Below are 54,588 nucleotides of genomic sequence, written 5' to 3'. Positions count from 1 at the left end.
GCTGGGCTGGATGGTCATCACCGACCACGGCAGCGTCGCCCACGCCAAGATCGGCGTCGACAAGGTGAACCCCGACATCCGCGCCGCCCGCTCCGAGATCGACGACATCCTCGTCTTCCAGGGTCTGGAGTGGAACATCCCGGCCGCCGAGCACGGCACGGTCTTCGTGCACCCCGGCCAGAACGAGGTCGCCGTCCTCAAGGAGTTCGAGAACGCCTTCGACGGCGTGGTCACCAACACCACCGGGTCGACCTCGGCCAACGAAGCCGTCGCCATCGCGGGCCTGAACTTCCTGAACGACGCGGTCGCGAAGAAGCGCGTACAGGACGCGATGTTCTTCGCCAACCACCCGGCGCGCAAGGGGATCGACTCGCCGCACGAGATCCGGGGCTGGCGCGACGCGGCCCCGCACATCGCGCTGGGCTTCGAAGGCGCGCCGGGCCACCAGGCCGCCGGCATCCCGTCGCCGCTCGGCCCGGGCTCGGGCCGGGGCTACTACGACAACTCGCCGTCGTCGGCCTCGTTCCCCGGCTACCCGCTGGAGAGCTACCGGACCTGGGGCGGCTTCGACTGGATGACCTCGACGGTCGGCGGTCTGTGGGACAGCCTCCTCGCCGAGGGCAAGCCGTGGTGGATCACCGCGAACTCCGACTCGCACTCGGTCTACGGCGACACCTCGGTCAACGGCGGCGGCGACTTCAACGCCAACGGCCGCTACAACGACGCCGTCTACGGCGGCCCCGCGATCCTCACCAACGGCGACTTCTGGCCCGGCTACTACAGCCGCACGCACGTCGGCGCGGCCCGCCGCTCGTACGCCGCGGTCATGGCCGGTCTGCGCGCCGGGCGGGTGTGGGTCGACCACGGCGGCCTGATCGACGGCATCGACGTCCGCGTCGGCACCGCGACCCTCGGCGGCACGTACGCCGTGCGTACCGGCCGGGACGTCCAGGTGAAGATCAAGATCAAGCCGGCGAGCAGCTCGAACTGGGCGCAGTTCGTGCCCAGGCTGGCTCGCGTCGACCTCATCGCGGGCGAGGTCACCGGCCCGGCGGCCGACAAGGACGTCTTCACCACCCCGAAGACCAAGGTGGTCAAGTCGTTCGACGTCTCCTCGTCGACCGGCACGGTCACCCTGACCTACACCTTCCCCGACGTCGAGAAGCCGTTCTACCTGCGGCTGCGGGGCACCGACGGGAAGCGTACGGCGGTCGGCCTCAACGGGCCCACGGTGGACCCGGTCGGCCCGGCGATGGACGTCGTCGGCTCGGCCGACCCGTGGCAGGACCTCTGGTTCTACACGAACCCGATCTTCGTCCTCCCGCTGGGCCGATGATCTCGGGCCTCGACCTGGGGCACGCGAGCGTCGTGGAGGCCGAGCACTGGCTGCGGGAGACCGCGGCCGGGCTCGGCCTCGCCGACCTCGTCGCCTGCACCCACCTCGTCCACGGTGACCATCCGCGGGTCGCCGTCTCGTTGTCCGCCGGCGGTTCCTGGCCGGATCCCGTCGATCCCGAGGTCGCCACGCGGGTGGCCGCGCTGCATGAGTCCGGCCAGGGTGGCCGGGCGGTCGTCTATCCCGGGGTGGGCGCCCTGGTGGGGACGCTCTCGGTCGCGGAAGTCCTTGCGGTCAGCGCGATCCAGGAGGTACGCGTCCTGGGCGCGCCGTCGCCGCAGCCCGATCCGCAGACCCTGATCGACACCCGGGACTTCGTCCGCCCGCAGTACGCCGACGGCCGCCTGGTGCTGATGGCGATGCCGGCGCCGGACGGGCGGATCGCGCCGTTCGAGGTGCCGAATCCGACGCCATGTTGCGCGTTCCACTGAGTCGCGGATGGTGGCAGAGTCAGTGACGTGATCGAGCAGGTGCCGCGCGACGCGATCCTCGACCTGCGCTGGTCGGTGCTGGCTCCCGAGATTCAGCGGGAGTCCGCCGAGCGCCACAGCTTCGTCGCGCGGGGACCGGAGTTCGTGCGGGTGTCCGGCCCGTACTTCCTGTTCGTCCGCAACCTCTCGGCGCCTACGCTCAGCCGATGAGCGCGGCTCCGCAGAACTCGGCGGGCGGCAGAAGCCGCGTGTCAGGTTCACGCGCTTTCCGGCCAGCCGTCGCAGGCGATCCACCAGGCCTTCGGGAGCGTCGCAGGTCGCGAATGTCCGGTCGGCGTCGAGCCAGCCGACGTTGACCGTGTTCAGCTCGGGTTCCCGGTACGTGTACGGGCTCAAACCGGAAAGTAGGTCATCGGACGGCTCGGTCGCCGAGCCCGGCGAGGACGGTGTCGAGCATCCGGTCGAACTCCGCCGTCGAACCGAAGTCGGCGAACCGGGGGGCGAGCGCCGCCAATGTCGGATGGGTGGCGGCGTCGAAGTCCGGCACCGGGCTCGGCCCGCCGGCTCCCGCGCCGGTGCGGGCGAGCAGGTGACCGTTGAGGAAACCGAACAGCACCGCCGGGGCATCGGCGACGGATTGATCGGGCAGCCCTGATCGGCGCATCGCGGCGACCAGCTGGTCCAGCGTGGTCAACGCGACCGGCGAGAGTTGGGCGCGCGTCGCCAGCAGTGGGAAGACCCGCGGATGCCGGTACGCCATGTCCCGGTAGCGGTGCGCGATCTGCCGCGCGACGGCCGGCCAGTCCCCGGACAGGTCGTCGGCGTGGGCTGTCGCCTCGGCGAGCACGGCTTCGGATACCGCGTCCAGCAGCGCGGCCTTGCCCTTGATGTGGTGGTAGATCGACATCGGATCGACCCCGAGGTCGTCGGCCAGCCGCCGGACGCTGAACTGGTCGAGGCCGTCCCGGTCGACGAGGGCGACGGCGGCGGCCGCGATCTGTCCGCGGTCGAGCCCTGCCGAGGTGCCACGTGTGCGGTTGGCCACGTCTCACTCCTCCGATTGCCAAACCTACGCCGCAGAATATACCGTGGCCACGGAAAACCTACGGTGTAGATTTTGGGAGGATGTCATGCAGCTCAAGCGATGGGTCGTCGCGACGATGTACGCCGGACTGGGTCTGACGGTGCTCGCGTCCGTCGTCCCCTTCGCAGCCCGGAATCTGCTGGCCGAGCACATTCAGGCCGGCTATCCGGCGTACGACCGGGGGCAGGTCGACTCGGCGGTCGGTCTCGCCCTGACCCTGCTGACAGTCGTCGGCGTACTCGGCGTGCTGGCCTGGATCGGGACGACCTGGGCGGTCCAGCGGGACAAGCGCTGGGCGCGTCCCGTGGCCACCGTGATGTTCCTGGTCGGCGCGAGCCTCGGGCTGACCGGGTTGCTCACCCGGGACACCTCCGGCGACACCGGCCTGCCCGCGACGCTGGGCCTGCTCGGCCTCGTACCCAGCCTGGCCGGGCTGCTGGCCGTGGCTCTGCTGTGGATCGGTCGCCGCCCGGGCGTCCGGTAGCGCCGGTCAGGTGTGTTCGGCGAGGAGGCGGGTCAGCGAGAGCCGGAAATGATGGCGGCTGGTCGAACCTTCCACGACGACGACCCAACTGTCCGCGCCGTGCTCGAAGATCCGCCGACCGCGGTCGGTCCACGGATGCTGGGGCCGGTAGGTGGCGGCCAGGTATTGGATGCGGGTCACCGCCGTCTCCCGGTCGTCACCCAGCTCGAAGTAGGTGGTCAGCTTCCAGGTGGCGTACTGGCCGCTGCCGGTGCTCTCCTCCAGCAGGGCGTACCAGCTGCCGACCTCCATCAGGACACCGTGTCGAGGACGGCCACCGTGACCCGGAAGTGCCAGGTGCTCGTCGCGCCCTCGACGACCACGATCCAGGTGTCGTCGCCGAGGCGGAACACCTGACGGCCCTTCTCCTGCGCCGGGTGCACCGGTCGATGGGTCGCCGCCGTCTCGGCCGCCAACTCCAATGCGGTGGCGCGATCCGGACCGAGCACCCGAGTCTTCGTCAGCCGCCACTTGGCGGAGTCGCCGCCGCCGGAGTTCTCCTCGATCAACGCGTACCAGTTGCCCGGGGTCCCATGCATGCGACCGATGATCGCATCGCGCCGCAAACTCAGTCGAGCAGTGCGGCGGCGACCGCGCGGGCGAAGCCGTCCACGTTGTCGATCATGATGTTGTGCCCGCTGTCCGGGATCGGCACGACGCCGACGCCGGCCGCCGAGAGCCGGTCGGCGTCCGGACGGGTTCCGTCGCTCGCCGGATACAGCAGGGTTCGCGGCAGGGACACAGACTCCAGATGTTGCCGGGCGGTCGGATCGCCGCCGAGCAATGCGTTCATCGCCGTTCGGTAGAGGGCTCGCGGTTCGGCCAAGCGCATGGTGGCGGCCCAGTGCGGGCCGACGTGCTCCAACGTCTCCGCCCAGCCGTGGTCGAGGAACTCCGCCTCGGTCCGGTAGACCCCGATCCCCGAACTTCCCGGGCGCTTGACGGTCGGCAGTGGGTGCACCGGATCCAGCACCGGATCGACCAGCACCAGGCGGCGTACCAGCTGAGGATGGCGGGCCGTGAGCACGCAGGCGACCGCCCCGCCCACGCTGTGCGCCACCACATCGGCCTGGCCCACCGAGGCCTGCTCCAGGGCGCGGGCCACGAGGTCCGCGTGCATTTCCAAGGTGTACGCCTGATCGGCGGGCCGATCGCTGATCCCGAAGCCGAGCAGGTCGACGAGCAGTGAGCGGTGGCCGGCGAGGGCCGGGTGGGCGACCGCTTCGGCGTAGTAGGGCGCGGAACTGGCGCCGAGTCCGTGCAGGTAGACGCGAGCGGGCTGGGTGCCGGGAAGCTCGACCCAGCGCAACCGCGAGCCGTCGGGGAGAACCTGAGCGCTATGCATAGCCAAGAAGATATCTCGAAGCCGAGGTATCTTGGCAAGAGGGTACGATGCTGATCATGCTCGAACTGGCCATCCTGGGTTTCCTCTACGATGAGCCCCTCCACGGGTACGACCTACGCAAGCGGGTCGGCGCGTTGACCGGGCACGTCCGCCCGATCGCCGACGGCACCCTGTATCCACTGCTGAAGCGGATGGAGGCGGCCGGCCTCCTGAGCCGGGAACTTCAGCCGGGCAGCGTCGCGGCGCCCCGGCACATGCTCTCGCTGACCCCCGCCGGGCGAAAGGCGCTCCTCGAACGGCTGCGCGAGCCGGACGAGCTGTTCATCACCGACGAGAATCGGTGGTTCACCATGCTGGCCTTCCTCCGGCTGCTGGACGACCCGGCGGCGCAGGCGGCTGTGCTGCGGCGACGGCTGCAGTTTCTGACGCAGCCGGCGAGCTTCTTCTGGGACGGCGATCGGCCGCTGCGGGCCGCGGACTTCGAGGATCCGTTCCGGCGTGGGCTGTTCACCATCGCGACGGCCACGTCGCGGACCGAGCTCACCTGGTTGCGGGAGACCTTGACCGACCTGGAACGACCTACCGGCCGGCGGCGGTGAGGTCGCGGTCGGCCACCGGCTCGGCCACGTCCGGCGGGCGGGGCGGATACACCCAGGCGACCATCACGACCGAGATGATCATCAGGAGGAACCAGGAGCCGAGCTTGCTCGGCGAGACGAGGTGCCAGCCGGCCGTCTGACTCGGATAGGACCAGGCACGTGACCAGGTCGCGATGTTCTCGGCGAGCCAGATGAAGACTGCGACCAGCCCGAAGCCCAGCAGCAGCGGCATCCGCAGGCGCCGCCGGAAGATCCGGAAGTACATGACGCATCGCCCGAAGACGACCGCGACCACGGCGGTGATCACCCACCGCAGATCGATGATGTAGTGGTGGCTGAAGAAGTTCACGTAGATCGCCGTGGCCACCGCGACCGTCGCCCACTGCCGCGGATAACGCTCGAACCGCAGGTCGAACAGGCGATAGACGCGTACGAGGTAGGAGCCGACGGCGGCGTACATGAAGCCGGAGAAGAGCGGGACGTGGCCGAGCCGCAGCACTCCCGTCTCCTCGTACGCCCACGACCCGACCGCGGTCTTGAACAGTTCCATCCCGGTGCCGACGACGTGGAAGAGGATGACCACCCGCAACTCGCGTAGGGTCTCCAGACGCGCCGCCACCATGATGATCTGGATGGCGACGGCGGCCAGCGTGAGCGCGTCGTTGCGGACGAGGGGTGCCGAATCGGGCCACCAGAGCCGGGCGGCGAAGATCACGGCCAGCATGGCCGCGCCGAAGACGCACGCCCAGGCCTGTTTCGCCGTGAACGCGACGAACTCGACCAGCCAGCTTCGCCAGCCGGTCGAGGACGTGCGGTCGAGCCAGTCGTGGACCCGCCGATCGAGGGCGCTTTCGGTGCTGGTCAGCGGGCTTTCGGGCACCCGACGGAGTGTAGCCGGATAGGTCGGCGGGGGCTGGGCGTCTGAAGGGGTGGAGGGAGGTCGCATGGACGACGGGCGCGAACGGTTCGCCGAGTTCGCGCGGGTGCGTACGCCCGCGTTGATTCGGGCGGCGTACCTGCTCACGGGGGATCAGCATGCCGCTGAAGACCTCGTGCAGTCGGCACTGACCAAGGCGTACGCGCACTGGCGCCGGATCCGGCACGAGGATCCCGAGGGCTATGTGCGTACGGCGATGTATCGCGAGCAGGTCAGCTGGTGGCGACGCCGGTCCCGGCAGCGGCAGGTCGCCCCGACCTGGGCGTTGCCGGAGCGGCAGGCCGATCCGGCCGACCACGCCGGGCTGCGGCTGGCGATGCGGCAGGCGCTGCTGAAGCTGCCGCAGGCCCAGCGCGCGGTCATCGTCCTGCGGTACTACGAGGACCTCTCGGAGACGCAGGTCGCCGAGATCCTGGGCTGCTCGGTCGGGACCGTCCGCAGCCGGGCGAACCGTGCTGTCCATCGGCTGCGTGCGACGCTGCCGGCGTTCGAGCCGCTCCAGGAGGTGCGGGTATGAACCAGTTCGACGACTTCCTCCGGTCCACCCTGTCCGAGCTCGCCGAGGAGGCAGTCCCAGTGAACCTCACCCAACGGGCCGTGGTCGCGGCCCGGCGCAAGCGCGTCACCACCCTCACGATCGCGGGGGTCGCGGTCGCCACGATTCTCATCGGTACGCCGATAGCCGTGGCCGCCGCCGGTGGTGGGCCGACGCCCGCCGCGCCGTCGCCTTCGCCGTCGGCGCCCGCGCCGTCACCGTCGGGCCCCGCGCCGTCGCCGTCCTCGCCGGTGCCCTCGCCGTCCGCGTCGGGCCCAGCGAATGTGCCGTCGCCGTCCAGCCCGGCCGGGGCGCCGAAGCCTTCCCGGTCGCAGCCGTCGAACTTCCCGAGCCCGTCCCCGACGAGTGTGCGGCCGTCGCCGTCGAGCTGAACCCTCGGTGTGACGTTGCGCAGGTATCGCACGCCGGGATACCTGCGCGACGTCGCAGTCGTCAGGGGCAGATGTCCACGCCCAGCGTCCCCGTCGTCACCCGTTTGCGGAACGTCTGCGCATCCTGAGCGGTCAGGTCGAAGCCGAGCACCCGTCCGGTGACGGAGCCGCCGGTGACCTGCATCCCGTCCGGATCGCCGGCCAGCCCGCCGACGGTACGCACCGCCGCCGCCCGCCCGTCGCGATTCGCCGCCGCGGTGCCCTCGTCGGCGAACGTCATTCCGGCGTACGCCACGGTCGGTGACGTCACCGCGGTGAGCTGCGCCTGCGGGGCGGTGAACGTGCCGCTGAACAGGGTGCGTACCGCCTGGAGCTGGGCTGGAGTGGCACGGCCCTTGCTGATCAGACGGTCGAGCGCCTGGCACGCGGCCGACCCGACCGACACCGCGGCCGTCCGCACGTGGCGGGAGGCGACGGCGGCCAGGAGCGGGGTCAGCGCTTCGGCGCGGCTGAGCGGGCGAGGCGCGCCGGCGAGGACCGCGCGGACCGCCGCCGGGTCAGGGGCCGCGACGAGCAGCCCGCGCTTGGTGTCGACGCCCATCGCGCGAGCCGAAATCGTCCACATGCGAGTTGGGTCGATGGTTCCCGTGTAGACGGCCCCGTCGGCGCGATAGCCGGCCTCGGTCAGCCTGTCCGGCAGACCGGCGAGTGCGCCGTCGCCGTAGTGCAGGATGGTCATCGAACTCTTACCGGGCTGCCACACGTCCAGCTCCCAGTCCGCGTCGGCGGACCGGATGCCCAGATCGCGCTGCAGCGCGTCGTCGACGTCGAGCAGCTGTCCCGCGAAGACTCCTGATTTCTGGTCTCCCACGGCAGCCCAGTCGGTGAACATGGCCTGTGCGTCGGCCAGCTCCGGGACGACTTCCAGCGCGGCGGCCAGCGTCGAGCCGGGGTCGCCGCCCGCCGGTGGCGAGCCAGGGGAACACGCGCTGACCGCGAGCACGACGGCGACGAAGACGAGGCGAACTCCAGACACCCTGGGACCCTAATGGATGGGATACTTCCGCGGTGGAGCCGCTGAAAGCTGATCAAGACGACTGAGGACAGGTGGGCGCCATGGCGATCTATCCGGATCTGGCGGGCAAGACGGTCGTGGTCACCGGCGGCTCGCGCGGCATCGGCGCGGAGACCGCCCGGGCGTTCGCGGAACAGGGTGCCCGGGTCACGGTGATCGGCCGTGACCAGGCCGCGCTCGACGAGGTCGCGTCCACATTGCCCGGTGGGCTCGCGGTCCGCGCGGACGTCACGGACTTCGCCCAGATCGATCAGGCGATGGTACGCATTGAGCAGGAGCTGGGTCCGGTGGACGTGCTCGCGGCGTTCGCGGGTGGGCAGGGTGCTCCGGCGCCGAGCTGGCAGCTGGACCCGGCCCGGTGGCGTGAGGTGCTCGACTCCGACCTGACCTCGGCGTTCCTGACGATCCGGGCGTTCCTGCCCGGCATGGTCGATCGGGGCCGGGGTGCGATCGTCACGATGTCCTCGGCCGCGGGACGGCAGCCGAGCCGGGCCAACGTCGCGTACGCCGCGGCGAACGCCGGCGTGGTGATGCTGACCCGGCAGCTCGCCGACGAGGTCGGCCCGCACGGCGTACGGGTGAACTGCATCGCGCCGTCGTCGATCCGCACCGAACGGGTCGAGCGCCTGATGCCGCCGGAGATGGCCGACCGGATCGCCGAGGCGCATCCGTTGCGCCGCATGGGTACGCCCGGCGACGTGGCCGCCGCCGCGGTGTTCCTGGCCTCGGACGTGTCCGGCTGGATCACCGGAGTGACCGTCGACGTCGCGGGCGGCAAGATCACCAACTGATGTTTGCCTTCTCGGGGCTGGATCAGGGTTTCCGGTCGAATCTTGGACCGTGATTCGACCGGAAACCCTGGTCCGGTGCCCACTGTCAGGCCGCCAACTCCGTACGCGTCCAGCGTGGCGAGTCCGTGCCGACCGGGTGCGTCGGCCCGACCAGCTCGGTGCGTACCTGGACTTTCCGGTCGGCGCTGGTGCCGACCCACAGGTCGACCGCGCCGGGTTCGACCACTCGCCGGTAGGACCGGTCGGTGAAGGCCAGCCGGGTCGTCGGCACGACGAACCGGATCGTCTTCGACTGCCCCGGCCGCAGGTGTACGCGCTGGTAGCCGAGCAGCTGCGCGACCGGCCGGGTGACCGAGCCCATCAGGTCGCGGCCGTACAGCTGCACCACGTCGTCGCCGGGGATGGATCCGGTGTTCGTGACGCGGACGACGACCGGCAGGTAGCCGTCGGTGGGCACCTGTTCCGGCGCGCTCAGCTCGTCGTACGCGTACGTCGTGTACGACAGGCCGAATCCGAACGGAGCGGCCGGGGTCGACGACAGGTTGGTGACCTCGTCGCCCTCGCCCAACGCCACGTGCAGGTACGAGTAGGGCTGCGCGCCGGCCGAGCGGGGGACGCTGACCGGCAGCCGGCCGGACGGGTTGACGGTTCCGGCCAGGACACCCGCGACCGCGGCGGCGCCTTCCTCGCCCGGGAAGAACGCCTGGACGACCGCGGCGCACCGCTGCATCGCCCAGTCCACGGCGTACGGACGGCCGGTGAGCAGCACCAGGACCGTCGGCGTGCCGGTGGCGAGCACCGCCTCGACGAGGTCCCGCTGGACGCCGGGCAGTTCCAGATCGTCCCGGTCGCAGCCCTCGCCGACCGTGCCGCGCCCGAACAGTCCGGCGTGGTCGCCCATGACCAGGACCGCCACGTCGGCGCTGGTGGCCGCGGCGACCGCCGCCTCGAAGCCCGACCGATCGTCGTCGTCCACCGCACACGCCGGGGTGTACGTCACCTGGGCGAACTCGTCGCGCAGCGCGTCGAGCACGGTCGGCGCCTCGATGCCCGGATCGGTCCCGGGATGCTGCGGCAGCACGTGGTTGACGAACGAGTAGCAGCCGAACAACGCACCCATCCGATCGGCGTTCGGCCCCATGACGGCGAGCCGGCGGCCGGCCGGCAGCGGCAGCGTACCGTCGTTGTGCAGCAGCACCACCGATTCCTCGGCGAGCTTGCGGGCCAGCGCGCGATGCCGGGGAGAGTCGAGGTCCACACCGGTCGGCGGCTCCTCCTCGAACTTCGCGTCGAGCAGACCCAGCTCCAGCTTCTCGGCCAGCACCCGCAACACCGCCCGGTCGATGTACGCCTCGTCGATCCGCCCGGCGCGCACCGCTTCGGCCAGCGGCGCGGCGTACGCGTCCCCGGTGGGCAGCTCGACGTCGATGCCTGCGGTCAAGGCCTGGACGGCGGCGTCACCGAGGTCACCGGCGATGTGGTGCAGCAGCTGCAGGAACGCCACGCCGAAGTAGTCGGAGACGAGGGTTCCGTCGAAGCCCCACTGCTCGCGCAGCGTACCGGTGAGCAGGGTGGGGTCGGCGGCGACCGGGATGCCGTCGATCTCGGCGTACGAGTGCATGACCGAGCGGGCGTTGCCGTCCAGGATGGCCATCTCGAACGGCGGGAGCAGCACGTCGGCGACCTCGCGGGGACCGGCGTGGACGGGGGCGAAGTTGCGCCCGGCGCGGGAGTTGGAGTAGCCGACGAAGTGCTTGAGCGTGGCGTGCACGCCCTGCTCCTGCAGTCCCTGGACGTAGGAGGTGCCGATGGTGCCGACGAGGTAGGGGTCCTCGGCGATGCACTCGTCGACGCGTCCCCAGCGAGGGTCGCGGATCACGTCGAGCACGGGCGCCAAGCCCTGGTGGACGCCGAGCGCCCGCATCGACTCGCCGATGGCCCCGGCGACCTCGCGTACGAGGCCGGGGTTGAAGGAGGCGCCCCACGCCAGCGGAGTGGGGAAGGTGGCCGCCTTCCAGACCGACAACCCGGTCAGGCACTCCTCGTGGACGATCGCGGGGATGCCGAGGCGGGTGTTGGTGACCAGCCCGCGCTGGAATTCCCAGAGCCACCGCGCCCGTTCGTCGGCGTCGACCGGCTTGGTCCCGTACGCCCGGGTGAGGTGGCCGAGCCCGTGCCGGGTGAACGTGTCCAGGGTGGGCGGTTCACCGAAGTCGCCCTGTAGCGGTGCGACCGCGTCGCCGTCTTCCTTCTCCCAGAAGCCGACGATCTGGGCCAGCTTCTCCTCCAGGGTCATCTGGGCGAGCAGGGCCAGGAGGCGTTGCCGCGATTGCGGGCCGGTGCCGGCCAAGGCCGAGACCTCGGTCATGGTGTGCTCCTTCTTACCTTGTGGCGCAGGAACCGGGTGGTGCGGGAACGGTGCGGCACTAGCCCTTCACCGCGCCCTGGAGCCCGCCGACGATGTGCCGTTCGGCGAGGCTGAAGAAGAGCAGCGCCGGCATCATCGCCAGCGACGTGAACGCGAGAATCCCGGCGGTGTCCTGGCTGTGCTCGGCCGAGAAGTTCTGTACGCCCAACGGGAGGGTGTGCAGCCCTTCGTTCTGCAGGACGAGCAGGGGCAGCAGGAAGGCGTTCCAGCTGGCCACGAAGGCGAGGACGGCGACGGTGACGAGCGCGGGCTTGGACAGCGGCAGCAGGATCCGCCAGAAGAAGCCGAGCCGGTCGGCGCCGTCGATCGAGGCGGCGTCTTCGAGTTCGGCGGGGAACGCGGCCAGGAACGGGCGCAGGATCACGATCGTGATCGGCAGCTGGAAGGCCACTTGGGGGATGATCACGCCGAGATAGCTGTTGGCCAGGTCGAGGTCGCGCAGCAGCAGGTAGAGCGGCAGGATCCCGGCCGCCGCCGGGAACAGCAGCCCGATGGTGAAGTAGGTGTACAGGGCCTCCCGCCCGCGGAACCGGTACCGCGAGAGGACGAAGGCCGCGCACACCCCCAGGACGACCACGCCGAGGGTGGTTCCGGCGGCGATGAGGGTGCTGTTGAGCACCTCCGACCAGAACTTCGACTGCGTGATGACGTTGGAGTACGTGTGCCAGACCCAGGGGTCGGGCAGCCCGGCGGGATCGGCGGCCAGTTGGCCCGTGGTGCGGAAACCGCCGAGGATCACGTAGATCACCGGCGCGAACGACACCGCGGCGACCGCCAGGGCCAGCGCGTACGTGAGCGGGTTGGCCCACGAGAACGGCCGTCGCTGCCGGGGATGCGGCAGGGTGGTCGTGACCATGGCGGTCACCCCTTCCGGGTGGTCAGGGCGCCCTCGATGTCGCGCCGGAGCACGAACCGCTGGAACACCACGGCGGCGACGAACGAGATGACGAACAGGATCACCGCCACGGCGTTGCCGTAGCCCCATTCGCGCTGGTTGAAGCCGTGATCCACCATGTAGGTGGCCATGGTGTTGGAGGCGCCGAGGGAACGGACCGCCGGGGACGACGCGACCCAGATGACGTCGAAGACCTGCAGCGACCCGATGATCGACAGGAACATCCAGATGCGGATCGTCGAGCCCAGCATCGGCAGGGTCACGTGCCGCTGGGTCTGCCACCAGCTCGCTCCGTCGATCGCCGCCGCCTCGGTCAGCTCCGGCGGGACGTTCGCCAGCCCGGCCAGGAACAGGATGAGGGCGAATCCGGTGTACTTCCAGGTCAGGATGAACAGCATCGTCCAGATGACGACGGACGGATCGGCCAGCCATCCGGTGACGAGGTCGCCGAGGCCGACGCTCTTCAGGATCGAGTCCGCGGTGCCGTCGCGGAGCAGGATCAGCTGCCACATGATGCCGACGGTGACCTCGGACAGCACGTAGGGCACGAAGACGAGCAGCCGGAAGACCGACCGCCCGCGGAAGTTCCGGTTGAGCAGCAACGCGATGCCCAGCGCCAGCGGTCCCTGGATCACCAGCGACCCGACGAGGATGATCGCGTTGTTACGCAACGCGTCCAGGAAGATCGGATCCTTGAACGCCCCGTACTCGCCGAAGTAGTTGTCGAGCCCCTTGAACTCGGTCGGCCAGCCGTACCCGCTCCAGCGGTAGAGGCTGTAGTAGACGGCGAACGCCATCGGTGCCAGCACGAACACCGTGAAGACGATCACCGCCGGCCCGGTGAGACCGATGATCTCGTACCACTTGCGGCGGGTCCGGGCAGCGCGGCTGTTCCCATTGGGACGGGGCCTCGCCGGCCGCGCGTCAGCGCGACCGGCGAGAACCGTCGAACCGGTGGTGGTCACCGGGCTGTGGCCTTCTTCAACGCTTCGACGACACCCTGAGGCTCGCCCTTGCCGGCGAAGATGGCGACGATCGCGTCGTTCATCGCGGTGCCGGCCTTCGCGCCGAATCCCGTGTCGAGCCAGAGCTGTACGCCCTCAGCCGACTGCGTGGCCTGCGCGATGGTCTGCATCACCGGGTCGGCCAGGCCGCTCTCGGCGCCCTTCACGGTCGGGATGCCCGAGCCGGTCGCCGCGAAGCCCTTCTGGACGTCCAGGCTCACGATGTACTTCAGGAACTCGACGCACTCCGCCGGGGCCTTCTTCGAGCAGGAGAAGCCGTCGCCGCCGCCCATCATGGTCTTCTGGCTGCCGCCCGCGCCGGCGATCGACGGGAACGGGAACCAGCCGAGGAACTTGGGCTCCTTCTGGTCCGGCGTGAGGGTCTGCATGGTGCCGCCGTTCCAGTGGCCCATCAGCTCCATCGCCGCCTTGCCGTTGGCGAGCAGACCGGCCGAGCTGGTCGCGCCGACCTGGCCGGAGGTCGCGAGGAAGTCCTTCTGGAACGGCGTGGTCGCCAGGAAGGTCTTGAGGTCCTCGCCGGCCTTGACGAAGCACGGGTCGTCGAACTTGCCGTCGGAGGACGCGGCCGCCAACGCGGTCGCGGGGCACTCGCGTACGGCCAGGTTGTACCACCAGTGCGCGGCCGGCCACTTGTCACCGGCGCCGACGGCGATCGGCGTGATGTTGGCGGCCTTGAGCTTGGTCACGGCCGCGTTGAGCTCGTCCATGCTGGTGGGCGGAGCCGAGATGCCGGCCTTGGCGAAGAGGTCCTTGTTGTACCAGAAGCCCTCGATGCCGAAGGAGAACGGCAGGCCGTACTGCTTGCCGTCGACCGACCAGATCTTCGTCGCCGCGCCGATGTTGCCGACCTCGGTCTTGGTCTCGGCGGTGATGTCCTTCAGGTAGTCGGACTTCACCTGCTCGACCATCTCTCCGCCGCCCCACGCCTGGAAGACGTCCGGCGGGCTGCTGCTCAGCATCGCCGCCGGGATGCGGTTGCGCTGCAGTTCGTTGGTCTCGATCGCCGTGATCTTGATCGTCACCGTGGGGTGGAGCTTGTGGAAGTCGTCGGCCACCTTCTGCCAGTACGTCTGGAGGGGGCCGGCCTGGTTCGCGTTGTGCCACCAGTTCAGGACCACGGGGTTCTTGTACAGCTCACCGCCGCCGGAGGGGGACTCGTCGTCGGCGCTAGAACACCCGCTAGCAGCCAGGCCCACCGTCGCGACCAGCGCGAAGATGACGCCTGAGCGGCGCTTGGTTCTCATGGGATCTCCCTAAAGGTCGTCCTGAGGCGCTCATGTGGGCAAGAGTTTTACAGTCTCGTAACGGACTGTCAATCGATGTCGATAACGTTTTCTCAACGGGCGCGGCCAACTATGATCCCCTCGTGGAGATCCGCCAGCGCGTGAAGATGTCGGACGTCGCCCGAACGGCAGGCGTCTCGGTGGCTACCGTCTCGAAAGTCGTCAACGGACGCTGGGGCGTCTCGCAGTCGACCGTCGACCGGGTGCAGCAGGTCATCGAGACGCTGGGCTACGAGGCGAGCCTGGGTGCGCAAAGCCTGCGTAGCCACCGCACCCATGTCCTGGGCATCCTCGTGGCGGAGTTCGAGCCGTTCTCCACCGAGCTGCTCAAGGGCGCGTCGGCCGCCGCCGACCAGACCGACTACGAGCTGCTCGCGTACGCGGCGGGCACCCGCGGCTCGAAGGTCGGCTGGGAACGGCGATCGCTCGCCCGGCTGTCCGGGACCCTCATCGACGGGGCCATCCTGGTGACCCCCACGGTCCTCGAAGCCAAGCAGGGCGTCCACGTCGTCGCCATCGACCCGCACACCGGACCGTCCGGCATGCCGACGATCGACTCCGACAACTTCGCCGGTGCCCAGCTGGCCACCAACTACCTGCTCGAACTCGGCCATCGCCGGATCGGTTTCATCGGCGGCCGGCCTGATCTGGAGTCGGCTCGCCTCCGCGAGGTCGGCTTCCGGGAGGCGATGGCCGCCGCCGGGGTGACTGTGGACGAAACACTCGTCCGCGTCGGCGGCTACCGGACCGAGACCGCCGAAGGTCCGGCCCGGGAGCTGCTCAGCCAGGCGAACCGGCCGACCGCGGTGTTCGCCGCCAACGACCTGTCGGCGATCGCGACCGTGCACGCGGCCAACAGCCTCGGTCTGTCCGTCCCGGACGACCTGTCGGTCATCGGGTTCGACAACGTGCCCGAATCCGCGATGGCGTCACCGCCGCTGACCACCATCAAGCAGCCGCTCCAGCAGATGGGGGCGGAGGCGCTGCGCCTGCTGGTGGATCTGATCGCGGGCGTCGAGCGCGACATCCACGTCCGGCTGCCCACCGAACTCGTCGTGCGGGCGAGCTGCCGGCCGTTGCGCTGAGAAGCGGGGATCCGGGCGAACTCCCACCTCACGCCCCGGCTCGTGGTACGCAGGCAGAAAGAGCCGAGGAGGACCCGATGCCCGGATGGACCACCGAAGAGCTGAGCCGGATCGACCGCACCGACGAATTGGAGCTGGCCTCACAGCGCCGCGATGGAACGCTGGGTGACCCGGTGACGATGTGGGTCGTGCGGGACGGCGACGACCTCTACGTGCGCTCGATGCACGGGCGCGGCGGCACCTGGTTCCGGCGTACGCGGACTCGCGAAGCCGGTCACATCCACGCCGGCGGCGTCGACAAGGACGTGGCGTTCGTCGTCGACCCCGACGAGAAGCTCAACGACCGCATCGACAACGCGTACAAGTCGAAGTATGGCCGGTATGGCGCGAACATCGTGGGAAGCGTGGTGAATCCCGGCGCGCGGGAGGCGACCATCCGCCTGGTCCCTACGGCCTGAGCGCGTCCAGCCAGCGCTTCAGCCGCGCGCCTTCGCGTGTCATGACCTCCGGGTCCCGCAACGCGTTCGCCATCACGCTCATGCCTTGGTACGCCGAGACGAGAGTGAGCGCGTGGCCGGCCGCGTCGGGTACGCGCGCCCTGGCGAACTGGGTCTCGCACCAGTCCAGGAGCAGCCGCATGACCCGGCCGGCTTCGGCGTCGAGGTCGCCTTCGTCGCGCTTGTCGATCTCGGTCGCCAGTGATCCAGTGGGGCAGCCGTAGCGGGCGGCGACGTCGCGCTGGCCGACCCAGGCGTCGATGAGCCCGTGGAGGCGATCGATGGGATCGTCCTGCTTCTCCAAGGCGTCGGTCAGCTCCGCGAGCGACTGCGCCTGCTCGGCGAGCGCGGCGTGGACCAGGTCGTCCTTGGTCTTGAAGTAGTAGTAGACGTTGCCGACCGGCACGTCCGCGGCGCGTGCGATGTCGGCGATCGTCGTGCGTTCGACGCCGCGCTGGTGCAGCACCTGCGCGGCGGCGGCGGACAAGCGGCGGCGCTTAGCAGAAGATCGCGCCTGCGGCATTTCTGAGTTAGCCATCTCACTTATCGTATCCCGCTCCGGGCGAGCGTTGGTAGCGTCCTCGACAAGTGAGTCAGCCAACTAACTTAGGAGAACCGAAATGATCGTCATCACCGGGGCCACCGGCAACGTCGGCCGCACGCTCGTCTACCTGGTCGCCGCGACGGGCCGGGCCGTCACCGCAGTCTCACGCGGCATCCAGCCGGACTCCTTCGAAGGCGTCCGCACCGTCGCCGCCGACCTGGCCGAGCCAGCCAGCCTGCGACCCGCCCTCGAAGGCGCAGACACGCTCTTCCTGCTGGTCGCGGGGGAGGACCCGGACGGCATCGTCGCCGAGGCTCGGGCGGCGGGCGTACGCCGCATCGTGCTCCTCTCGTCGCAGGGCGCGGGCACCCGGCCGGCCTCCTACGCGCACGCGGTCGCCTTCGAGAACGCGGTCACCGGGTCCGGACTCGACTGGACCGTCCTGCGGTCGGGCGGGCTCGCCTCCAACGCGTACGCCTGGGTGCAGCCGATCAAGACGGCCCGTGTGGCGCCGGCCCCCTTCGGTGACGTGGGCCTGCCCTTCATCGACCCGGACGACGTCGCCGCCACCGCCGCGGCCGTGCTCACCTCAGACGGCCACAAAGGACAGTTCTACGTCCTGACCGGACCGGCGCTCACCACACCGCGTGAGCGGGCGGCCGCCATCGAGGCCGCGCTCGGTGAACCGGTCCGATTCGTCGAGCAGACCCGCGACGAGGCGTACGCCCAGATGACGCAGTTCATGCCCGCGCCCGTGGCCGAGGGCACGCTCGCCATCCTCGGTACGCCGACCGCCGAGGAGCAGCAGATCAGCCCGGACGTCGAGCGCCTCCTCGGCCGGCCCGGTACGCCGTTCGCCGACTGGGCGCGCCGCAACGCCCCGGCGTTCCGCTGATATCGGTTGCCCGACGGTCTTCCGGAGGCCTACCTTCCGTTCTCGTGGAGGAGGCCTTCGGAAGACTCGTCAACGTGATCGACGTCGAGGCGACGTGCTGGGCCGACCGGCCGCCGGCCGGTGAGTCGAGCGAGATCATCGAGATCGGCGTCTGCGTCGTGGACACCGCCGACTGGCGACGCGTCGAGCGCCGCCGCATCCTCGTCCGTCCGCGCCGCTCGCGGGTCAGCCCGTTCTGCACCGAGCTGACGGGGCTCACCCAATCCGATGTCGACGGCGGCCTGGACTTCCCGGCGGCGTGCGCCCTCATCAGCTCCGACCTGCGTGGGCGTTTCCGGACTTGGGCCAGCTGGGGCGAGTACGACCGCCGCCAGTTCGAACGGCAATGCGGCTCGGGAGCGGCGTACCCGTTCGGCAGCCGCCACATCAACGTCAAGCAGCACTTCGCGGACGCTTTCGGCCTCCGCCGGGGAATCGGGATGAGCCAAGCGCTCGCCCACACCGGCCTGCCGCTGGAAGGACGCCACCACCGTGGCGACGACGACGCCTGGAACATCGGCGCGCTCGTCATCGAGCTGGCCCGCCTCGGCCACCCCATCACCGCTCCCGTCACCGAGACCGAACCGGACGCACTGTGAGCGGGCCAGGGCTCGGGGTGGTGACCGCGATCGAGCCCACCGCCGCCGCTCTGCGGATCGCCGAGGCGACCGACGGCTGGGTGGACGTCGACGGAGACATCGCCCGGCCCTACGGCCGAGCGCCCATCATCGGGCTGGACGACTACTTCAACCAGCACGGCCGCTGCGTCTTCGTCGACGGCGGTTACTTCCTCGACCCGGCGGCGATGGCGGCCTGGCTGCGCCACCCGGACTTCTCTGTCGTCAAGTGACGTGCGAGCCACCGCCTTCGGTCCACCGCTCCGCCAAGTGGCCTTGCGCTACAGCACCAGCGGCAGTCCCGCCTCGTTGTCGCGCAGTTTGGCCTCCGCCACCGCATGCCGCCAGTGTCCGACTTCGAGCAGATACACGCCCCGCCCAGCCGGAATGTTGTCGATGATGAACTCTTGACGGCATGTACCGTCGACATTCACCGGGTCGCGCGTGATCTTGCCGGCTGCGAGTTCGGCGCCGTCGGTGCTGACGATCTTGACCGGCGTGCCGATCGGCAGCCGCTCAGCGCGGACTCCTTCGCATTCGGTGGTGAGAGTCCAGCCGCCGCCGGTGAACGTCACGGCCGGCGCGGCCGCTGCGCCGTCCGCGCGATCGGAGCCACGGGCGACCCAGCCGACCAGCCCGGCCACCGCCGCGACCGCGACGAACGCGTTCGTCATCGCGATGATCTTCCAGCGCCGGAGCGCGTCCGGTCCCTCCCCCGCCATCATGCGCGGCACGATATCCGGCGACGTCGACCTCCGCCGGGAGACCGAGCTCGTTGAACTGGTGGGTTAGGCCGCCCGGGTCTCGGTCGTGGTCGCTTCGGATCGCGTGGCGCGTGGCGTCGTGCGAATGGCCGTCAGCTGGTCACCAGTGACCAGGGCCGCCTCGGCGTCGTCCAGGAAGGCCAGGTCTGCGCTGACATGCCGGGCGGCGGCGGCGAGGAGCAGGCGGACGACCGGGTCGCGGTCCGGATCGCGGCGCAGCGTCTCGAGGTTCCGCAGTTCGCGTAGCAGATGCCCGCGCTGGGTGGTCAAGACCGAGGCCACCAGGTCCCGGTCGCCGGAGCGGGCCGCCGCCATCATCTTCAGGAAGAAGTCGTCGCGGTAGCCGCTGGTGCGCGGGGTCGGCGCGGCCATCCATTCGTGCAGCTCCGCCGTCCCGGCGTCGGTAATGGTGTAGACGACCCGGTCCGGTTTGACGTCCTGCGCGACCCGGCTGGAGGTGACCTGGCCGTCCCGGGACAGCCGGTCGAGGACCTGGTACAGGTGGCCGATGTTGAGCGCTCCCCATTGTGGACCGACGGCGGCCTCGAAGGCGCTCTTCAGCTCATAGCCGTGGCTCGGCCCGCCGCGGAGCAGGGCCAGGACGGCGTGCTGGATCGGCATGGGGCGAGCGTACCGCAAAATCGGGCCTTGCATTGTGACAATGTATGACGGCACACTGGGCCGCGTGATCAGATTCATCGGGGCGCAACTGCGGCACCGGCTCGGCCGCAGCCTGGCTCTGTTCGCGGGGGTCCTCGTCGCCACCACCGGCTTCACCGTGCTGACCGGGAGCGTGACCACGTCGAGACTGCAGGTCAGCCAGACGGTGGACGAGAACTTCCGGGCGGCGTACGACATCCTTGTGCGGCCGCACGGCGAACGCACGACGCAGGAGGCCGAGCGCGGGCTGGTTCGCCCGAACTACCTGTCCGGACAGTACGGCGGCATCACGATGGCGCAATGGGAGCAGATCCGCCACCTCGACGGCGTCGACGTGGCCGCGCCGATCGCCTCCCTCGGCTACGCCAGCGTCGCGCGCTGGGATCAGTTCGACCTCACTAAGTACGTCGACCGCAGCAAGACGAGTCAACTGCTGCGGCTCAACTTGGCCTGGAGCAGCGACCGCGGCCTCACCCGCGCTCCGGACGCCCCCCACTACGTCTACATCACCAAGAACCGGCTCATCACCATGGACGCCGACGCGACCGCTCTGGATCGCTATGCCGACGGCTCGCCGTACGACGAGCAGTGTCCCGGACCGCTGGAGGTGCTACCGAACGGCCGGCGCGTGCCCATCTGCGGCACCACCGACGAGCTCAACGGCGGCAACGGTCTCGACGAGGGCAAGCGCAGCCGGTTCTCCGTGGTCCAGCTGCTCCGCGACGGCAGCTTCGCGCCCCGGGACGTCACCTTCGTCGGCGCCGCCCCGAAACACGGCGAACCCCGGCTGATCATCAGCGTCGGCTGGTGGGCGGTCGGCGGTGTGGCGGCCATCGATCCAGTGGAGGAGTCTCGGCTCGTCGGTCTCGACAAGGCGATCACCACCGGCCGCTACCTGACCGATTCGGACAAGCTCGCCGCCGCGACGACCGATCAGATGGCGAGCCTGCCCGTCCTGACCGCATCGAGTTCCGGTGACGACGAGAAGTTCGAGGTCGGGGTGGAACGGCTGCCCGGTGATGCCATCCGGCCCGGAGTCAAGCCCGCGGCGCAGCGCACCATCCTCCGCAGCGTCACCGGACCGCCACTCGCCGTGCTGACCCAGGTCGATGCGCTGCAGGATCCCCGATACCGCTCCGTGCAGGCGACGCTGAGCAGCTTTCTGCAAAGCGGCCCGGTTCACTACACGACGGGTCCGGACGGGGTGGTCCGGCCGACGGTCGTCCCGGGCAACCCGCTGGCCTGGCTGCCCAACGTGCAGATATCCGACGGAGCCGGGCCGCCGGTGTTCGCCTCCGACGTCGGTTTCCGGGAGGTCGAAATGCGGCAGTTCAGCCGGGGCGACCTGACCCAGGCGAACGTCGTGGGTGCCTTCGACGCCGCCCGGCTCACCGGCTTCGCAGCGGCCTCGGCCGTGCCGTTGCAGACCTATGAGACAGGCGAACTCACCTCGGCCGACCGGCGCACGCGCGATCTGCTCGGCGGACAACCCCTGCGGGCCAACAGCAACCCGGCGGGCTACCTTTCCCGGCCGCCACTCATTCTCACGACACTGGCCGCCTCCTCCGGGATCTTCGCCAGTGCGGGCACCGCATCCGCACCGATCTCGGCGGTACGCGTCCGGGTCGCGGGAATCCAGAAGTTCGACGCGTTCAGCCGCGAACGCGTACGCAGTATCGCCGAGCGGATCGCCCTCAGCACCGGACTCGACGTCGACATCACCCTCGGCTCGTCCCCGGCGCCCCAGACGATCGACCTGCCCGCGGGCGCGTTCGGCCGCCCGGAGCTGCGGCTGACCGAGAACTGGTCGCAGAAGGGCGCAGCGTTGGCGATCGTCTCAGCAATCGACCGCAAGAGCACCGTCCTGTTCGGACTGATCCTGGTCGTGTGCCTTCTCTTCGTCGGCAACGCGGCCATGGCGGCGGTTCGGGACCGGCGACCCCAGCTCGCCGTGCTGGCCTGCCTGGGCTGGCCGCGGCGGCGCATCGCCGGAGCCGTCCTCGGCGAGGTCGCCGTGATAGGCCTGCTCGCCGGCCTCGTCGCCGCAGCCGTGGCGATACCGCTCGCCGCTGCGCTGACGATCGAGATCAGCTGGCGGCACGCGGCCGTGGCGATCCCCGTCGCGACGGCGCTCGCCTTGCTGGCCGGACTGCTGCCCGCGCTGAGCGCCTCCCGGACGCATCCGGGTGTGGCTCTCGCACCGTCCGGAATGGCCGGGCGGCGTCGCCGGTGGACCCGGTCCCGCACCGTCTTCGGGCTAGCCACCCGCAATGCCCGGCGCCTGCGGGGGCGTACGGCGCTCGGCGTGATCGCCATGGCGCTCGGCATCGGCGCGCTGACCGTCATCGCCACGCTGGAGTGGGCGTTCCACGGCGAGGTCACGGGAAGCCTCCTCGGCCAGGTCGTCTCGGTCCGCGTACGCGGAGTCGACACACTCGCGGTCATCGCGACGGCTGTACTCGCCACGGCAGCCGTCGGAGACGTCCTCTATCTCAACGTCCGCGAACGGTCGCACGAGCTGGCCGCGTTGCGGGCCATGGGCTGGGGTGCCGGAGCCCTCGTCCGGCTCATCGCCTACGAAGGACTGCTGATCGGCCTCGGTGGCGTCGTGCTCGGCGTCACGGGCGGGCTGCTGGCCGTCGCCCGGTTCGTCGGCGCAGTCGAACCGTCCGTGCTGTATGCCACCGGTCTCGCCGCCCTGGCCGGCGTACTGTGCGCCGTCGTGGCCGCCACCGTCCCGGCGCTGTGGACGCCCAGCGCCTCGCTGTCCGTGACCCTTGCCGAGGAGTGAGCATGTCGTCAGATTCAGGTGCTCGGGTCGTCATGACCGGGGTCGTCAAACGATTCCGCGGCGGCGGCAGCGATGTCACGGCGGTTGACGGGCTGACACTGGAGATCGCCCCGGGCGCCATGGTCGCGGTCGCCGGTGCGAGCGGCTCCGGGAAGTCCACTCTGCTCCATCTCGTGGGGGCGATCGAGGCGCCCGACGAGGGGGCGATCGAAGTGGACGGGCTCGACCTCACCCGCCTGCGCCGCGCCCGCCTGGCGGAATACCGGCGTGGACTCGGGTTCGTCTTCCAGCGCTACCACCTGCTGCCCGCGTTGACCGCGCTCGACAATGTGATCGCGCCGGTGCTGCCGTACCGGGTCAGCTTCGACAAGACGGCGCGCGCCCGGGATCTCCTGGCTGCGGTCGGGCTGTCCGGGCGGGAAGGCGCACTGCCGTCGCAGCTGTCCGGTGGCCAGCAGCAGCGGGTGGCGATCGCCCGCGCCCTGATGGGCGAGCCGCGCCTGCTGATCGCCGACGAGCCCACCGGCAACCTGGACTCCGCGACCGGGGCCGAGATCCTCGACCTGCTCGCCGAGATCCGCCGGGACCGTGGGACGACGGTGCTCATCGCCACCCACGAGCAGCACATCGCGGCGGCTTGCGACCGCCTGCTACGCCTCCGCGACGGCCGGATCGTCGAGGACATCGACCTGACCGGAGGTGAGGAACCAGCCTCGACGCTCGCCCGAGTCGACGGGCTGCGCCTGTAGCGGGCACGTCCTGCGGGCGGGCACGCCGTCACGGGGGCGAGCGAACCCGCCCGCAGAACGCCACATGCCCGACGCTTCTCGCACCCGGTCACTACCCTGTGCCGGTGATCGAGGTTCCCTCCCAGCAAACCGCCCGAGACGCCTGGGCGGCATTGCCGGAACCCGTCCGCTGCGACGCGCGCCGACAGGCCGAGCGAGGAGCGGCAGCGACGGGTCCGGCGGTGGCCGCCGTCATCCCTTGGCCGGACGTCTTGCGCCTGTCGCTCGTGGGCCCATCGCCGGGCGGCGAGCGGGCCACGCCCGCGCTGGTCTGGACGCTGCGCGACCGGGCTGAGATCAGGCTGGAGCTCGGTGTGCTCGGCGTGCCGCCGGAGCAGATCGTGCTCGCCGCGCGAGCGTACAAGCTGGCGCGCTGACCCACGCGGGAGCACGTCGGCCGGTCAGAGGGTCTCGTTGAGCCAGGTCGGCAGCGGTTCCCGCGATGCCAGCCAGGACTCAGGGATCCCGTCGGCGCCGGTGAACGAGGCGACGATGCCGCCCACGATCGCGGCCGTCGTGTCGATGTCGCCGCCGACGCGTACGCAGGTGCGGATCGCTTCGGGGTAGTCGTCGAGGTGCTTGGCCGCTGCCCACAGCGTGAACGGCACGGTGTCCTGCGCGGTGACGAGGTTGCCGTTGCCCAGCTCGTACGCGACCTCGTCCGGCGGCAGGTGCAGCATGCGCCGCGCTCGCGCGATGCCTTTGCGTACTGTGCTTTCGGGGGTCAGCGCCAGCACCGCGTCCAGGAACGGGCCCGGCTTTGGGCGTATCCCTGAGATTCGACCGGAGGCCGCGACGCTCGCGGCCACCGCGACCGCGACGGCCCCGGCCACCCCCTCGGCGTGCGCGTGGGTCACCTCCGCGGACAGCGCGGCCTGGGCGGCGGCTCGCGCCGGTTCGCCCACGTGGTACGCACCCAGTGGCGCGACGCGCATGGCGGCGCCGTTGCCGCAGGAGCCCTGTCCGTCGAAGGCGGCACCGGCGGCGTCCCGCCAAGGTACGCCGTTGCGCACGTTGTGCAGGATCGTGAAGGCGCCGACGCCGTAGCCGCGGTTGGGTTCGCAGCGTTCGGCGAAGACCTGCGCGAGCAGATCCTGGTCGATCAGCTGCTTTTCGAGCAGCAGCCAGTAGACGGAGCAGGCCATCTCGGTGTCGTCGGTCCATTCCCAGACCGCTGGTGGCACGATTCCGTTCAGCAGATCGTCGACCTTCCGGCCGACCATGAAGTATTGCGCCCCTAGCGCGTCGCCGACCGATAGTCCGGCCAGGCTGTCCGCGGCGTAACCGAGCCGCGTGTTTTCGTGGAGTACAACTCTCATCCCGCGGACAATCTTGGCCGGAGGTGATCCGCCTGGCAAGCCCGATTATCGCAGGATGAGCTGGAGTCCGGCGTCGAAGGCGTCCCGGGGGGTCACCGATTTCTCGGTCGCGTGCCGGAGGACGCGGGCGACGGTGGGGAACTGGGCCGCGAACTCCGCACGGGCAGTGTCGTCCATTATGGAGGCTCCGGTGGAGTCCTGTTCCTCGATCGCGCGGCCGAAGGTGAAGTGGAGCGCGGTGAACACTCGGGCGGCGGCGTCGGCGAGGTCGAGTCCGGCGGTGACCGCGGCCGACAGCGCGTGCTCGGCCAGCAGGCCGAGGGTCGGTGTGCCTTGGGGCCGGGCTCCGGTGACGACGCGTGCGCCGTCGGGGTAGTCGAGCATCGCCTGGCGCAGGCGGTGCAGCAGGTCGGTGAACCAGTCCTGCCACGGTTCGCGGCCGTCGTGGGGGCCGAGGCCGGCCAGGTGGGTGGCGAGGATCGCCTCGGCCATCGCCTCCAGCAGCTCTTGCTTTCCGGCGAAGCGCCAGTAGATCGCGGGCGCCTTGACGTTCAGGCGTGCGGTCAGTTTGCGGAAGGTCACCCCGTCGAGCCCCTCTTCCCGGAGCAGGTCGAGGGCGGCGTCGGTGATCTTGCCGGTATCGAGCGTCACAGTCGTTGACTCTATAACGCCGTTACAGCTACAGTCGAGCCAAGCTCATATAACGCCGTTACAGAAAGAAGGCAATCCGATGGAGCAGCTTCTCGTCGACGCCATGCGGGCCTACCTCGCCGCGGGCGTGGCCATGGACCTCGACCGGCTCGGCGCCTGCTACGACGACGAGTTCCAGAACCTGCGCGTCGACCAGGCCGGACAGGTCGTCACCATCACCAAGGCGCAGTTCATGCAGCGCTTCGCGGATATGAAGGCGCAGGGCAAGGCGCTCGAGCCGGCCGACGACGCCACCTTCCCGACTGCGACGATCTTCGGTGACTACGGGATCGTCGTGATGCGCCGCGTCAAGGAAGGCGGCCCGGTCATGTACGCGTTCGTGTGGCGTCTGCGGGACGGCCGGCCCACCACGATCCTGCGGGAGCTGAGCTTCGAGGACGATCTGACCTACCTGATCAAGCTCATGCAGTCGGCTCAGCTCCAGTCGGTCTGATAGCCGTCGAAGCGGAGGATCTCGAGGAGTTCCTCGTCGCTGGGCCGGTGGACGTCCGTGACGATGCCGCGTAGTCGCGGAATCCACTCGGGACGGTCGCCGGCCACGGTGGCGCTGTAGATCCGGTCGCCGTCACGGCGGCGCACGATGGTGGCGGGATCGCTGTTGTCGGTGTCGAGCACCTTGACGTGGGTGTAGCCGTCGCCGAGATCGGTGCAGACCACGACCGCCCGCGCGCCGCAACTCACGCTCCACACCGGCTCGCCTCGGTCGTCGAGCAGCTCGATCGCGTACCCGAGGGGCTGACCGTCGACCGAGTACGAGACGGTGAACCCGTCCCGGCCGACCTCGCCCAGGGCGCGGTCGAGCGGCAGATCGTCGGGCAGCAGCAATTGCGTACGCGGCCAGGGCGAACCCATCGTCAAGTCCGACAGGTCGCGCCGGTCCTTCTCCTGCGACCGCCACCGCCAGACGGTCACTCCGGCTCCGGCGCAGAGGAGCAGGACGACCACGGCGAAGGTTGCGAGAACTCGCGTACGCATCTGATGATCATGCCCGGCCGTCGCGGAAACGCGAGTGGGCTGCGCCGGTGAATGGCGCAGCCCACACTTGGTTGCGACGGTCAGCGCGCCGACCGCGTACGCCGTCGGGCGGCGAAGCCGACGAGGACGACCCCGGCCAGCAGCAGTCCCAGCGCCCACCACAGCACGCGGCCGACCGGGTCGCCGGTGTTGGCGAGGGTCGGGCCGGTCGGCGAGGCCGACGGCACGGGAGCGAGGGTGTTCGTGATCGTGACCGTGACGGCCTGATCGTCGTCGACCTCGAAGACCGGGAACTGCGCGCTCGGCTGGCCGTCGCCGACGGTGTACGCGGCCGACCAGCCGGCCGGCAGCGACGAGGTGTCTTCCTCCACGGCGCAGTGCGCGCCCACGGCGATGTCCTCGACCAGGACCGTGCCGCCGGCGGCCACGGTGACGACCTGGGGTGTGAGCTTGCCGTCGATCTGCCCGGTCGGGTCGCCGTGGGTGTCCTCGCAGGAGATTCCCCAGGTGAAGCTGTCGGGCACGGTGGTTCCGGCGGCCGCGTCGACGACCTTGGTCACCTGCAGGCTCGTCGTCTCCACGTCGACGTCGGAGAAGTTGTTCACCACGACGGCGATCAGCGGATCTTCGCCTTTCACCACACCGGTGGTGGCCGCGTCGGCCGGGATGTAGGTGACCTCGCTGCCGTCGGGGAGGCCGCCCGTGCCCTGCTCGGCGACGGTGCAGACGGTGCCGTCCGGGACCAGGTCGAGCTTCTCCTGCCCGGCGACGGCCGCGCCGCCACCGGAGTTGAAGGTGACGTCGAAGGGCGGGAACCCGGCGCAGGTGACCGTCACCGTGTAAGTGGTGGGCAGGTCATCGACCGGTACGCCGGGCGGCGGGATCACGATCTTGCTGAGCACGGCGTGCTCGTTCGTGCCCGGGAGTGCTTCGAGGTGGTAGCAGACGAACCAGTGACTGATGTCGGGGACGTTGCCGCCGTTGGTCAGCGGCGAGATGTAGTTCTGGTCCGGCGGCAGCGTCGGTGGCACGTACGGAGCACGGTAGACGTTGTAGCCGTCGCCACCCTTGACGACCACGGCGTCGACGACGACTCCGGCGGCCGTGCCGGCCGGGGTGATGGCGACGTTGACCTCTTTGCCGTCGGCCGTCGTGCCGATCACGTACTGGTCTTGGGCGTTGGCGTCGCCCTGCCCGCCCACTTGGATGTCGTCGTCCGGTACGCCGGTCACGTCGGCGCACGTCGTCACGTTGCCGTCGTGGTACTCGGCTCGGTTGTCGGATGGAGCCGCCGCCACCTCCGGCGGCTGGAAGGCCGGGGCCTGGGCCGACGCGTACGCCGGTATCGCGAGCACCATGGCCAGCGTGATCGCCCCGATTCCCGTGGCGCGTCCTCGGGGTGTCCTCATCCCCACGACCCTTTCGATTCGGCAACGCAACTCGCCGGACAATACCGGCATATGTGGTAAACACGGCGATTGGTGGCGGCGAGTCGCCGCCCGGATCGGTGAACGACCGTCCTGGGCGGTTTGACGGATTTATGCTGTCGGAACATCGCATGCACACGACACGTGGGGGACCGGGGCATGACGGCGACTGTGCTCCGGCACCTGATCGGACCGTGAGGCTGCGCCTGGGCCGCCCGCACTGGGCGGACGCGGCCGCCGGACTGGTGACCGGGCTGTTCAGCATCCCCGAGGGCATGGCCTACGCGTCCATCGCGGGGTTCAATCCGATCGCCGGGCTCTTCGCCGGAGTGGTGCCGGCGATCGTCGGCTCCCTGACGGCCCGCACCGTCCTCATGGTCACGACGCTGACCAGCGCGATCGCGCTGACCGCGAACGGCGTACTCGCCGACGCGCAGCTCGACTTCACGACGGGCAACATCGCCGCGCTCGCCGTGCTCACCGGTCTCGTGATGCTCCTGCTGGGGCTGCTGAGGCTCGGCGTCGTGCTCAACTTCGTCTCGCACGCGGTCATGACCGGGTTCTCCATCGGCATCGCCGTGCAGATCATCGTCGGGGTGCTCAAGGACGCCACCGGCTATCAGCCGCACGGCGGCAACAAGCTGGTCCAGCTCGGCGACTCGCTCGCGCACATCGGCTCCTGGCAGGTCGCCGCGGTCGCGGTCAGCGCCGGCACCGTCGTGGTCTGGGCGGTGGCTCATGCGGTACGCCGTCTGCGGACCGTCGCCCTCCTGGCCGCGATGGTGATCGTGAGCGTCGTCGTGGCGATCCTCGGTACGCACGTCGAGCTGGTCTCCGACATCGCCGACATCCCCGCAGCGCTGCCGAAACCGACCCTGCCCGACTGGGGCAGCATGCCGTCGCTGGCCGGGGGAGCGGTGGCCATCGCCCTGGTCGCGCTGGCGCAGGCGGCCAGCATCGGCCCGACGGCGCCGAACCCCGACCGGTCGCGGATGGACACCAACCGCGACTTCCTCAGCCAAGGCCTGGCCAACGTGGCCGGCGGGCTGTTCCAGTCACTGCCGGTCGGCGGATCGCTGTCGCGTACCGGGGTCTCGGTCGCGGCCGGGGCCCAGACCCGCTGGTCCGGAATCTTCTCCGGGGTATGGCTGGCCCTCATCGTGCTCGCCTTCGCACCGCTGGCGGAGCGAATCCCGATGCCGGTCATCGGTGGCCTGATCATGGTGGTCGGCGCCGAGATCATCTACGGTCGCCGCCGTGATGTGGCGCTGGTGTGGCGTACGTCCAAATTGTCGACCGCCGCGATGGCGGTGACCTTCCTCGCCACCACCGGCCTGCCGCTGCAGCGGGCCATCGTCCTCGGCGCGGTCCTCTCGTTGCTGCTCTACTGTGTCCAAGCCGCCCGCCAGGCCCGGCTGGTGTCCCTCGTCCGGCAGCCCGACGGGAAGTGGCAGACCGCTGCGGTGCCCCAGCGACTGCCCGGCGGCGAAGTCACCGTGCTGCACTACGGCGGTGTCAGCCTCTTCGCTGAGCTGCCCCGGATCGATCAGCAATGGCCGGACGTCGGCGAGGCCCGATCGCCGGTGGTGATCCTGTCGATGCGGGAGGTCGCCGACATCCCGTCGGCCACGATGATGACGGTGCTCGAACGCCGCGCCAAGGAGCTGCGTGAGGCGGGCGGGCGTCTCCTGCTCGCGGGCGTCCATCCGGCACTGGCGCGTACGCTGCGCGACACCCACCTGGCCGACGCGTTGGGCGCGGACAACGTCTTCCCGGCCGACCACAAGGTGTTCCATGCCCTGGACGAAGCGATGGACGCCGGCAACCGGTGGCTGGCCGGAACCCGATCGGGGTAGGCCGGCACCGTCACCGACGGGTACGCCGAAGGCGCGGTGTCGGAGAGGATCGCTTGACGGCGACAATCGCCTGACCGCGTACGCGTCAGAGCGACGTGATCTCCAGCGTCCCTAGGGTGTTGATCGCGCTGACCGAGCCCAGGCCGAGGGTGCACAACGTGATGTCGGTGGCTGGGCCGGTGAAGTTGGTGACCACCGTGTCTCCGGCGAACAGCCCGGATGTGACCACGCCGGTAGCTGTGACCGTGTAGACGGCCCCGGCCACGACCCGCGTGAAGGTGCTGCTGATGGTCGTGGTCTGTCCGGTGTTCCAGGTGATCGTGTACGTGATGGAGCCGGGTCCGAGTAGATCGGCACAGCTGCTGGTGGTCGTCACGGTGGCGGTGCGCGAGCCGGACATGATCAACGGTTGCGACGCCGAGACGCACGGGCCGTACAGCGCCGTGGTGGACACGGTGACGCTCTGTGGGGTCAGCGTCAGCGGCGGGTTGTACTGGTTGAGGTTGCTCGACGGCGGCGTGCAGGTCACGTCCAGGACGCCGGCGCTGGCTGGTGTGGCCAGGAAGACGATCGATGCGGCGCAGGCGAGCGCAGTCGCGACAGCGGTTCCTACGAAGCGTTTCATGAGTTATGGCCCTTTCGTCGATCCCTTGACACTAATCGTCGTCGATGTGAGCTAGTCAAGACGTCGACGGTGCCAGGCTGTTGGTCGCGGCAGAAAGTTGCGTTCCGAATCCGTGTTGCTACCGAGAGTAGCTGAAATGTGGGCAATGATCCTCAAAGGCGTATGAGGCGTATACGGGGTAACTGGGGGTTTCCGTGGCTCGAGTGTCCACTCGGCGCGGTCGGGCGACAGCGGCGTTCGCCGCGCTGGCCCTGACGATCGGTGGGGTGGTCGTCCCGGCGACGCCTGCCTTCGCGGCCGTCATCGGGATCGACAAGTCGACGACGGGGGTGCCCGCCGACGGTGTCGAGCCCGGCGGCACGTTCACCTACGTCATCCGGGTCGACTGCACGTCGCTGGCGGAGGACTGCCAGAACGTCACGGTCACCGACACCCTGCCCGACGAGTTTACCGCGAACGTCGTGCCGGGCACCTTCACGTGGTCCGGTGGCCCGGACACGGTCCCAGCCGGCGGCACAGTCTTCCCCGGAGTCCCGCAGTACACGTACACCTACGACGCGACGACCGGGGAACTGACCTTTACCGTCCCCTCGGTTCCCGCCGGCAACTCCTCCTCGGTCCAGATCGGCATGACGCTCCCGGCCGACACCGAGATTCCAGACGGGACGGTGGTCCCGAACACGGCGACGGTCACCGCCGACAACGCCCTGACCGCCGCCGACGACGCTGACGTCAAGGTGCACGTGCCGGTGACCGTCGGAGTGAAGGCGACGAAGAACTGGGCTGACGGGTCGGCGCTGGCCCAGTCGGGCGAGGAGAGCACGGTCACGCTCGGCGTCACGAACACGTCCACGGGCGCCGCCGACGTCACGAGCATGACGCTGACCGATCATACCAACGAGGACCCGGCGACGGATCCCTGGAACTACTTCGACCTGACCGGCTTCGGTGCGGTCACCTATCCCGACGGCGCCGACCAGATTCAGGTCCGCTACTGCACGCTCCCGTATGCGCAGGCCTGCGGCGCGTGGACGGACGGGGCGGTGCAGACCGGCTCGCCGATCCAGGCCGATCCGGGAGTGGACCTGTCCGCGGTGACCGGAGTGCAATTCGTGTTCTCCAGCTCCACCGGTGATCCATTGCCCAACGACGCCGCCGGCAGCGTCGCGTTCACCCTGGAACTACGCGACACCGAGCGGGTCGACGGCGGCGTCATCGAGCCGACGCAGACCCAGACCATCACTGATTCGGCGACCCCATCGGTCACCACCGCGGACGGGGCCACCACCGGCAACCCGGCGAGCGACACCTACCAGATCGTCCCCAACATCGCGACGGTCGACCTGTCCAAGAACTGGTTCGCCGACCAGGACGGCGACTACGCCGCCGACGACCCGCCGAGCGCCCCAGCTCAACGCAAGTGGCCGGTCTCGGCTGTGGTGACGGCGACGAACACCTCGCCGTTCCCGGTCGAGACGATGACCATACGCGAGCCGTCTGCCTCCGATCCGCAGAGCGGTCTGAGCGTGACCGACCTGACCCAGATCCGGCTGCGGTTCCCCGACGGCGCCGTGACCGCGCACGTGACCATCACCTGCGCCGACGGTTCGACGGCCATCAAGGACTTGACCAATCCACCCGCGACGATCGAGCTGAACCGCCCGGCCGACTTCACCTGCCCGGCTGCGGGCCCCGACGACCCGCGGATGAAGGTCACCTCGATCGAAGCGGTGTACGCCAGCCCGCCGGGCACCGCCGCGATCCAGGCGGACGCCACGGCCGGGCTGGACTTCCACGGCACCTTGGACGACAACGCCGTACCGGGCGATTCGCCGTTCACGAACTGCGCGGACGGCACCGCGATCAACACCGGGAACGGATCGACCTCCGCGACCGCCACCGCCTGCGGCGACCTGACCGTGACGACGGGCGGGCGGCCGTCCGGGCCGGGCACCAAGTCCGTGAGCCAGCAGGAGCTGCCGGACGACACGCCGATCGACTACACGATCAGCTTCCACAACGACGGCAACGCCCTGAACGACTTCGTCCTGGTCGACCCGCCGAACGTCGAGGACCTGACCGACGACACGCAGCCGTTCTCCGTGGCAAAGATCAACTCGATCACGGGGTCCTGCCCCACCAGCCCGGCAGACGTCGTGCTGCTCATCCCGAACGCGCCGAACCCGCCCACGCAGGTGCCGTACGCCACGGCCACCCCGGAGCAGCTCGACGCCGCGCGCGGCTTCTTCGTCCGCGCCGACAGCTTGCCCGCCGGGGCGAACTGCAACCTGACGATCGAGGTCGAACGCCGCGAGGGCATCACCGACAGCGTCACGATCACCCAGTGCTACCTGGTGCTGGCCGGCGGCGGCCCGGCGATCAACGGCAGCGTCGAGGACTCCAGCGCCTGCGCCCCGAATGTCGTGACCAGCCCGCCGCGCAGCGCGGCCAGCCTGCAGAAGTTCATCGAACCGGGCGACGTCCCCCGGCCGACACCGGGCCTCGATCAGCAGCTGGCCACCGTCAAACTGCGCATCGCCAACACCGGCAACACCCATCTGAAGTCGCTGACCATCACCGACTTCGACGACGATGGTGCCGGATCGGACTTCTTCCGCTCGTTCGACTTCGTCGCCTTGCAGGGGGTGTCGTTCCCGCCTGGGGCGGACCGGGTCCAATTCGACGTGTGCACCACCGGCTGCGCCGCCGGAACCTGGATCACCGGTACGCCCACCGCGACGAACCCGCCCCCATTGCCGGGTGGGGTAGCAGCCGGCGAGGTAGAGGGCATCCGAGTCACGTTCACCTCCTCGGATCCGGCGCATAACGGCTTCAACCTGTTGCCCGGTGAGAACTTCCCGACAAGCGGGCCGTGCGTACAGGCGTCGGTGTGCTTCACAGTCACGCCCCGGGCGACCGATCGTGAGACCGGCGATCCGGTGCTCGGCACCTACGTGGACACCGCAGACGGCAGCGGTGAGGCGCTGACCAGCCTTGGCGGCCGGTTCGACATCCCGCCGGTGACGGCCGATCTGACCGTGACCGAGGGCCGACCGGCGATCGACGTGCGCAAGGCGGTCGTCGGCTCGGCGAGCCTGGCCCCCGGCCAGACCGGATTCCTCGATCTGACCGTCAAGAGCACCGGCACCGCCGCGCTGCCCGACCTCGAAGTCTCCGACCCGATCCCCGCCTGGCTGGAGTTCGACGACGCCGGCGTCAACGGTCAGCCGTACGCCATCCAGCAGTTCGACGTGCCCGACGGCACCCAGCCGCCCGGTCCCGAGGAGTTCACCGCCGAGACCGACGACAGCGGCCGCGTCACGCGTCTGGTGTGGAAGTTCCCCGGCCTGTTCGCGCCGTCCAGCGTCCTGGTCGTCCGGATCGGCGTACGCATGGCGCCCGGCGCCTCAGCGGGGGAGTCCGTCACCAATACGATGGGGGCCGGTTCATCCAGCACCGACGAGTTCGACTGCAGCGACAGCCCGCCGGATGGGCAGGTCAGCGGCGACCCGTTCCTTCCCGGGTTGAACTGCACCTCCGGTGCCGACCTGACCACGACGGCGGGCGCGTCGTTCCGCGCCGTCAAGTGGGTCGCCGGCAATCCTGACCTCGGCCTCTACGACACCAGCACGAAGTCCTATGTGGCTCTCGACGACGCGCGGTGTCCGCATCTGGTGCGGGAAGGAACCATTTTCACCCGTTACCCGTGCGTCGCGCTGACCTACCCAGGCGAGAACCACACCTACCTCACCCGGCTGACGAACAACGGCACCTACCCAGCGCGGGACTCACGAACGGTGGACGTGCTGCCCAAGCCCGGCGACACCGGCGTCATCGACCCGTCCGACCGCGGAACGATGTGGGACGTACGCCCACGCCTGGTCGCCGCGCCGAGCGTCGTCCCCGTCGGCGATGCCGATCCGATCTCCGCCGACCTGACCTACACCACGGACGACCCGGTGTGCACCGACGACCTGCATCCGCCGGGCAGCTGCCCGGACGGCGACTGGACGCCGGACTTCGCCGCCGACGCGACCGGCTTCCAGATGTACGCCGAGTTCGGCGACCCTGGCCTCGCCCCGGGCAAGGCGTTCGACGTCGTCTGGCGAATGACCTCGCCGCCCGACCTCGCCGACCGGGTCAGCCCGTCGATCGCGTGGAACTCCTTCGGCCACACCGAACTGATCAACATCCCGGGCGGAACGGTTCTGGCGGCGCGGAAGGCCGAACGGCGCAAGGCGGCCCACGTTCGGGCCGGGGACGGCAACGACGAGCAACTCGGCGCGGTCGAGCCGCAGAAGGCCGGCGTAGGCCTGGTCTTCGGCAACGTGGAGATCACGAAGAAGACCGTCGTCGAACCGGGGGCGACCGGCTCACCCGGCCCGTTCCAGGTCACCTACACCTGCACCGTCACGCCGGCGACCGGCGACCCGGTCGTGGTCCGGGAGGGGACAGGGGAGTTCGGCACCGGCGACCCGTTCGAGCTGAAGGACGTCCCCGCGAACGCCACCTGCGTCATCTACGAAAGCGACAGCACGGGCGCGCTCTCCGACCACGGCCAGGACAACCCGATCAGCGTCGTCGTGCCCTGGGACGAGACCGCGAAGCCGATCACCGCCGCCGTGACCAACACGTTCCCCGCGCCGCCGACGCCCAGCCCGAGCGGCGGCGCCGGTGGTGGCGGGGACGACCTGGCCCAGACCGGTACGCCGTTGCTGCCGATCGCCGCCACAGGTCTGACGGCGATCCTGCTCGGACTCGTGCTGACGTTCGGCGCCACCATCCGGCGGCGTACCGGTCAGTAGTCTCTGAGCGTGACGGCGGTGGCCGCCTCGTGGATGGTGTCGGCGACCCGGCCGATGATGGCCCGATGGCCGGGTAGGTGCGGCAGCACCTTCATCATCCGGGTCTGCGCCCAGACGCCGAACGCCGATCCCACGACCATGCCTCGGAGGTTCCCGGCGGCCAGCGCCTGGTTCTTGGCGACGAAGTCGCGCAGCTGCGTTTCATAGGCTGCGAGACCGCCGGCCGGATCGGCGGACAGCTCACCGGCCAGGGCGTACGCCCCGACGAGGGCGAGGCTGGTGCCCTGGCCGGAGGCGGGCGACGGGCAGAAGGCCGCATCGCCGACGAGCGCGATGCGGCCCTTCGACCACGAGTCCAGCCGAACCTGCGCGAGGGTGTCCAGGTAGAAGTCGGGCGCGTCGGCGGCATACTCGAGCAGTCGGGGAACCTCCCAGCCCATGCCGGCGACCGAGTCGGCGAGAAATGTCCGGGGGTCGGCGTCGGATTCCGGGCCGGCGAACAGGAACAGCGCCTTGGCTGACGGCCCGCCGGTGCTGTAGACGTTGACCGTGCGGCCGGGGGCCAGGTGCACCGCCTCCTGCCGGTCCAGGCCGAGATGGTTCGGCACGGTGTAGATGGCGATGTGATGGCCGAGGCTGTGCGGGACGGTGTCCCCGAAACACAGTCGCCGAGTGCTGGAGTGCACGCCGTCCGCGCCGACCACGAAATCGAACGCTCGCTCCTCGCCGGACGCGAAAGCCACGCGGACCTGGGCTTCGTCCCGTTCTGCGGCCACGACGTGCGTGCCGAACACGTGCTCCAGCCGATGGCGGGTCTGCTCGTACAGCAGCTGCGTCAGGTCGCCGCGCATGATCTCCAGGTCGCCCGAGTGCCGCCCGCCGAACAGCTCCGCGTCGAGCACCGCCACGACGCGGCCACGTTCGTCATATTGCGTCGCGGTTCGCATCGCGGTGGCCCGGTCGCGAATCGCGTCCCGGAGTCCCATGCGCTCCACAACGTCCACGGCGGTCCCGCGAATGTCAACCTTGTAGCCGCCGTCCCGGAGTGACGGAGCCCGCTCGACGACCGTCGGCTCCCAACCGTGCCGGTGCAACCAGTACGCCGTCGCCAGGCCGGCGATTCCCGCTCCGCAGATCAACACCTTCATGCCCGTCACTCTGACCTCCGCTGCGGGGCCGACACCAGGATGTGGCGCTTCAGCAAGCTGCATCGGCGAGGGAACATGCTGCAATCGGGCAGCCGGTAGATTCACGTGGGTGAGCATGCGCGGACTGGGGGTCTCCGCCGACGACGAACAGGCGTATCGACAGCTGTTGCGGGATCCGGACGCCTGCCTGTCGCCCGACTCGGTGCGACGCCTCGCGTCGTTGGGCCTCGTTGCGGTAGCCGCGGACGGCGTGCTTACGGCCATCGATCCGCGGTCGGCGGTGGATCGGCTGATCGGCCGCAGGCTCGGCCAACTGGACGAGGAGATCGCTCAGATCCACGGCGCCCGGTCCTCGCTGCCGTCGTTGCTCGCGGAGCTGCCCGACTCCGGCCCGACCGAGCTGATCGAACGGATCGACGGCAGGCAGGCGGCCCAGCGGAAGGTGTGGCAGACGACCCGTGACGCGGGTGAGATCCTCGCGATGCACCGGGATCGGCCGAACCTCGCCGCGGGTATCCTCGAACGCACCCTGCTCGGGCTCGAACGTGGGACCGTTTACCGCACGATCGTTCATCGCGACATGCTGGCGACGCCGGAGATCGCCGAATATCTGCTGACGATCCACCGGGCCGGCGACCGGCACCGGGTGATGGACGCCGAACTCAATCCGCTGATCATCGTCGACCGGGCGGTCGCGTTCGTGCCGATCACGCCCGGCGACGCGGAAGCGGGCGCCATCATGGTGCGCCAGGCGGGCGTAGTCGCCATCCTGGTGGACCTCTTCGAACACACGTGGAGCCGATCCACGGAGCTGGAACCCGAACCAGACGGGCTGAGCGAGGCCGAGCGCGCGGTGCTGCACCAGCTGACGGCGTACGCCAAGGACGAGGCCGCGGCCCGAGCGTTGGGCATCTCGGTGCGTACGTTCCGGGCCCGGGTGGCGGCGGTCATGGGCCGGCTGGGTGCGGCGAACCGATTCCAGGCGGGCGTACGCGCGCAGCAGCGCGGCTGGATCTGAGGAACTCCGACCCATCCGAATCCGGCTGGGCCACGAATCCCGATGGACCACGTCCGGAGGGAGAAAGTCATGGTTTCCACTACTCGTGCGGCGGTGTCGGCGCGGAGTCCGATCCAGCTCGTAGCCTTCGCGGTGGGTGCGGTGTTCCTGCTGGTCGGGGTGCTGGGATTCGTTCCCGGGATCACCACCGACTACGGGTCGCTCAGCTTCGCCTCCCATCATTCGGATGCCGAACTGCTCGGCGTGTTCCAGGTGTCGATCTTGCACAATGCCGTACATCTGTTGTTCGGGGTGGCGGGTCTGCTGCTCGCCCGGACCGCGGGCGGCGCGCGCGCCTTCCTGATCGGCGGCGGCGCGATCTACCTGATCCTGTGGCTCTACGGGCTGGTGGTCGACGCCGACAGCGCGGCCAACTTCGTGCCGGTCAATTCGGCCGACACCTGGCTGCACCTGGCGTTGGGCGTCGGCATGACGGCGCTGGGCCTGGCTCTGTCCCGGTCCGACCGGGCCTGATCTGTCCAAGGTGCTCACGACCACGAACAACCAGGCGGTGCGGATGACGGACGGGCAGTTCCCGGCCCTGGTCCCGGCAGGGGCGGAGACGCCGGCCCTCGAGGACCTCGGCGACCTGCTCAGGCAGGTCGCCCGGGGTGACGAGTCGGCGTTCGCCCGCCTCTACGAGAAGGTCGCGGCCAGGGTCTACGGGCTGGCTCGACGAGTGCTGCGGGATCCGGCGCAGGCCGAGGAGGTCGCCCAGGAGGCGCTCGTCGAGGTCTGGCGGAACGCCGCCCGGTTCGACCCCGCCCGGGGCTCGGCGACGGCGTGGATCTTTACGATCACCCATCGCCGGGCCGTCGACCGAGTCCGTTCCGAGCAGGCCGCCGCCGACCGGGTTCACCAGATGGCGCCCGACCCCGAGCACACCGGCCACGACGAGGTGGCCGACCAGGCGGCCGCCCGGATCGAACGCCAGCAGGTGCGCCGCTGTCTGCGTACCCTGACCGACCTGCAACACGAGGCGATCACCCTCGCTTACTACAGCGGCTACACCTACCGCGAGGTGGCGGCGCTGCTGGACACGGCGTTGCCCACCGTCAAGACCCGCATGCGCGACGCGTTGATCCGCCTGCGCGACTGCCTCGGAGTGGAGGCGTCCCGATGACCACCGACGACCTGCATCTGCTGACCGGCGCCTACACGCTCGACGCCCTGGACGAGGCCGAGCGGGAGGCGTTCGAACGCCACCTGCGTACGTGCCCGACCTGTGTGGCCGAGGTCGCGGGGTTCCGCGAGGCGGCCGCCCGTCTCGCCGACGACAGCTGGTCGTCACCCCCGCCCAGGCTGCGCGCACAGGTGCTCGAACGCGTCCACGGCACGCGCCAGCTCACGCCTGTGGTGGGTGGCGCCTCCCGGTGGCGTCGCCGCGCCGCGTTCGCGTTGGCCGCCGGGCTGATCGCGGCGGTCGCGGGTGGCGTCACCTATCTCGTGCAGGACCAGCGAGTACGCCAGGAGCAGGCGGCCCGGGCCGAGGCGGAGCAGCGGCAGGCCCGGATCGAGGCCGTCCTGACCGCTGCCGACGCGGTGGTACACACATCGCCGGTGACCGGCGGCGGCCGGATCACGGTCGTCTCCGCAGCCTCGCAGGACGCCGCGGTCGTGGTGGTTGCCGGGGCGACCGCTCCGCCGCCCAGCCACGCGTACGAACTGTGGACGATCCAGGGCGCGACGCCGCAGCCTGCCGGGGTGATGGCAGCCGGGCAGGGAACGTCCACCCAGTACGTGACGGGCATCGCCGGGGCGAGCCTCATCGCGATGACGGTCGAGTCGGCCGGTGGATCGGCGACGCCGACCCTGCCCATCGTCGCGCAGGTCCGGCTCACCTGAGCCGCGTGGAACGCGAATCAGATTTTTCCGGATTGCACCCATCCGATCGATGGCACCGGCCGAATCCCCAGCGACGGGGATTCCGCCGGAGTCCCACGAAGAGGGGTGTTCATGATGAAGCCGAAGAAGACGTTCGCCGCGCTGTTCGCCGCCGGGGTCACGACGCTGGCGCTGGCCGCGTGCAGTAGTGGCGCCACGACGTCGAGCGCCGCCGGGGCGTCCGCCGGGCCGTCGGCGACCGCGTCGGCCGGCATGTCGGCCTCGGGCGAGTTCGGACCCGGCTGCGCCGCCGTCCCGACCGATCCGGCCAACCCCGGCAGCTTCGACGCCATGGCGAAGGTGCCGGTCGCCACCGCCGCGGCGGGCAATCCGATGCTGTCCACGTTGGTCACCGCCGTGCAGAAGGCGAACCTCGGCGACACGCTCAACAGCGCTCAGGCCATCACCGTCTTCGCGCCGACCAACGACGCGTTCGCCAAGATTCCGAAGGCCGATCTGGACAAGGTGCTCGCGGACAACGCCACGCTCACCAAGATCCTGACCTATCACGTGGTCTCCGGGAAGCTGGCGCCCGACCAGCTCGCCGGTACGCACAAGACGCTGCAGGGCGGCGATCTCACCGTCACCGGGTCGGGAACGGACTTCACCGTGAACGGGACGGCCAAGGTCGTGTGCGGCAACGTGCAGACCGCCAACGCGACCGTCTACATCATCGACAGCGTGCTGATGCCGAAGTGATCCCCATCCCTGGGCTCGCCGGCGGAGCCGGCGAGCCCACCACCAGGGAGGACCGTCCATGCGCGTCGTGAATCGCCCGAATGTCACCGCTGCCGTGGGGGGAGTGCTCGCCGCCGTCGCCGGAGTGGCCGTCGCAGAACTGGCCGCGACCGTCCTGCGGCCGGAGTCGTCCCCGGTGATCGGCATCGGCTCCGCCGTCATCGACGCCACCCCGACGCCGGTCAAGGAGTACGCGGTCCGCACGGTCGGCACCCACGACAAGCCGCTGCTGCTGGCCGGTATCGGCGCTGCGCTCATCCTCGTGGCGGCGAGCCTGGGCATACTGGGACGACGGCGGCTGCGGTTGGCCCAGGCCGGGTTCGGCGTGCTCGGCCTCGTCGGCGCGGCCGCCGTTCTGGCTCGCCCGGGAGCGCGGCTGTTCGACGCGGTGCCCTCATTGCTGGCGGGCCTGGTCGCCGCGCCGATCCTCGGGTACCTCCTGCACAGGCTCCCCCGAGTGCGGTCGTCGGCGGCCGAGGCCGCACCGGCGGACCGTCGCAGGTTCCTTCTCGCCGCCGGCGCGGCAGCCGGAGCCGCGGTCGCCGCGGGCGGCGTGGCCGGCGTCGCCCGGCATCTCGCGGCTGCGTCCGGTGCCCGATCCCGCGAAGCGATCCGGCTGCCCGCGCCGGTGCAGCCGGCCGGTCCGCGAGTCACCACCCCGGGCTTCTACACGCCGATCGACGAGTTCTACCGGGTCGACACCGCCCTGACGGTGCCGCGGCTCGACGCGGATCGATGGCGGCTGCGAATCCACGGGCTGGTCGACCGGCCCGTCACCCTGGACTTCGGCGACCTTCTCGGGCGCGGGCTCATCGAGCGGGACATCACCCTCACCTGTGTCTCCAACGAGGTGGGCGGGCCGTACGTCGGCACTGCCCGGTGGCTCGGCGTACTGCTGGCGCCATTGCTGCGGGAAGCCGGTGTGCACGCCGACGCCGATCAGGTCGTGTCCCGGTCGGTCGACGGCATGACCCTGGGTACGCCGACGGCGACGCTGCTCGACGGGCGGGACGCCATGCTCGCCGTCGGCATGGACGGCCGGCCGCTGCCGCTGGATCATGGGTTTCCCGTACGCATGCTCACTCCGGGACTCTACGGGTACGCCGGATCGTGTAAATGGATCACCGAACTGGAACTCGCCCGGTTCGGCGACTTCGACGCGTACTGGGTGCGCCGGGGCTGGGCGCGGGAGGCGCCGGTGAAGCCGGCGGCACGCATCGACCGGCCTGCCGCCTTCGCCAATGTTCCGCCCGGAGATGTGACCGTCGCCGGAGTCGCGTGGGCACAGGGCCGGGGCATCCACGCTGTCGAGCTTCAGGTCGACGACGGACCATGGGAACCTGTCGATCTGTGGCCGACCGCGACAAAGGACACCTGGGTCCAGTGGCGGCACCGGTGGCACGCGTCGCGTGGAGGGCACACGTTACGAGTACGCGCGACGGACAGCACCGGGCAGACGCAGCCCGAGTCGCGGGTCACCCCGTTTCCCGACGGCGCGACGGGCTGGCACACGCTGGCCGTGACGGTCGGCTGAATCCGTTGGGCCGTCAGGTGTTGAGCTGCCAAATCGCGAAGTTCAGCGCGGCGGCGAAGGTGACCCAGGCGAGGTAGGGGAGCAGAAGGTACCCGGCACTGCGGCGTACGCGCAGGAAGGCGACCGTCGTGACGACGACCAGCGCCCAGAGGATCACGATGTCGGCGAACGCCATCCCGTAGCGCCCCGCGCCGAAGAACAGCGGGGTCCAGACTGCGTTGAGGACCAGTTGTGCCGCGTACGCCCACAGCGGTCCGGTGAAGCCGATCCGTTGCCACGCCAGCCAGCCCGCGATCGCGATCAGCACGTAGAGCAGCGTCCAGACCGGGCCGAACAGCCAGGACGGCGGGGCCCACGACGGCTGGTCGAGCCCGGCGTACTCGTCGGCGGTCCCGGAGACGCCGAGCACTCCGACGGCGGCCGTGACGGTCACCGCGGCGAGGAACGCGGCCAGCGCCCACCAACGGCGTGGTCCGTGGCGTCGGTCGACGGCCGGGGAGGCCGGGGCAGCTGTCATGGGCACGTCAATGCCCAGACGTCGGGGTCCTGAAACGAAGTTCGCCCGAAATGCGGTATCCGGCGGCTCGTGCATGCCGACTCCATCGATTGGGTATCGGCATTGTGGACTGAACCGGCCGATCGCAAAGGAGGTGAAGGCATTGAGTGAGTTGACCGCGAGATTCGACCTGCCGCTGGGCGTACGCGCACCCGGCGCGGCTCGGACGTTGGTCCGGGACATGCTGGTGGCCTGGGACCTTCCGGACACCGGCTGGCTCGACGACGCCGAATTGCTCGTCAGCGAACTCGTCAGCAATGCCGTCCGCCATGGTGGTGGCTGTATCGAGCTGAGTGTGCAGTCACACGAGCAAGGTGTCACGATCAAGGCGGCCGACGGCTCGTCCGTGGTGCCGCGGCGACGGGACCCCGGGGACGACGGCGGCTTCGGGCTGCAGATCATCGAGGCCATCTCGGAAGGGTGGGGCGTGGAAGAGTTCCAGGGCGGCAAGCGGGTCTGGGTGCGGTTGGGCGCATGCCCGCCGGCCGTGGCGTTCTGAGGGCGAGGCGTTGATGCTGACCATCACCGATCGTTGGGAGGGCCCGGTCGCGTATCTCGAGCTGGCGGGCGAACTCGATCTGTTGACCGGCGTCGACCTGCTCGCGGCGGTCGAGAAGGCGAGCGAGGCGACCGAGATCCTCGTGGACTGCCACGAGTTGCGGTTCTGCGACTCCTCCGGCATCGGCACGCTCGTCCGGGCCCGGGACGCCGCCCGCGCGGCGGGCAGTGACCTGCGGTTGATCGGCGTCACCGGACTGGTGCACCGGGTCCTGCTCGTCACCGGTGTGCTGGCCGAGCTGACCGGCGGCGAGGCGCTCAGCGAGTAGTAGCCGCCGTGATCACGTCGTCGAGGATCTCACGGGAGTTGCGCAGCTCCCCGATCAGCCGGTCGATGCGGTCGCGCTCGGCGGTCAGGTCGTCGACGAGCTGGGCGTCGGCGATCTCGGACGGCCCGCCGTCGGCGTCGCACATGCACGGCAGGAGCTGGGCGATCTTCCGGCTGTGCAGGCCGGCGGCGAACAATTCCTGGATGCGGATCACCCGGTCGACCGCCCGCTCGGGATAGTCACGCTGGCCGCCGGGCGTACGGTCGGCGATCAGCAGCCCCTGCTGCTCGTAGTAGCGCAGCGAGCGTTCGCTTACCCCGGTCCGGCGGGCCAGCTCACCGATGCGCATCCGCCGAACCTCCGCGAGAACGACTTGAACTTGACACTGATGTCAAGTCTTACCGTCCTGGCATGGCAAACGCAAACCTCTTCGACTACAGCCCGATCACCGAACGGCCGCGGATCAGCTGGCCGGATGGGAAGAAGGTCGCCTTCTACGTCGGGCTCAACATCGAGCACTTCCTCCTCGACCGGCCGTCGACCAGCATCTGGCCCGGCACCGCCGATCTCGTGCCGGACGCGCTCAACTACGGCTGGCGTGACTACGGCGTACGCGTCGGGGTGTGGCGGACGGCCGAGAGCCTGGACCGGCACGGCATCCGGGCCAGTGTGCTGCTGAACTCCGACGTCGCCCGGCACTATCCGCAGATCATCCAGGCCGGGCGTGACCGGAACTGGGCGTGGCTCGCCCACGGGCGTACCAACTCCATCCTGCAGGCGAACATGGATCCGGACGAGGAGAAGGTGTTCCTGACCGACGTCGTGGACACCATCGAGGCGGCGACCGGGCAGCGCCCGCGGGGCTGGATGGGACCGGGGCTCACCGAGACCTTCGAGACACCCCGGCTGCTCGCCGAACTGGGCCTGGACTACGTGCTGGACTGGACCAACGACGACCAGCCGTATCGGCTGAACGTGCCGGGCCTGATCAGCGTCCCTTACTCGGTAGAGCTGAACGACCTGGGGTTGTTCGGCAAGGGCACCAGTGGTCCGGAGTTCGTCCGCATTGTGCAGGACCAGTACGAGCAGTTGCTGGCCGACTCGCAGGACAGCGGCCGGGTGATGGCCCTCGCGCTGCACCCGTTCGTGACCGGGCAGCCGTTCCGGGCCAAGTACGTCGACCAGGCGCTGGCGTTCCTCGCGGCCCAGCCGGACGTCTGGCTCACCACCAGCGACGAGATCGCCTCGCACTACGTGCGGTCGGTCAGTTCCGGGTCACGTGAAAGAGGCTGACGACGCCGGGTCCGTCGGCGATCGCCCAGGGGGCCTGCTCGTCGATCCGGCCGACCGGGCCGTGGATCATGCCCGCCACGCGGGGTGTGCCACCGGTCAGGTCGAGGACGCGGGCAGGCCGCCCGTCGCTCATGAGCGCCAGCGCGACGGGCTCGTCGCCGAATCCGGGTACGCCGATGACGGTCTCGACGCCGGGCAGGTCGACGTCGGCGGTGACGGCGCGGGCCGGCGTTGGGCGTACCCGCTGATCTCCTGGCAGCGCCCGCAGCGTCGTGCCGGTGACCTCGTGGACCACCTGGCGATCGCCGAGATCGGCCGTGACCAGTGCGCGGCCGTCCGGTTCGACGGCGAGCCGATTGGCGACGCCGGCGGGCAGGCTGGCCCGGCGGCGGAAGACGGCCGAACGGACACTGACCGCGCCGTCGAGGCTGCGCCGGGTGACGCGGGTGAGCCGGGCGGGGCCGAGCCGGTCACGGACCGAGAGGAAGACCGGGACCATCGCGCGGCCCTGCGCGTCGGCGGTGACCGTGACCTCGTGCTCGCGGGAGCGGAAGGTCACCAGTTCACCGGCGTCGAGCCCGGTGAGGGTGACCAGTTGTACGCCGAGCGCGGTCAACCCGGCCGTGTACGCCGACCAGTCCTGCCGTTCGGGCAGTGCGACGGCGTCGTCGGGCTGCCACTTGTTCCACTGCGGATGCTGGTCCACCCAGGACAGCGCGGGATCGGTGTGCTCCACGATGATCGGGCAGTCGTCGATGTAGATCACCTGGGCGAAGCCGGCCATGGTGGCCGCCTCGTCGGCGCTCAGCGACGTCGGCTGGCCGAAGTCGACGCAGCGCACACCCCGCCCGGTACGCACGATCAGCCGCACCCGGTCGGCGATCGGCTCGGCCAGCGCCGAATATCCGAAATGGACTCGGAGGGTGTCGGTGTTCCGCTGGTCGACGTGGATGTGCTCGGGGACGGCCGGTCCGCCGGAGACCACCTCGAACCCGCCGTACGCGCCGATGCCGGTGAACGTGGCGTCGCCGGAGGTGCCCAGGCTGTCGGGGCTGATCGTCTGGTCGGGGGAGCCGCCCTGGGAGCAGAAGACGACCACCTGCATCGGGTTGTCGCTGGACTTGACCAGGCGTACGCGATCCCAGCTGAGCCCGGCGTGCAACAGCACCGCGCCGCCGTAGACGCGGACCGGCCCGCCGATCGTCATCCCGTCAGGGCTGGCGTACGCCGACTCGTAGGCGAGCTGCCCGTCGGCGAATCCGACCTCCGGCAGCCGCGGGCCGTCGATGGCGAACGAGTGGCCGCCGAGCGCGGTGCCGCCGACGGCGGACGGGGTGAACGCATCCATGATGGACTGTTCGATCTCACTCTCCACGATCCCCGGGATCCCGGCCGCGTGAATGTGCAGCGACCAGTCCCGCACGATGACGCGTACCTTCTGCTCCGGTGCGCCGAGCAGCGTCAGGTCGCAGAAGAAGGTGCCGTCGACGTCGGCGGTGAACGGGTCCGGCAGGACCGGCTTGCCCGCGTAGTCGAGGTCGACGTGCGGGGTCGTCCCGGCCGGCCGCCAGTGCGGGGTGACCGACGCCGAGGTCACCAGCGCCGGCGGCAGCGCGGGGAGCCGGTTCTGGACCAGCTGCTCGATCGCCCCGCCGCTGACGAACAGTCCCCAGTCCTGTCCCGGGAACAGCCGCTCGACCGCCGGCCCGGCCGGGTCGAACCGGACGGCGATCGCGGTCCCGGCCAGCACCACCGACGACGTCGTGGGCGCGGGCAGACCCAGCGCCTCGACGACGGCGCCCAGCTCGATCCGGATCTGGCCGGACAGCGCCGCCACGATCGCCGCGTGCGCGGCTCCGGCGGCGGCCGCGACGGGGCCGGCGTCGACGTCGACGACGCGCAGCAAGGCCGCGCCGCCGTCGCTGCTCAGTTCGAGGATCAGCCCGACCCGGCTGACCGGGGTACGCACTGCCGCCGGCTCGTCGTTGGGCGCGTTGAGCAGGTCGTCGCGGGAGACGACGAACACGTCGACCGGCACCCGGATGCGCACGACGGTGCCGGTGGGGTCGAACCGGACCGGCTCGTCGGCCACGTCGAGGTGGTCCACGTAGAACTCGCCGAGCGGCGGAAGGCTGGCCGTGCGGAGGCGCTCGTGCACCGATCGGGCCACGAGCACTCCGAGGATCTCGGCGCGGATGTGGAGTTCGACGGTCATCAGGCCCCCAGCGACTGTTCACTCACCCGCCCAGCGGCAGCCTGACGGTGTCGACCAGTTCACTCAACGACGACGGGAGGTCTTCGGTCTCGGGCGGGCCTGCCCCCGGCGCCCGTCAGGCGCGGGGTCGCCGGGCGGCGATGAGGAGCGCGAGTACGCCGCCGACGGCGAGGACGATGACGGCGTACTTGAGTTTGGCGGCGTCGGTGAACAAGGCCTCGCCTGCGGCGCTGTCGGGCGTCGCCGCCAGGACCTTGCCGCCGAAGTGCCCGAGGCCCTCGGTCGCGAGCAGGTAGACGCCCGACAGCGCGCCCGCCACCGGGAACCAGAACAGCGCCGGATTCTCCGCCCGCAGCCACCGGACCGAGTGCATGGCGGCGAGCAGGCCGGCCACCGCCGGTTGGAGCAGCAGGAAGCGGCTCTGACCGGTCGCGCCGCCACCGAGCATCGTCACCAGGTGAGGCTTGAGGACCGACAGGATCAGCCCGGCGAACAGGACCCAGGTCATCGCCCACAGGCTGGCGTCGAGCACGGCACCCGGCAGCATCGCGAACGCGCCCCCGAGGACGCAGGCCGCCGCCACGGTGACACTCAGCCTCAGGACCGACGCGCTGTCGCCATAGGCGAGGCGTACGCCGAACGCGGTGACGACGCCGAAGCCGGCTCCGGCGGCCAGCCCGATGAGCAGTCGCCGGACGGCGCTCGCGTGGCGGGACCCGGCCGCCGCCGCGATGGTGGCCGCCGTGACGAGCGACGGAGCTGATGACGTCCGGCATCGCCTCGACGGCCGCGCTGATCGGGCCGGGCGCCCCGGGCACTCCGTGCGTCGACGCGTACGCGGTGAAGACCGTGATGCCCAGCCATAATAGGCCGAGATAGACCTCGGTCTTCGTCGCGCTGTGGTCAGCGGGAGTGTCCAGTTCGGAGAGAGCTTCGTCGGCCACGGCGCACTATAGCGTGCGCCCGGGGTCAGGCCTGCACCTCGCTCAACGGCACCTCGCTGTCGGCGAGCACGCCGAGGTCTACGGGCTTCCGCAGGCGGATCAGCCGCTGGATGTCGTCGGTGACGTCCCAGACGTTGACGTTCATGCCGGCCAGGACACGTCCGTCGCGGGTCCAGAACGCGACGAACTCGCGGCGGTCGCGGTCGCCGCGGAACACGAGCCGGTCGGCGTCGCCGGGCGCGGCGAATCCGGCGTACTCGGCGCCGAGGTCGTACTGGTCGGTGAAGAAGAACGGCAGCCGGTCGGGTGGCACGGACAGGCCGAGCATGGCGCGGGCGGCCTCCGGCCCGCCGTCCAGGGCGTTGGCCCAGTGCTCGGTGCGGATGTGGCGGCCGAAGACCGGATGGAACGCGCAGGCGACGTCACCGGCGGCGAAGATGTCCGGATCGGAGGTGCGGTGCTGGGAGTCGACGACGACGCCGTTGCCGACGTCGAGTCCGGCCCGGACGGCGAGGTCGTCGTTCGGCCGCGCGCCCACGCCCACGATGACGACGTCGGCGGGCAGGTCGGTGCCGTCCGCGAGACCGACGCCGCGGACGCTGCCGTCGCCGTCGAACCGGTTGACCTGCGCGCCGAACCGGAACGCCACGCCGTGGTCGCGGTGCAGGTCCGCGAAGACCTGCGCGAGCTCGGGGCCGAGCACGCCGAGCAACGGCAGGCTCGCCGTCTCCACGACCGTCACGTGCGCACCGCGCGTGCGGGCCGCCGCCGCGATCTCCAGGCCGATCCAGCCCGCTCCCACGATCACCACGTGTACGCCGTCCCGCAGCGCTTCGGAGACGCGGTCGCTGTCGGCGAGCGTACGCAGATAGAGCACGCCGTCGAGGTCGGCACCGGGCACGGGCAGCCGTCGCGGCGACGAGCCGGTCGTCAGGAGCAGCTTGTCGTAGGGCAGCACCTCGCCGGCGTCGGTCGTGATCCGATGCGCGGTGCGGTCGATGTCGGCCACCGTCGTCGCCGTGCGGACCTCGACGCTGCTTTCGGCGTACCAGCTGGGTTTGTGGACGTAGACCTCCTCCCGCGGCGTCGCGCCGAGCAGGAGGCCCTTGGACAGCGGCGGCCGTTCGTAGGGCAGCTCGGATTCGGAGCCGATCAGCGTGATGTCGCCGTCGAAGCCCTCGTCGCGCAGCGTCTGGGCGGCTTTGGCGCCCGCGAGCCCGGCACCGACGATGATGTGTCGCATGTGGACGTCCTTTCAGCGGGGCTGGGTGAGCGCGAGGAATTCGGCCCGGGAGCGGGCGTCCTCGCGCAGGGTGCCCAGCAGGGTCGAGGTGACGGTGGTGGCGCCGGTGGCCTGGACGCCGCGCAGCGTCATGCACAAATGCTCGGCCTGGATGACGACGCCGACGCCCTTGGGGGAGAGCTGGTCGGACAGCCAGTCGGCGATCTGCTTGGTGAGCCGTTCCTGCACCTGCGGCCCGTGCGCGAACAGCTCGACGACGCGGGCGAGTTTGGACAGTCCGAGGATGCGTTCGCCGGGCAGGTAGCCGACGTGCGCGACGCCGACGAACGGCAGCAGATGGTGCTCGCACACCGACCGGATCGGGATGTCGCGGGCGAGGACCAGCTCGTCGTAGCCCTCGTCGTTGGGGAACGTGGTCGGCCGGAACGGGCGGGGACTGAGCAGGTCGGCGTAGGCGCGGACCATGCGAGCCGGCGTTTCCCGCATGCTCTCCGAGCCGATGTCCAGCCCGAGCGCGGTCAGGAACGCGGTGGCCGCTTGCTCGGCGGCGATCAGGTCGCGCTCGGGTACTCGCGGGCGCACGGCGGTCACTTGCATGATCACTCCCATGTTTTCGCCAACTGCAGTTGGTCTTATTCGCATCCTCCATCCGGGGCGGCATTATTTCAATAGCCGACGTTGGTGATATTCTGGTGGCGTGGCGGAACAGGTGTGGCAGTCGGTGTCGGCGCTGGCCGATCCGGTCCGGCGCGCCCTGTTCGACCACGTGCGCCGCCAGCACCGCCCGGTGACCCGGGAGGAGGCGGCTGACGCCTGCGGCGTCTCGCGCAACCTCGCCGCGTTCCACCTCGACAAACTCGCCGAGACCGGGCTTTTGCGGACGGCGTACGAGGCGCCGGCGGACCGGCCCCGAGGGCGCGGTCGCACCCCGAAGGTCTACTCGGCCGGGGAAGACCTCGAAGTCGCGATCCCACCCCGGCGCTACGAGCTGATCGCCAGCGTCCTCGCCGCCGCCGTCGCCCGGAGACCGTCCCACGCCGGAGACGCCGCCCGGGAAGAGGCGTACGCCCGCGGCCGCGCGCACAGCACGCCGGTCAACGGACTGACCGAGGCCGCCCGGGTGCTGGACGACCTCGGCTTCGAACCCGAACTCGAACCCGGCGACCCCGACCGGCTGATCCTGCGCAACTGCCCGTTCCACGCGCTGGCCGCCGAGCAGACCGAACTCGTCTGCGGACTGAACCACGCATACGTCGAAGGCGTGGTCTCCGGCGATCCGGACCTCGCCGCGCGGTTGGCGCCCCGGCCCGACGCGTGCTGCGTCGAGATCTGCCGCCGCCAGAGCTAATCCTTTCCACTCGCGTGATCATTGCGCCAGCCATGTCGTTTCAGGCGGCAAAATGCCCGTTCAAGCAGCATGGCTGGCGCAATGATCACGTTCCCGAGGGGCGGGCGCCGAGGGTGGCTCCGGCCGAGGCGGCGACCACGCACAACACGGCGATCCACTGGGACCAGTCCAGTGACTCCTGGAGCACGATGAGGCCGATCGCGGCCGCCACCGCCGGTTCCAGACTCATCAAGATGCCGAAGACGTTCGGCGGGATGCGGCGCAGCGCCTCCAGATCCAGCGTGTACGGGATCACCGACGACAGCAGCGCCACCCCGAGTCCGGCGACCAGGACACCCGGATGCAGCAGCGCCGTACCGCTGTCGGCGACGCCGACCGGCACCGCGATGCAGGCGGCGATCGCCATGCCCAGCGCCAGTCCGTTGCCTTCGGTCGTATGCCGGCCCAGTGCCGCGCCGACCAGGATGTACAGGCCCCAGAGCGCGCCGGCGGCCACGGCGAACAGCAGACCGGCGAGGTTGAGCTCGCCGCCGCCCTCCATCAGCAGGAACACCCCGCTGCCCGCGAGCGCGACCCAGACGACGTCCAGCCACCGCCGCGACCCGGCCAGGGCCACCGCCAGCGGCCCGAGGAATTCGACGGTCACCGCGATCCCGAGCGGGATGCGCGCCAGTGCCAGATAGAAGCACAGGTTCATCAGCCCGAGGACGACGCCATAGCCGAGCACGACCGTCCAGGCGCGGCGGCTCAGGCGTACCGACGGCCGCCACACCAGTACCAACACCGCGGCCGCGAAGAACAGGCGTAACGCGACGGTGCCGAAGCTGCCCACCACTGGGAACAGATGTTTGGCGACGGCCGAGCCGAGCTGGACGCTGACGATGCCGAGCAGGACCAGCACCGTCGGGGGGACCGAGCCGAAGACGCGGGTGTTCAACGACTGGGCGTGCTCGGTCGGGGCGGTGCTCACTTCTGCCACGGTTTCATGATCGACGCCTCGGCCGCAGGGGGTCACCTGCTTTTTCGCGCTGACGGCTCTGGGTGCCGACCGGCGGCGGGCGCTGCGACGTCCGCTGCCGGTCGGCCGATCCGTCAGTCGCGCCGGCTGTTCGGTGTCTACTTGATCCATGACGCAGTCGCCGACCCCGGCCGAGGTCTTCCACCGCCTGGTGCACGCGGTGTGCGACGAGCGGTGGCAGGACGCGATCGACCTGTACGCCGACCGTACGGACGTGTCGCACCCGTTCGCGGCGGATCAGTCGCCGATGCTGAGCCGGGAGGAGTTGCGGCAGCACTTCACTCCGCCGCCGGGCTGGACGTCGCCGATCCGGCGGCGGCCGGGCAACATCCGGGTGCATGAGACGACCGACCCCGAGGTCGTCGTCGCCGAGTTCGAGTACCAGGGTGAGAACATCGCCAGCGGCGAGCGCTTCGCCGTTCCGTGCGTGTTCGTCATGCGCGTACGCGACGGGCGGATCGTCGAATCGCGGGACTACATCGACCACGCCCGGTCGGCGCGAGCGCGTGGGGAAACACCCCGATAGGGCGGGTCAGCTGCGCGTACGCAGATCGTCGCGGTGCTGCCGCATCGAGCCGACGATCGCGGTCAAGAACGTCTGAACCCGCTGCAGTTCCGCGTCGGAGAACTGCGCCATGACATCCTCCGTACGCCGCGCGAGCGGACGGAAGAAGTCCCGCGCGACCTCCGCGCCGGGGGCGGCGTACCGCAGGAAGATCTTGCGGCGGTCGGCGGTGTCGCGATCCCGCCGGACGTGACCCGCGGCCTCGAGCCGGTCGATGACTCCGGTGATCGAGCCGGACGAGAAGTTGAGTTCTTCGCGCAACGTGCCGGGCGTGATCGGCTCCCCGGCCAGCTCCGCCTCCATGATCAGCAGCAGTGCGTGCAGGTCGGCCTGGCCGAGCTGGTTCCGGGCGGCGAACGCGTCGCCGATGTGCTGGGAGTGCGCCCCATACAGGTGGAGATCGCTGATGATCTCGCCGACGAGCTTGGCTCGTGGATCGTCGGCGCGCTGGAACACGCTGTCCGTCACGCGGAGCACTATAACCTCGCGAGGTGGGTATCTCTGAAGACGAGATAGTCGTCTGCAATGATGTTCGGGTGACGAGACACCTTCGAGGGAGTGGACCATGCTGCGAGTGCTGACCGGGCGGTTGTCCGCCTGGCTTGTCCTGCTGGTGGCAGTGCTGGCGGCCGGAGCCCTCGTGGGTGTCGGCGGCGAGGCGACGACGACCAACGACGCGACCGGCGGGCTGCCCGACTCGACGGAGTCGGTGCGGGTGGCGCAATTGCAGAAGCAGTTCCCGAGCGGCCAGGTCAATCCGGCCCTCGTCGTCTACGCCCGCGATGGCGGGAAGCTGACCGAGGCCGACGACCGGAAGATCGCGGCCGACTCCGCCGCGTTCGCCAAGTTCGCCGTCGGGGGACAGGTCGCGCCCCCGGTGAAGGCGGAGCAGGAAGGCGCTGTCCTGGTGGCCGTGCCCCTGCCGGCCGGCCAGCAGATCGAGGAGCTGTCCGAGACGATCCGGCAGCTACGGACGATCGCGGGCGAGGGACGGCCCGACGGGCTCACCGCGCAGGTGACCGGCGGGGCCGGGTTCACCGCCGACATCGCCGCGTCCTTCGACGGCGCGAACACCACCCTGCTGCTGGTCACCGTCGTGGTCGTGGCGGTGCTGCTGCTGATCACGTATCGCAGCCCGTGGCTGTGGCTGATCCCGTTGGCAGTGGTGGGTTCGGCCGACATGGTGACCAACGCGTTGCTGGCTCTGCTGAACCGGACGGCCGGACTGCTGCTCGACCCGTCGACGACCGGCATCGTGGACGTCATCGTCTTCGGCGCGGGCACCGACTACGCGCTGCTGCTCATCGCCCGATACCGCGAGGAACTACGCCGTCACGGCGATCGCCGGGAGGCCATGCGGCGCAGCGTACGCTCGGCCGGCCCGGCGATCGCGGCCAGCGCGGTGACGGTGATCCTCGGACTGCTGACCCTGCTTGCCGCGCCGTTGACCTTCAACCAGGCGTTGGGCGTCGCCGGGGCGGTCGGTGTCGCGGTCGCGGCCCTGTTCGGTCTGCTGGTGCTCCCCGCCGCGCTCGTGGTCTGCGGCCGTGGGCTGTTCTGGCCCTTCGTTCCCCGCGAGGGCCAGTCCGAGGAGCAGACGGGACGCGGGCTCTGGGCGCGCGCCGGTGGGTTCGTCGCCCGGCGGCCCCGGATGGTCGTCGCGCTCTCGCTGGTCTTCCTGGCCCTGCTTTCGGCGGGACTGTCGGACGTCCGGATCGGGTTGAGCCGGACCGAACAGTTCCGCGTCCAGGCGGAGTCGATCGACGCGCTCACGACGCTGGGTAAGCATTTCCCCTCCGGCGCGGCCGATCCCGTCATCGTCGTCGCCAAGGACAGCCGCCAGGACTCGGTGTTCGCGGCGATCGACGGCACCGACGGGGTGGCGAGCGTACGCCCGGCGGAGAAGGCCGCCGGTTGGGTGTCGTTCGACGTCGTCCTCGACGCCGAACCCGACTCGACGGCCAGCTACGACACGGTCAAGGCGCTGCGTACGGCGGTGCACCAGGTCGCCGACGCGGACGCGGTGGTCGGCGGAACGGTGGCGACCAATCTGGACGAACGGGAGGCGTCGTTCACCGCGTTGCGCCGGGTCGTCCCACTGGTGCTGGCGGTGGTCTTCCTGATCCTGCTGGTGCTGCTGCGGTCGCTGGTGGCGCCCGTGGTTCTCGTGCTGACCGTCGTGGCGACCTACTTCGCGGCGCTGGGCGCGGCGAACCTGCTCTTCGTCCACGTGCTCGACTACGCCGCGCTCGACAACGAGGTGCCGCTGTTGTCGTTCCTGTTCCTCGTGGCGCTGGGCGTGGACTACAACATCTTCCTCGCGACCAGGGCACGCGAGGAGGCCGTGCGGCACGGCACCCGGGCGGGAATGCTCACCTCGCTGAGCGTCACCGGCGGCGTGATCACCAGCGCCGGCATTCTGCTGGCCGCGGTCTTCGCCGTGCTGGGCGTCCTGCCGCTGGTGACGCTCACCGAACTCGGGATCATCGTCGGCATCGGCGTCCTGCTGGACACGCTGCTGGTCCGGACGCTGCTCGTCCCGGCGATCGCGATGCTGTCAGGCGAACGGTTCTGGTGGCCTGGCCGCCCGTATCGGGGCACGTCGCCGGTCATCGTCCAGCAGAAGGATCGAGCCGGCGAGCCGTCGGTGAGGTGAGGCAAGAATTCACGCTATCTTGTATTCAGCTTGTGCTGTACTGTCGTCCATGTGAGGACGCTGGACGACGCCATTCCCGTGGCCACCCGCGGACAGGTGCTGGCCCGCTTCGGGCACGCCCTGTCCGACCCCACTCGAGCGCGGCTGCTGCTGGCGCTGCGGGACGGGCCGGCGTACCCGTCGGACCTGGCCGACCTGCTGGGGGTGTCCCGGCAGAGCCTGTCCAACCATCTGGCCTGCCTGCGCGGCTGCGGGCTGGTCATCGCGGTCGCCGAGGGCCGCCGGTCGCGCTATGAGCTGTCGGACCAGCGGCTCTCGCACGCACTCGGGGACCTGCTCGGTCTGGTGCTCGCCGTCGACCCGACCGTCTGCCCGCAAGCCGACCGCGACGACTGCTGCTGATGACGTCGCTGTCGGCAACCGGT

59 protein-coding genes and 1 pseudogene (1 of these 60 running past the window's edge) are annotated in these 54,588 nt (G+C 70.2%); 33 read left to right on the top strand and 27 right to left on the bottom strand.

Going from position 1 to position 54,588, the window contains the following annotated elements:
- The 3 genes in view from AB0H43_RS04700 to AB0H43_RS04690 are tightly spaced (at most 27 nt apart) and all read left to right on the top strand, a layout consistent with a single transcriptional unit that may run on beyond the window.
- Positions 1-1,336, top strand: the 3' portion of a protein-coding gene (locus AB0H43_RS04700) for a PHP domain-containing protein (protein WP_359996496.1). The gene continues 359 nt to the left of window position 1, outside the view; the window shows 1,336 of its 1,695 coding nt (coding positions 360-1,695); the start codon falls outside the window, past its left edge; it ends in the stop codon at positions 1,334-1,336.
- Positions 1,333-1,827, top strand: coding sequence for a hypothetical protein (locus tag AB0H43_RS04695; protein WP_359996493.1), 495 nt, complete (start codon positions 1,333-1,335; stop codon positions 1,825-1,827). Before AB0H43_RS04700 ends, AB0H43_RS04695 begins: the two co-directional genes overlap by 4 nt.
- 27 nt (positions 1,828-1,854) lie before the next feature.
- Complete coding sequence (locus AB0H43_RS04690; RefSeq protein WP_359996490.1) at positions 1,855-2,037, top strand: hypothetical protein; 183 nt, start codon at positions 1,855-1,857, stop codon at positions 2,035-2,037.
- A gap of 199 nt (positions 2,038-2,236) precedes the next feature.
- Here AB0H43_RS04690 and AB0H43_RS04685 read toward each other — a convergent pair whose 3' ends face one another.
- Positions 2,237-2,872: a TetR/AcrR family transcriptional regulator C-terminal domain-containing protein gene (locus AB0H43_RS04685; protein WP_359996487.1), complete on the bottom strand. Its 636-nt coding sequence runs from the start codon at positions 2,870-2,872 to the stop codon at positions 2,237-2,239.
- 85 nt (positions 2,873-2,957) lie between these two features.
- Here AB0H43_RS04685 and AB0H43_RS04680 point away from each other — a divergent pair, with 85 nt between their 5' ends.
- Entirely contained in the window at positions 2,958-3,395 is a 438-nt protein-coding gene (locus AB0H43_RS04680; RefSeq protein WP_359996484.1) for a hypothetical protein, read from the top strand.
- A 6-nt stretch (positions 3,396-3,401) separates the two neighbouring features.
- On the opposite strand, the gene AB0H43_RS04675 is transcribed toward AB0H43_RS04680, so the two are convergent.
- The 3 genes from AB0H43_RS04675 to AB0H43_RS04665 are packed head-to-tail and all read right to left on the bottom strand — an operon-like array spanning position 3,402 to position 4,779.
- Positions 3,402-3,686 (bottom strand): hypothetical protein, encoded by a 285-nt coding sequence (locus AB0H43_RS04675; RefSeq protein ID WP_359996481.1) that lies wholly within the window; start codon positions 3,684-3,686, stop codon positions 3,402-3,404.
- On the bottom strand, positions 3,686-3,973 hold the full coding sequence (locus AB0H43_RS04670) for a hypothetical protein (RefSeq protein ID WP_359996478.1): 288 nt from the start codon (positions 3,971-3,973) through the stop codon (positions 3,686-3,688). Before AB0H43_RS04670 ends, AB0H43_RS04675 begins: the two co-directional genes overlap by 1 nt.
- A gap of 29 nt (positions 3,974-4,002) precedes the next feature.
- Entirely contained in the window at positions 4,003-4,779 is a 777-nt protein-coding gene (locus AB0H43_RS04665; RefSeq protein WP_359996475.1) for an alpha/beta fold hydrolase, read from the bottom strand.
- 56 nt (positions 4,780-4,835) lie between these two features.
- Between AB0H43_RS04665 and AB0H43_RS04660 the strand changes: the two genes are divergently transcribed.
- Entirely contained in the window at positions 4,836-5,378 is a 543-nt protein-coding gene (locus AB0H43_RS04660) for a PadR family transcriptional regulator (RefSeq protein ID WP_359996472.1), read from the top strand.
- A gap of 40 nt (positions 5,379-5,418) precedes the next feature.
- On the opposite strand, the pseudogene AB0H43_RS04655 reads toward AB0H43_RS04660, so the two are convergent.
- Positions 5,419-6,258 (bottom strand): annotated as a pseudogene (locus AB0H43_RS04655) (DUF817 domain-containing protein); the annotation flags it as partial.
- A gap of 64 nt (positions 6,259-6,322) precedes the next feature.
- Here AB0H43_RS04655 and AB0H43_RS04650 point away from each other — a divergent pair.
- Entirely contained in the window at positions 6,323-6,832 is a 510-nt protein-coding gene (locus AB0H43_RS04650) for a SigE family RNA polymerase sigma factor (RefSeq protein ID WP_359996469.1), read from the top strand.
- A complete protein-coding gene (locus tag AB0H43_RS04645) occupies positions 6,829-7,242 on the top strand; it encodes a hypothetical protein (protein WP_359996466.1) in 414 nt (137 codons plus the stop codon). Before AB0H43_RS04650 ends, AB0H43_RS04645 begins: the two co-directional genes overlap by 4 nt.
- Positions 7,243-7,303: 61 nt before the next feature.
- Here the strand turns inward: AB0H43_RS04645 and AB0H43_RS04640 are convergent, their stop codons facing one another.
- Entirely contained in the window at positions 7,304-8,278 is a 975-nt protein-coding gene (locus tag AB0H43_RS04640; protein ID WP_359996463.1) for a hypothetical protein, read from the bottom strand.
- A gap of 80 nt (positions 8,279-8,358) precedes the next feature.
- Between AB0H43_RS04640 and AB0H43_RS04635 the strand changes: the two genes are divergently transcribed.
- The gene (locus AB0H43_RS04635) at positions 8,359-9,108 is read left to right on the top strand and encodes an SDR family NAD(P)-dependent oxidoreductase (protein ID WP_359996460.1); all 750 of its coding nucleotides are present in this window, start codon (positions 8,359-8,361) and stop codon (positions 9,106-9,108) included.
- A gap of 85 nt (positions 9,109-9,193) precedes the next feature.
- Here AB0H43_RS04635 and AB0H43_RS04630 read toward each other — a convergent pair whose 3' ends face one another.
- Genes AB0H43_RS04630 through AB0H43_RS04615 form a run of 4 tightly spaced genes read right to left on the bottom strand, consistent with a single transcriptional unit; the run spans position 9,194 to position 14,700 of the window.
- Positions 9,194-11,476 (bottom strand): glycoside hydrolase family 3 N-terminal domain-containing protein, encoded by a 2,283-nt coding sequence (locus tag AB0H43_RS04630; protein WP_359996457.1) that lies wholly within the window; start codon positions 11,474-11,476, stop codon positions 9,194-9,196.
- Positions 11,477-11,534: 58 nt separating this feature from the next.
- A complete protein-coding gene (locus tag AB0H43_RS04625) occupies positions 11,535-12,392 on the bottom strand; it encodes a carbohydrate ABC transporter permease (protein WP_359996455.1) in 858 nt (285 codons plus the stop codon).
- Between the two features lie 5 nt (positions 12,393-12,397).
- Positions 12,398-13,396 (bottom strand): sugar ABC transporter permease, encoded by a 999-nt coding sequence (locus AB0H43_RS04620; RefSeq protein WP_359996452.1) that lies wholly within the window; start codon positions 13,394-13,396, stop codon positions 12,398-12,400.
- Positions 13,393-14,700 (bottom strand): extracellular solute-binding protein, encoded by a 1,308-nt coding sequence (locus tag AB0H43_RS04615; RefSeq protein WP_359996449.1) that lies wholly within the window; start codon positions 14,698-14,700, stop codon positions 13,393-13,395. The genes AB0H43_RS04620 and AB0H43_RS04615 overlap by 4 nt, the downstream gene beginning before the upstream one ends.
- 122 nt (positions 14,701-14,822) lie before the next feature.
- Here AB0H43_RS04615 and AB0H43_RS04610 point away from each other — a divergent pair, with 122 nt between their 5' ends.
- Positions 14,823-15,824 (top strand): LacI family DNA-binding transcriptional regulator, encoded by a 1,002-nt coding sequence (locus AB0H43_RS04610; protein WP_359996446.1) that lies wholly within the window; start codon positions 14,823-14,825, stop codon positions 15,822-15,824.
- A 77-nt stretch (positions 15,825-15,901) separates the two neighbouring features.
- Positions 15,902-16,282: a DUF2255 family protein gene (locus AB0H43_RS04605; protein ID WP_359996443.1), complete on the top strand. Its 381-nt coding sequence runs from the start codon at positions 15,902-15,904 to the stop codon at positions 16,280-16,282.
- On the opposite strand, the gene AB0H43_RS04600 is transcribed toward AB0H43_RS04605, so the two are convergent.
- Positions 16,272-16,859, bottom strand: a complete 588-nt coding sequence (locus AB0H43_RS04600; protein WP_359996440.1) for a TetR/AcrR family transcriptional regulator — start codon at positions 16,857-16,859, stop codon at positions 16,272-16,274. The genes AB0H43_RS04605 and AB0H43_RS04600 overlap by 11 nt on opposite strands.
- A gap of 82 nt (positions 16,860-16,941) precedes the next feature.
- Here AB0H43_RS04600 and AB0H43_RS04595 point away from each other — a divergent pair, with 82 nt between their 5' ends.
- The 3 genes from AB0H43_RS04595 to AB0H43_RS04585 are packed head-to-tail and all read left to right on the top strand — an operon-like array spanning position 16,942 to position 18,649.
- Positions 16,942-17,760: an NAD(P)H-binding protein gene (locus AB0H43_RS04595; protein WP_359996437.1), complete on the top strand. Its 819-nt coding sequence runs from the start codon at positions 16,942-16,944 to the stop codon at positions 17,758-17,760.
- Between the two features lie 44 nt (positions 17,761-17,804).
- Complete coding sequence (locus AB0H43_RS04590; RefSeq protein ID WP_359996430.1) at positions 17,805-18,398, top strand: 3'-5' exonuclease; 594 nt, start codon at positions 17,805-17,807, stop codon at positions 18,396-18,398.
- Positions 18,395-18,649 carry a hypothetical protein gene (locus AB0H43_RS04585; RefSeq protein WP_359996427.1) on the top strand — a complete coding sequence of 85 codons (255 nt, stop codon included), beginning with the start codon at positions 18,395-18,397 and terminating at the stop codon, positions 18,647-18,649. Before AB0H43_RS04590 ends, AB0H43_RS04585 begins: the two co-directional genes overlap by 4 nt.
- A 48-nt stretch (positions 18,650-18,697) precedes the next feature.
- Here the strand turns inward: AB0H43_RS04585 and AB0H43_RS04580 are convergent, their stop codons facing one another.
- Together AB0H43_RS04580 and AB0H43_RS04575 are read right to left on the bottom strand one after the other, a co-directional pair.
- A complete protein-coding gene (locus AB0H43_RS04580) occupies positions 18,698-19,141 on the bottom strand; it encodes a hypothetical protein (protein WP_359996425.1) in 444 nt (147 codons plus the stop codon).
- A gap of 63 nt (positions 19,142-19,204) precedes the next feature.
- A complete protein-coding gene (locus AB0H43_RS04575) occupies positions 19,205-19,801 on the bottom strand; it encodes a PadR family transcriptional regulator (RefSeq protein ID WP_359996422.1) in 597 nt (198 codons plus the stop codon).
- Between the two features lie 64 nt (positions 19,802-19,865).
- Between AB0H43_RS04575 and AB0H43_RS04570 the strand changes: the two genes are divergently transcribed.
- The 3 genes from AB0H43_RS04570 to AB0H43_RS04560 all read left to right on the top strand — a co-directional run bounded on the left by AB0H43_RS04570 (position 19,866) and on the right by AB0H43_RS04560 (position 23,796).
- Positions 19,866-22,631, top strand: a complete 2,766-nt coding sequence (locus tag AB0H43_RS04570; RefSeq protein ID WP_359996419.1) for an FtsX-like permease family protein — start codon at positions 19,866-19,868, stop codon at positions 22,629-22,631.
- Between the two features lie 32 nt (positions 22,632-22,663).
- Positions 22,664-23,380, top strand: a complete 717-nt coding sequence (locus tag AB0H43_RS04565) for an ABC transporter ATP-binding protein (RefSeq protein WP_359997410.1) — start codon at positions 22,664-22,666, stop codon at positions 23,378-23,380.
- A gap of 104 nt (positions 23,381-23,484) precedes the next feature.
- Positions 23,485-23,796: a hypothetical protein gene (locus AB0H43_RS04560; protein WP_359996416.1), complete on the top strand. Its 312-nt coding sequence runs from the start codon at positions 23,485-23,487 to the stop codon at positions 23,794-23,796.
- Positions 23,797-23,820: 24 nt separating this feature from the next.
- On the opposite strand, the gene AB0H43_RS04555 is transcribed toward AB0H43_RS04560, so the two are convergent.
- Both AB0H43_RS04555 and AB0H43_RS04550 read right to left on the bottom strand, forming a co-directional pair.
- Positions 23,821-24,738, bottom strand: coding sequence for an ADP-ribosylglycohydrolase family protein (locus AB0H43_RS04555; protein ID WP_359996413.1), 918 nt, complete (start codon positions 24,736-24,738; stop codon positions 23,821-23,823).
- 45 nt (positions 24,739-24,783) lie between these two features.
- Positions 24,784-25,389, bottom strand: a complete 606-nt coding sequence (locus AB0H43_RS04550) for a TetR/AcrR family transcriptional regulator C-terminal domain-containing protein (RefSeq protein ID WP_359996410.1) — start codon at positions 25,387-25,389, stop codon at positions 24,784-24,786.
- A 79-nt stretch (positions 25,390-25,468) separates the two neighbouring features.
- Between AB0H43_RS04550 and AB0H43_RS04545 the strand changes: the two genes are divergently transcribed.
- Positions 25,469-25,882 (top strand): hypothetical protein, encoded by a 414-nt coding sequence (locus tag AB0H43_RS04545; protein WP_359996407.1) that lies wholly within the window; start codon positions 25,469-25,471, stop codon positions 25,880-25,882.
- Here AB0H43_RS04545 and AB0H43_RS04540 read toward each other — a convergent pair.
- Positions 25,864-26,424 carry a hypothetical protein gene (locus AB0H43_RS04540; RefSeq protein ID WP_359996404.1) on the bottom strand — a complete coding sequence of 187 codons (561 nt, stop codon included), beginning with the start codon at positions 26,422-26,424 and terminating at the stop codon, positions 25,864-25,866. The genes AB0H43_RS04545 and AB0H43_RS04540 overlap by 19 nt on opposite strands.
- Positions 26,425-26,504: 80 nt before the next feature.
- Entirely contained in the window at positions 26,505-27,833 is a 1,329-nt protein-coding gene (locus AB0H43_RS04535; protein WP_359996402.1) for a DUF5979 domain-containing protein, read from the bottom strand.
- A 212-nt stretch (positions 27,834-28,045) separates the two neighbouring features.
- Between AB0H43_RS04535 and AB0H43_RS04530 the strand changes: the two genes are divergently transcribed.
- Positions 28,046-29,707 (top strand): SulP family inorganic anion transporter, encoded by a 1,662-nt coding sequence (locus tag AB0H43_RS04530; RefSeq protein WP_359996400.1) that lies wholly within the window; start codon positions 28,046-28,048, stop codon positions 29,705-29,707.
- 85 nt (positions 29,708-29,792) lie between these two features.
- On the opposite strand, the gene AB0H43_RS04525 is transcribed toward AB0H43_RS04530, so the two are convergent.
- The gene (locus AB0H43_RS04525; protein ID WP_359996397.1) at positions 29,793-30,332 is read right to left on the bottom strand and encodes a hypothetical protein; all 540 of its coding nucleotides are present in this window, start codon (positions 30,330-30,332) and stop codon (positions 29,793-29,795) included.
- Positions 30,333-30,535: 203 nt separating this feature from the next.
- On the opposite strand from AB0H43_RS04525, the gene AB0H43_RS04520 reads away from it, so the two are divergent.
- Positions 30,536-35,137 carry a DUF5979 domain-containing protein gene (locus tag AB0H43_RS04520; protein WP_359996394.1) on the top strand — a complete coding sequence of 1,534 codons (4,602 nt, stop codon included), beginning with the start codon at positions 30,536-30,538 and terminating at the stop codon, positions 35,135-35,137.
- Here the strand turns inward: AB0H43_RS04520 and AB0H43_RS04515 are convergent.
- On the bottom strand, positions 35,131-36,285 hold the full coding sequence (locus AB0H43_RS04515; protein WP_359996391.1) for an FAD-dependent oxidoreductase: 1,155 nt from the start codon (positions 36,283-36,285) through the stop codon (positions 35,131-35,133). The genes AB0H43_RS04520 and AB0H43_RS04515 overlap by 7 nt on opposite strands.
- Before the next feature lie 109 nt (positions 36,286-36,394).
- Between AB0H43_RS04515 and AB0H43_RS04510 the strand changes: the two genes are divergently transcribed.
- From AB0H43_RS04510 to AB0H43_RS04485, 6 genes are all read left to right on the top strand, one after another.
- Positions 36,395-37,303, top strand: coding sequence for a helix-turn-helix transcriptional regulator (locus AB0H43_RS04510; protein WP_359996389.1), 909 nt, complete (start codon positions 36,395-36,397; stop codon positions 37,301-37,303).
- Between the two features lie 69 nt (positions 37,304-37,372).
- Positions 37,373-37,816, top strand: a complete 444-nt coding sequence (locus AB0H43_RS04505) for a DUF4383 domain-containing protein (protein WP_359996386.1) — start codon at positions 37,373-37,375, stop codon at positions 37,814-37,816.
- A 10-nt stretch (positions 37,817-37,826) separates the two neighbouring features.
- The gene (gene sigK / locus AB0H43_RS04500; RefSeq protein ID WP_359996383.1) at positions 37,827-38,465 is read left to right on the top strand and encodes an ECF RNA polymerase sigma factor SigK; all 639 of its coding nucleotides are present in this window, start codon (positions 37,827-37,829) and stop codon (positions 38,463-38,465) included.
- Complete coding sequence (locus AB0H43_RS04495; RefSeq protein WP_359996381.1) at positions 38,462-39,187, top strand: anti-sigma factor; 726 nt, start codon at positions 38,462-38,464, stop codon at positions 39,185-39,187. The genes sigK and AB0H43_RS04495 overlap by 4 nt, the downstream gene beginning before the upstream one ends.
- Positions 39,188-39,301: 114 nt before the next feature.
- Positions 39,302-39,925: a fasciclin domain-containing protein gene (locus AB0H43_RS04490; protein ID WP_359997407.1), complete on the top strand. Its 624-nt coding sequence runs from the start codon at positions 39,302-39,304 to the stop codon at positions 39,923-39,925.
- A gap of 58 nt (positions 39,926-39,983) precedes the next feature.
- Complete coding sequence (locus AB0H43_RS04485; protein WP_359996378.1) at positions 39,984-41,498, top strand: molybdopterin-dependent oxidoreductase; 1,515 nt, start codon at positions 39,984-39,986, stop codon at positions 41,496-41,498.
- A 13-nt stretch (positions 41,499-41,511) separates the two neighbouring features.
- Here the strand turns inward: AB0H43_RS04485 and AB0H43_RS04480 are convergent, their stop codons facing one another.
- Positions 41,512-42,015 carry a TspO/MBR family protein gene (locus AB0H43_RS04480; RefSeq protein WP_359996375.1) on the bottom strand — a complete coding sequence of 168 codons (504 nt, stop codon included), beginning with the start codon at positions 42,013-42,015 and terminating at the stop codon, positions 41,512-41,514.
- Positions 42,016-42,157: 142 nt separating this feature from the next.
- Here AB0H43_RS04480 and AB0H43_RS04475 point away from each other — a divergent pair, with 142 nt between their 5' ends.
- Both AB0H43_RS04475 and AB0H43_RS04470 read left to right on the top strand, forming a co-directional pair.
- Positions 42,158-42,553 carry an ATP-binding protein gene (locus tag AB0H43_RS04475; protein WP_359996373.1) on the top strand — a complete coding sequence of 132 codons (396 nt, stop codon included), beginning with the start codon at positions 42,158-42,160 and terminating at the stop codon, positions 42,551-42,553.
- A gap of 13 nt (positions 42,554-42,566) precedes the next feature.
- Positions 42,567-42,881 (top strand): STAS domain-containing protein, encoded by a 315-nt coding sequence (locus AB0H43_RS04470; protein ID WP_359996370.1) that lies wholly within the window; start codon positions 42,567-42,569, stop codon positions 42,879-42,881.
- On the opposite strand, the gene AB0H43_RS04465 is transcribed toward AB0H43_RS04470, so the two are convergent.
- Entirely contained in the window at positions 42,871-43,230 is a 360-nt protein-coding gene (locus tag AB0H43_RS04465; RefSeq protein ID WP_359996367.1) for a MerR family transcriptional regulator, read from the bottom strand. The two genes, AB0H43_RS04470 and AB0H43_RS04465, sit on opposite strands and share 11 nt — an antisense overlap.
- A 62-nt stretch (positions 43,231-43,292) precedes the next feature.
- Here AB0H43_RS04465 and AB0H43_RS04460 point away from each other — a divergent pair, with 62 nt between their 5' ends.
- The gene (locus tag AB0H43_RS04460; RefSeq protein WP_359996364.1) at positions 43,293-44,174 is read left to right on the top strand and encodes a polysaccharide deacetylase family protein; all 882 of its coding nucleotides are present in this window, start codon (positions 43,293-43,295) and stop codon (positions 44,172-44,174) included.
- Here AB0H43_RS04460 and AB0H43_RS04455 read toward each other — a convergent pair.
- A complete protein-coding gene (locus tag AB0H43_RS04455) occupies positions 44,146-46,389 on the bottom strand; it encodes a hypothetical protein (RefSeq protein WP_359996361.1) in 2,244 nt (747 codons plus the stop codon). The genes AB0H43_RS04460 and AB0H43_RS04455 overlap by 29 nt on opposite strands.
- Before the next feature lie 115 nt (positions 46,390-46,504).
- Positions 46,505-46,972 (bottom strand): hypothetical protein, encoded by a 468-nt coding sequence (locus AB0H43_RS04450; protein WP_359996358.1) that lies wholly within the window; start codon positions 46,970-46,972, stop codon positions 46,505-46,507.
- 61 nt (positions 46,973-47,033) lie between these two features.
- Here AB0H43_RS04450 and AB0H43_RS04445 point away from each other — a divergent pair, with 61 nt between their 5' ends.
- Positions 47,034-47,255 (top strand): hypothetical protein, encoded by a 222-nt coding sequence (locus AB0H43_RS04445; protein WP_359996355.1) that lies wholly within the window; start codon positions 47,034-47,036, stop codon positions 47,253-47,255.
- A 103-nt stretch (positions 47,256-47,358) separates the two neighbouring features.
- Here AB0H43_RS04445 and AB0H43_RS04440 read toward each other — a convergent pair whose 3' ends face one another.
- Positions 47,359-48,576 (bottom strand): FAD-dependent oxidoreductase, encoded by a 1,218-nt coding sequence (locus tag AB0H43_RS04440; protein ID WP_359996352.1) that lies wholly within the window; start codon positions 48,574-48,576, stop codon positions 47,359-47,361.
- Positions 48,577-48,588: 12 nt separating this feature from the next.
- On the bottom strand, positions 48,589-49,173 hold the full coding sequence (gene folE, locus AB0H43_RS04435) for a GTP cyclohydrolase I FolE (protein ID WP_359996349.1): 585 nt from the start codon (positions 49,171-49,173) through the stop codon (positions 48,589-48,591).
- Positions 49,174-49,273: 100 nt separating this feature from the next.
- On the opposite strand from folE, the gene AB0H43_RS04430 reads away from it, so the two are divergent.
- Positions 49,274-49,924, top strand: a complete 651-nt coding sequence (locus AB0H43_RS04430) for a helix-turn-helix domain-containing protein (protein ID WP_359996347.1) — start codon at positions 49,274-49,276, stop codon at positions 49,922-49,924.
- A gap of 85 nt (positions 49,925-50,009) precedes the next feature.
- On the opposite strand, the gene AB0H43_RS04425 is transcribed toward AB0H43_RS04430, so the two are convergent.
- Positions 50,010-50,903: a DMT family transporter gene (locus AB0H43_RS04425; protein WP_359996344.1), complete on the bottom strand. Its 894-nt coding sequence runs from the start codon at positions 50,901-50,903 to the stop codon at positions 50,010-50,012.
- A gap of 148 nt (positions 50,904-51,051) precedes the next feature.
- On the opposite strand from AB0H43_RS04425, the gene AB0H43_RS04420 reads away from it, so the two are divergent.
- A complete protein-coding gene (locus tag AB0H43_RS04420; RefSeq protein WP_359996342.1) occupies positions 51,052-51,468 on the top strand; it encodes a nuclear transport factor 2 family protein in 417 nt (138 codons plus the stop codon).
- 6 nt (positions 51,469-51,474) lie between these two features.
- Here the strand turns inward: AB0H43_RS04420 and AB0H43_RS04415 are convergent, their stop codons facing one another.
- Positions 51,475-51,963, bottom strand: a complete 489-nt coding sequence (locus AB0H43_RS04415; protein WP_359997404.1) for a MarR family transcriptional regulator — start codon at positions 51,961-51,963, stop codon at positions 51,475-51,477.
- A 109-nt stretch (positions 51,964-52,072) separates the two neighbouring features.
- On the opposite strand from AB0H43_RS04415, the gene AB0H43_RS04410 reads away from it, so the two are divergent.
- Positions 52,073-54,163, top strand: a complete 2,091-nt coding sequence (locus AB0H43_RS04410) for an MMPL family transporter (protein WP_359996339.1) — start codon at positions 52,073-52,075, stop codon at positions 54,161-54,163.
- Between the two features lie 72 nt (positions 54,164-54,235).
- Positions 54,236-54,565 carry a metalloregulator ArsR/SmtB family transcription factor gene (locus AB0H43_RS04405; protein ID WP_359997401.1) on the top strand — a complete coding sequence of 110 codons (330 nt, stop codon included), beginning with the start codon at positions 54,236-54,238 and terminating at the stop codon, positions 54,563-54,565.
- Positions 54,566-54,588: the final 23 nt, after the last annotated feature.

Source organism: Hamadaea sp. NPDC050747 (genome assembly GCF_040654195.1).
Taxonomy (GTDB): Bacteria; Actinomycetota; Actinomycetes; order Mycobacteriales; family Micromonosporaceae; genus Hamadaea.
The sequence above is the reverse complement of the archived record's forward strand: the minus strand, read 5'-3'. Positions and strand labels throughout refer to the sequence as shown.

What these genes read in the sequence shown, in the direction of transcription:
- AB0H43_RS04645 (WP_359996466.1), top strand. Translation starts at nt 6,829, where the DNA reads ATGAACCAGTTCGACGACTTCCTCCGGTCCACCCTGTCCGAGCTCGCC.
- AB0H43_RS04455 (WP_359996361.1), bottom strand. Translation starts at nt 46,389, where the DNA reads ATGACCGTCGAACTCCACATCCGCGCCGAGATCCTCGGAGTGCTCGTG.
- AB0H43_RS04695 (WP_359996493.1), top strand. Translation starts at nt 1,333, where the DNA reads ATGATCTCGGGCCTCGACCTGGGGCACGCGAGCGTCGTGGAGGCCGAG.
- AB0H43_RS04515 (WP_359996391.1), bottom strand. Translation starts at nt 36,285, where the DNA reads ATGAAGGTGTTGATCTGCGGAGCGGGAATCGCCGGCCTGGCGACGGCG.
- AB0H43_RS04605 (WP_359996443.1), top strand. Translation starts at nt 15,902, where the DNA reads ATGCCCGGATGGACCACCGAAGAGCTGAGCCGGATCGACCGCACCGAC.
- AB0H43_RS04540 (WP_359996404.1), bottom strand. Translation starts at nt 26,424, where the DNA reads ATGCGTACGCGAGTTCTCGCAACCTTCGCCGTGGTCGTCCTGCTCCTC.
- AB0H43_RS04485 (WP_359996378.1), top strand. Translation starts at nt 39,984, where the DNA reads ATGCGCGTCGTGAATCGCCCGAATGTCACCGCTGCCGTGGGGGGAGTG.
- AB0H43_RS04580 (WP_359996425.1), bottom strand. Translation starts at nt 19,141, where the DNA reads ATGATGGCGGGGGAGGGACCGGACGCGCTCCGGCGCTGGAAGATCATC.
- AB0H43_RS04490 (WP_359997407.1), top strand. Translation starts at nt 39,302, where the DNA reads ATGAAGCCGAAGAAGACGTTCGCCGCGCTGTTCGCCGCCGGGGTCACG.
- AB0H43_RS04505 (WP_359996386.1), top strand. Translation starts at nt 37,373, where the DNA reads ATGGTTTCCACTACTCGTGCGGCGGTGTCGGCGCGGAGTCCGATCCAG.
- AB0H43_RS04670 (WP_359996478.1), bottom strand. Translation starts at nt 3,973, where the DNA reads ATGCATGGGACCCCGGGCAACTGGTACGCGTTGATCGAGGAGAACTCC.
- AB0H43_RS04525 (WP_359996397.1), bottom strand. Translation starts at nt 30,332, where the DNA reads ATGAAACGCTTCGTAGGAACCGCTGTCGCGACTGCGCTCGCCTGCGCC.
- AB0H43_RS04650 (WP_359996469.1), top strand. Translation starts at nt 6,323, where the DNA reads ATGGACGACGGGCGCGAACGGTTCGCCGAGTTCGCGCGGGTGCGTACG.
- AB0H43_RS04680 (WP_359996484.1), top strand. Translation starts at nt 2,958, where the DNA reads ATGCAGCTCAAGCGATGGGTCGTCGCGACGATGTACGCCGGACTGGGT.
- AB0H43_RS04545 (WP_359996407.1), top strand. Translation starts at nt 25,469, where the DNA reads ATGGAGCAGCTTCTCGTCGACGCCATGCGGGCCTACCTCGCCGCGGGC.
- AB0H43_RS04420 (WP_359996342.1), top strand. Translation starts at nt 51,052, where the DNA reads ATGACGCAGTCGCCGACCCCGGCCGAGGTCTTCCACCGCCTGGTGCAC.
- AB0H43_RS04665 (WP_359996475.1), bottom strand. Translation starts at nt 4,779, where the DNA reads ATGCATAGCGCTCAGGTTCTCCCCGACGGCTCGCGGTTGCGCTGGGTC.
- AB0H43_RS04675 (WP_359996481.1), bottom strand. Translation starts at nt 3,686, where the DNA reads ATGGAGGTCGGCAGCTGGTACGCCCTGCTGGAGGAGAGCACCGGCAGC.
- AB0H43_RS04635 (WP_359996460.1), top strand. Translation starts at nt 8,359, where the DNA reads ATGGCGATCTATCCGGATCTGGCGGGCAAGACGGTCGTGGTCACCGGC.
- AB0H43_RS04440 (WP_359996352.1), bottom strand. Translation starts at nt 48,576, where the DNA reads ATGCGACACATCATCGTCGGTGCCGGGCTCGCGGGCGCCAAAGCCGCC.
- AB0H43_RS04615 (WP_359996449.1), bottom strand. Translation starts at nt 14,700, where the DNA reads ATGAGAACCAAGCGCCGCTCAGGCGTCATCTTCGCGCTGGTCGCGACG.
- AB0H43_RS04595 (WP_359996437.1), top strand. Translation starts at nt 16,942, where the DNA reads ATGATCGTCATCACCGGGGCCACCGGCAACGTCGGCCGCACGCTCGTC.
- AB0H43_RS04495 (WP_359996381.1), top strand. Translation starts at nt 38,462, where the DNA reads ATGACCACCGACGACCTGCATCTGCTGACCGGCGCCTACACGCTCGAC.
- AB0H43_RS04625 (WP_359996455.1), bottom strand. Translation starts at nt 12,392, where the DNA reads ATGGTCACGACCACCCTGCCGCATCCCCGGCAGCGACGGCCGTTCTCG.
- AB0H43_RS04410 (WP_359996339.1), top strand. Translation starts at nt 52,073, where the DNA reads ATGCTGCGAGTGCTGACCGGGCGGTTGTCCGCCTGGCTTGTCCTGCTG.
- AB0H43_RS04465 (WP_359996367.1), bottom strand. Translation starts at nt 43,230, where the DNA reads ATGCGCATCGGTGAGCTGGCCCGCCGGACCGGGGTAAGCGAACGCTCG.
- AB0H43_RS04575 (WP_359996422.1), bottom strand. Translation starts at nt 19,801, where the DNA reads ATGCCGATCCAGCACGCCGTCCTGGCCCTGCTCCGCGGCGGGCCGAGC.
- AB0H43_RS04660 (WP_359996472.1), top strand. Translation starts at nt 4,836, where the DNA reads ATGCTCGAACTGGCCATCCTGGGTTTCCTCTACGATGAGCCCCTCCAC.
- AB0H43_RS04535 (WP_359996402.1), bottom strand. Translation starts at nt 27,833, where the DNA reads ATGAGGACACCCCGAGGACGCGCCACGGGAATCGGGGCGATCACGCTG.
- AB0H43_RS04565 (WP_359997410.1), top strand. Translation starts at nt 22,664, where the DNA reads ATGACCGGGGTCGTCAAACGATTCCGCGGCGGCGGCAGCGATGTCACG.
- folE (WP_359996349.1), bottom strand. Translation starts at nt 49,173, where the DNA reads ATGCAAGTGACCGCCGTGCGCCCGCGAGTACCCGAGCGCGACCTGATC.
- AB0H43_RS04460 (WP_359996364.1), top strand. Translation starts at nt 43,293, where the DNA reads ATGGCAAACGCAAACCTCTTCGACTACAGCCCGATCACCGAACGGCCG.
- AB0H43_RS04470 (WP_359996370.1), top strand. Translation starts at nt 42,567, where the DNA reads ATGCTGACCATCACCGATCGTTGGGAGGGCCCGGTCGCGTATCTCGAG.
- AB0H43_RS04630 (WP_359996457.1), bottom strand. Translation starts at nt 11,476, where the DNA reads ATGACCGAGGTCTCGGCCTTGGCCGGCACCGGCCCGCAATCGCGGCAA.
- AB0H43_RS04600 (WP_359996440.1), bottom strand. Translation starts at nt 16,859, where the DNA reads ATGGCTAACTCAGAAATGCCGCAGGCGCGATCTTCTGCTAAGCGCCGC.
- AB0H43_RS04555 (WP_359996413.1), bottom strand. Translation starts at nt 24,738, where the DNA reads ATGAGAGTTGTACTCCACGAAAACACGCGGCTCGGTTACGCCGCGGAC.
- AB0H43_RS04480 (WP_359996375.1), bottom strand. Translation starts at nt 42,015, where the DNA reads ATGACAGCTGCCCCGGCCTCCCCGGCCGTCGACCGACGCCACGGACCA.